General features: G+C 56.2%; 48 protein-coding genes, 1 tRNA gene and 3 pseudogenes (2 of these 52 cut by a window edge). 39 read left to right on the plus strand and 13 right to left on the minus strand.

Features of this window, described 5'->3' with window-relative positions; all coding sequences use genetic code 11:
• Positions 1-166 carry the beginning of a septal ring lytic transglycosylase RlpA family protein gene (locus GF1_RS04785; protein ID WP_267928488.1) on the minus strand. The gene continues 599 nt to the left of window position 1, outside the view, so only the first 166 of its 765 coding nucleotides appear in the window; the start codon lies at positions 164-166; its stop codon lies off the left edge, out of view.
• A complete protein-coding gene (locus GF1_RS04790; protein ID WP_267928489.1) occupies positions 163-1,650 on the minus strand; it encodes a cytochrome c3 family protein in 1,488 nt (495 codons plus the stop codon). The genes GF1_RS04785 and GF1_RS04790 overlap by 4 nt, the downstream gene beginning before the upstream one ends.
• A 76-nt stretch (positions 1,651-1,726) precedes the next feature.
• Here GF1_RS04790 and GF1_RS04795 point away from each other — a divergent pair.
• From GF1_RS04795 to GF1_RS04805, 3 genes are all read left to right on the plus strand, one after another.
• Positions 1,727-1,803: transfer RNA gene (locus GF1_RS04795), tRNA-Thr, on the plus strand.
• Between the two features lie 517 nt (positions 1,804-2,320).
• Positions 2,321-2,713 (plus strand): hypothetical protein, encoded by a 393-nt coding sequence (locus GF1_RS04800; RefSeq protein WP_267928490.1) that lies wholly within the window; start codon positions 2,321-2,323, stop codon positions 2,711-2,713.
• Positions 2,714-2,891: 178 nt separating this feature from the next.
• A complete protein-coding gene (locus GF1_RS04805; protein ID WP_267928491.1) occupies positions 2,892-3,422 on the plus strand; it encodes a hypothetical protein in 531 nt (176 codons plus the stop codon).
• Positions 3,423-3,886: 464 nt separating this feature from the next.
• Here GF1_RS04805 and GF1_RS04810 read toward each other — a convergent pair whose 3' ends face one another.
• The 4 genes from GF1_RS04810 to GF1_RS04820 all read right to left on the minus strand — a co-directional run bounded on the left by GF1_RS04810 (position 3,887) and on the right by GF1_RS04820 (position 7,033).
• Positions 3,887-4,033 carry a hypothetical protein gene (locus tag GF1_RS04810; RefSeq protein ID WP_267928492.1) on the minus strand — a complete coding sequence of 49 codons (147 nt, stop codon included), beginning with the start codon at positions 4,031-4,033 and terminating at the stop codon, positions 3,887-3,889.
• A gap of 425 nt (positions 4,034-4,458) precedes the next feature.
• Positions 4,459-5,112 carry a helix-turn-helix domain-containing protein gene (locus GF1_RS04815; protein WP_267928493.1) on the minus strand — a complete coding sequence of 218 codons (654 nt, stop codon included), beginning with the start codon at positions 5,110-5,112 and terminating at the stop codon, positions 4,459-4,461.
• Between the two features lie 104 nt (positions 5,113-5,216).
• Complete coding sequence (locus GF1_RS16395; RefSeq protein ID WP_353740424.1) at positions 5,217-5,438, minus strand: helix-turn-helix domain-containing protein; 222 nt, start codon at positions 5,436-5,438, stop codon at positions 5,217-5,219.
• Between the two features lie 365 nt (positions 5,439-5,803).
• Positions 5,804-7,033, minus strand: coding sequence for a tyrosine-type recombinase/integrase (locus tag GF1_RS04820; RefSeq protein WP_267928494.1), 1,230 nt, complete (start codon positions 7,031-7,033; stop codon positions 5,804-5,806).
• A gap of 791 nt (positions 7,034-7,824) precedes the next feature.
• Between GF1_RS04820 and GF1_RS04825 the strand changes: the two genes are divergently transcribed.
• Both GF1_RS04825 and GF1_RS04830 read left to right on the plus strand, forming a co-directional pair.
• The gene (locus GF1_RS04825) at positions 7,825-8,610 is read left to right on the plus strand and encodes an AzlC family ABC transporter permease (protein WP_267928495.1); all 786 of its coding nucleotides are present in this window, start codon (positions 7,825-7,827) and stop codon (positions 8,608-8,610) included.
• A complete protein-coding gene (locus GF1_RS04830; RefSeq protein ID WP_267928496.1) occupies positions 8,607-8,951 on the plus strand; it encodes an AzlD domain-containing protein in 345 nt (114 codons plus the stop codon). The genes GF1_RS04825 and GF1_RS04830 overlap by 4 nt, the downstream gene beginning before the upstream one ends.
• A 191-nt stretch (positions 8,952-9,142) precedes the next feature.
• Here the strand turns inward: GF1_RS04830 and GF1_RS04835 are convergent, their stop codons facing one another.
• From GF1_RS04835 to GF1_RS04850, 4 genes are all read right to left on the minus strand, one after another.
• The gene (locus GF1_RS04835) at positions 9,143-9,343 is read right to left on the minus strand and encodes a cold-shock protein (RefSeq protein ID WP_267928497.1); all 201 of its coding nucleotides are present in this window, start codon (positions 9,341-9,343) and stop codon (positions 9,143-9,145) included.
• A gap of 136 nt (positions 9,344-9,479) precedes the next feature.
• Positions 9,480-10,706, minus strand: a complete 1,227-nt coding sequence (locus tag GF1_RS04840) for a DEAD/DEAH box helicase (RefSeq protein ID WP_267928498.1) — start codon at positions 10,704-10,706, stop codon at positions 9,480-9,482.
• Between the two features lie 172 nt (positions 10,707-10,878).
• On the minus strand, positions 10,879-11,145 hold the full coding sequence (locus GF1_RS04845) for an RNA recognition motif domain-containing protein (protein WP_267928499.1): 267 nt from the start codon (positions 11,143-11,145) through the stop codon (positions 10,879-10,881).
• Positions 11,146-11,485: 340 nt separating this feature from the next.
• On the minus strand, positions 11,486-12,391 hold the full coding sequence (locus tag GF1_RS04850; protein ID WP_267928500.1) for a PilZ domain-containing protein: 906 nt from the start codon (positions 12,389-12,391) through the stop codon (positions 11,486-11,488).
• Positions 12,392-12,969: 578 nt separating this feature from the next.
• Here GF1_RS04850 and GF1_RS16290 point away from each other — a divergent pair.
• The 7 genes and pseudogenes from GF1_RS16290 to GF1_RS04885 form a co-directional block, all read left to right on the plus strand.
• Positions 12,970-13,107: pseudogene (locus GF1_RS16290) on the plus strand (hypothetical protein); the annotation flags it as partial.
• Positions 13,108-13,131: 24 nt separating this feature from the next.
• Positions 13,132-15,006, plus strand: a complete 1,875-nt coding sequence (fdhF, locus tag GF1_RS16295) for a formate dehydrogenase subunit alpha (protein WP_337833066.1) — start codon at positions 13,132-13,134, stop codon at positions 15,004-15,006.
• Positions 15,006-16,085: a 4Fe-4S dicluster domain-containing protein gene (locus tag GF1_RS04865; RefSeq protein WP_267928501.1), complete on the plus strand. Its 1,080-nt coding sequence runs from the start codon at positions 15,006-15,008 to the stop codon at positions 16,083-16,085. The genes fdhF and GF1_RS04865 overlap by 1 nt, the downstream gene beginning before the upstream one ends.
• Positions 16,082-16,969 (plus strand): FAD/NAD(P)-binding protein, encoded by an 888-nt coding sequence (locus tag GF1_RS04870; RefSeq protein ID WP_267928502.1) that lies wholly within the window; start codon positions 16,082-16,084, stop codon positions 16,967-16,969. The genes GF1_RS04865 and GF1_RS04870 overlap by 4 nt, the downstream gene beginning before the upstream one ends.
• Positions 16,970-17,035: 66 nt before the next feature.
• Positions 17,036-17,452, plus strand: a complete 417-nt coding sequence (locus GF1_RS04875; protein WP_267928503.1) for a secondary thiamine-phosphate synthase enzyme YjbQ — start codon at positions 17,036-17,038, stop codon at positions 17,450-17,452.
• An 87-nt stretch (positions 17,453-17,539) separates the two neighbouring features.
• Positions 17,540-19,654: a thioredoxin domain-containing protein gene (locus GF1_RS04880; protein WP_267928504.1), complete on the plus strand. Its 2,115-nt coding sequence runs from the start codon at positions 17,540-17,542 to the stop codon at positions 19,652-19,654.
• A gap of 15 nt (positions 19,655-19,669) precedes the next feature.
• Positions 19,670-20,520, plus strand: a pseudogene (locus tag GF1_RS04885) (ion transporter).
• A 17-nt stretch (positions 20,521-20,537) separates the two neighbouring features.
• On the opposite strand, the gene tviB reads toward GF1_RS04885, so the two are convergent.
• The 3 genes from tviB to GF1_RS04900 all read right to left on the minus strand — a co-directional run bounded on the left by tviB (position 20,538) and on the right by GF1_RS04900 (position 22,566).
• Positions 20,538-21,815 (minus strand): Vi polysaccharide biosynthesis UDP-N-acetylglucosamine C-6 dehydrogenase TviB, encoded by a 1,278-nt coding sequence (gene tviB, locus GF1_RS04890; RefSeq protein WP_267928505.1) that lies wholly within the window; start codon positions 21,813-21,815, stop codon positions 20,538-20,540.
• A gap of 83 nt (positions 21,816-21,898) precedes the next feature.
• Positions 21,899-22,282 carry a 6-pyruvoyl trahydropterin synthase family protein gene (locus GF1_RS04895; protein WP_267928506.1) on the minus strand — a complete coding sequence of 128 codons (384 nt, stop codon included), beginning with the start codon at positions 22,280-22,282 and terminating at the stop codon, positions 21,899-21,901.
• On the minus strand, positions 22,264-22,566 hold the full coding sequence (locus tag GF1_RS04900) for a hypothetical protein (protein ID WP_267928507.1): 303 nt from the start codon (positions 22,564-22,566) through the stop codon (positions 22,264-22,266). The genes GF1_RS04895 and GF1_RS04900 overlap by 19 nt, the downstream gene beginning before the upstream one ends.
• A gap of 227 nt (positions 22,567-22,793) precedes the next feature.
• Between GF1_RS04900 and GF1_RS04905 the strand changes: the two genes are divergently transcribed.
• The 27 genes and pseudogenes from GF1_RS04905 to GF1_RS05035 form a co-directional block, all read left to right on the plus strand.
• On the plus strand, positions 22,794-24,137 hold the full coding sequence (locus tag GF1_RS04905) for a DUF1015 domain-containing protein (protein ID WP_267928508.1): 1,344 nt from the start codon (positions 22,794-22,796) through the stop codon (positions 24,135-24,137).
• Positions 24,118-24,882 carry a tRNA1(Val) (adenine(37)-N6)-methyltransferase gene (locus GF1_RS04910; protein ID WP_267928509.1) on the plus strand — a complete coding sequence of 255 codons (765 nt, stop codon included), beginning with the start codon at positions 24,118-24,120 and terminating at the stop codon, positions 24,880-24,882. Before GF1_RS04905 ends, GF1_RS04910 begins: the two co-directional genes overlap by 20 nt.
• A 3-nt stretch (positions 24,883-24,885) precedes the next feature.
• A pseudogene (locus GF1_RS04915) lies at positions 24,886-26,417 on the plus strand (YifB family Mg chelatase-like AAA ATPase).
• Positions 26,418-26,913: 496 nt separating this feature from the next.
• Positions 26,914-27,147, plus strand: coding sequence for a hypothetical protein (locus GF1_RS04920; protein WP_267928510.1), 234 nt, complete (start codon positions 26,914-26,916; stop codon positions 27,145-27,147).
• Between the two features lie 23 nt (positions 27,148-27,170).
• Positions 27,171-29,489, plus strand: a complete 2,319-nt coding sequence (locus GF1_RS04925; RefSeq protein ID WP_267928511.1) for a molybdopterin-dependent oxidoreductase — start codon at positions 27,171-27,173, stop codon at positions 29,487-29,489.
• Positions 29,489-30,133, plus strand: a complete 645-nt coding sequence (locus GF1_RS04930) for a hypothetical protein (protein WP_267928512.1) — start codon at positions 29,489-29,491, stop codon at positions 30,131-30,133. The genes GF1_RS04925 and GF1_RS04930 overlap by 1 nt, the downstream gene beginning before the upstream one ends.
• Positions 30,134-30,149: 16 nt before the next feature.
• Positions 30,150-30,512 (plus strand): hypothetical protein, encoded by a 363-nt coding sequence (locus tag GF1_RS04935; protein WP_267928513.1) that lies wholly within the window; start codon positions 30,150-30,152, stop codon positions 30,510-30,512.
• 277 nt (positions 30,513-30,789) lie between these two features.
• Positions 30,790-31,752, plus strand: a complete 963-nt coding sequence (locus tag GF1_RS04940; RefSeq protein WP_267928514.1) for a 4Fe-4S dicluster domain-containing protein — start codon at positions 30,790-30,792, stop codon at positions 31,750-31,752.
• A 32-nt stretch (positions 31,753-31,784) separates the two neighbouring features.
• A complete protein-coding gene (dsrP, locus tag GF1_RS04945) occupies positions 31,785-33,020 on the plus strand; it encodes a sulfate reduction electron transfer complex DsrMKJOP subunit DsrP (RefSeq protein WP_267928515.1) in 1,236 nt (411 codons plus the stop codon).
• Between the two features lie 641 nt (positions 33,021-33,661).
• Positions 33,662-35,005: a group II intron reverse transcriptase/maturase gene (gene ltrA / locus GF1_RS04950; protein ID WP_267928516.1), complete on the plus strand. Its 1,344-nt coding sequence runs from the start codon at positions 33,662-33,664 to the stop codon at positions 35,003-35,005.
• 1,171 nt (positions 35,006-36,176) lie between these two features.
• A complete protein-coding gene (locus GF1_RS04955; RefSeq protein WP_267928518.1) occupies positions 36,177-38,807 on the plus strand; it encodes a response regulator in 2,631 nt (876 codons plus the stop codon).
• Positions 38,804-40,534 carry a hypothetical protein gene (locus GF1_RS04960; protein WP_267928519.1) on the plus strand — a complete coding sequence of 577 codons (1,731 nt, stop codon included), beginning with the start codon at positions 38,804-38,806 and terminating at the stop codon, positions 40,532-40,534. The genes GF1_RS04955 and GF1_RS04960 overlap by 4 nt, the downstream gene beginning before the upstream one ends.
• Positions 40,535-40,603: 69 nt before the next feature.
• On the plus strand, positions 40,604-41,002 hold the full coding sequence (locus GF1_RS04965) for a hypothetical protein (protein WP_267928520.1): 399 nt from the start codon (positions 40,604-40,606) through the stop codon (positions 41,000-41,002).
• Between the two features lie 27 nt (positions 41,003-41,029).
• A complete protein-coding gene (locus GF1_RS04970) occupies positions 41,030-41,344 on the plus strand; it encodes an HPr family phosphocarrier protein (RefSeq protein ID WP_267928521.1) in 315 nt (104 codons plus the stop codon).
• Positions 41,341-43,134 carry a phosphoenolpyruvate--protein phosphotransferase gene (ptsP, locus tag GF1_RS04975; RefSeq protein WP_267928522.1) on the plus strand — a complete coding sequence of 598 codons (1,794 nt, stop codon included), beginning with the start codon at positions 41,341-41,343 and terminating at the stop codon, positions 43,132-43,134. Before GF1_RS04970 ends, ptsP begins: the two co-directional genes overlap by 4 nt.
• Positions 43,134-44,132, plus strand: coding sequence for a thiamine-phosphate kinase (thiL, locus tag GF1_RS04980; protein WP_267928523.1), 999 nt, complete (start codon positions 43,134-43,136; stop codon positions 44,130-44,132). Before ptsP ends, thiL begins: the two co-directional genes overlap by 1 nt.
• Before the next feature lie 46 nt (positions 44,133-44,178).
• On the plus strand, positions 44,179-46,740 hold the full coding sequence (locus tag GF1_RS04985) for a PEP/pyruvate-binding domain-containing protein (RefSeq protein WP_267928524.1): 2,562 nt from the start codon (positions 44,179-44,181) through the stop codon (positions 46,738-46,740).
• A complete protein-coding gene (locus GF1_RS04990; protein ID WP_267928525.1) occupies positions 46,737-47,843 on the plus strand; it encodes a protein-tyrosine phosphatase family protein in 1,107 nt (368 codons plus the stop codon). Before GF1_RS04985 ends, GF1_RS04990 begins: the two co-directional genes overlap by 4 nt.
• Positions 47,844-47,926: 83 nt before the next feature.
• The gene (locus GF1_RS04995; protein ID WP_267928526.1) at positions 47,927-49,345 is read left to right on the plus strand and encodes a sigma-54-dependent transcriptional regulator; all 1,419 of its coding nucleotides are present in this window, start codon (positions 47,927-47,929) and stop codon (positions 49,343-49,345) included.
• The gene (locus GF1_RS05000; protein WP_267928528.1) at positions 49,345-49,731 is read left to right on the plus strand and encodes a YkgJ family cysteine cluster protein; all 387 of its coding nucleotides are present in this window, start codon (positions 49,345-49,347) and stop codon (positions 49,729-49,731) included. The genes GF1_RS04995 and GF1_RS05000 overlap by 1 nt, the downstream gene beginning before the upstream one ends.
• A 527-nt stretch (positions 49,732-50,258) precedes the next feature.
• Complete coding sequence (locus tag GF1_RS05005; RefSeq protein ID WP_267928529.1) at positions 50,259-50,618, plus strand: hypothetical protein; 360 nt, start codon at positions 50,259-50,261, stop codon at positions 50,616-50,618.
• Positions 50,615-52,177, plus strand: coding sequence for a two-component system sensor histidine kinase NtrB (locus GF1_RS05010; protein ID WP_267928530.1), 1,563 nt, complete (start codon positions 50,615-50,617; stop codon positions 52,175-52,177). The genes GF1_RS05005 and GF1_RS05010 overlap by 4 nt, the downstream gene beginning before the upstream one ends.
• 44 nt (positions 52,178-52,221) lie before the next feature.
• The gene (locus tag GF1_RS05015; RefSeq protein WP_267928531.1) at positions 52,222-52,608 is read left to right on the plus strand and encodes a response regulator; all 387 of its coding nucleotides are present in this window, start codon (positions 52,222-52,224) and stop codon (positions 52,606-52,608) included.
• 21 nt (positions 52,609-52,629) lie between these two features.
• Positions 52,630-54,300, plus strand: a complete 1,671-nt coding sequence (locus GF1_RS05020; protein WP_267928532.1) for a GAF domain-containing sensor histidine kinase — start codon at positions 52,630-52,632, stop codon at positions 54,298-54,300.
• A 232-nt stretch (positions 54,301-54,532) separates the two neighbouring features.
• A complete protein-coding gene (locus tag GF1_RS05025; protein WP_267928533.1) occupies positions 54,533-55,609 on the plus strand; it encodes a sulfite exporter TauE/SafE family protein in 1,077 nt (358 codons plus the stop codon).
• A gap of 44 nt (positions 55,610-55,653) precedes the next feature.
• Entirely contained in the window at positions 55,654-56,223 is a 570-nt protein-coding gene (locus GF1_RS05030) for a sulfite exporter TauE/SafE family protein (protein ID WP_267929108.1), read from the plus strand.
• Positions 56,224-56,339: 116 nt separating this feature from the next.
• Positions 56,340-57,671: the 5' portion of a molybdopterin-containing oxidoreductase family protein gene (locus GF1_RS05035; protein ID WP_267928534.1), read on the plus strand. The gene runs 786 nt beyond the window's last position; the window shows 1,332 of its 2,118 coding nt (coding positions 1-1,332); the start codon lies at positions 56,340-56,342; its stop codon lies beyond the right edge, outside the window.

The following is a 57,671-nucleotide window of genomic DNA, read 5'->3' on the forward strand; positions in this document are numbered from 1 at the left end:
CCGAGGGGAGAGGATAATACCTTTTGCCGTTGATCACATAGGGGCGCTGGGTAGCCTCTTGCCTGCCACCGGGGGCGGACGATCCGGAGGTCGGTGGAGGCTTCTGGCCGCAGCCGGTCAGCTGGAGGGTCACGAGCAGGATGAGGAGAGAGAGCGCTGTCTTCACCGGGAACCCTCGGCAGCAGGATTGGGGTCAAGGAGGTGGCGGAAACGATTGCGATAGAACAATCCCGCCTTACCCGTGGTATGCGGTGTATAGGGCACCAGCCCGGATCCCTTGCCCCGCACGTTGTCGAACCGGACGTCGTCCTCGTCCCGGATCCAGGAAAGACGAAGATCAAGAATTGGCCGGAATACCCGGATGACGCCATCCCGGTCCCGACCGATCACCATCTCTTCCCAGCGGCGCTGGGTAAAGCCTTTATACCATAGACCGTATCTTGGTATGCCTGTGATCCCATCGCGCATGGTGGGCTCAAGCTCCTCTTCGTCACTTTTCAGGTTGTGTTCAAGTATCTGTTCCACTTCACTGCTGGACTGCACGGTCAGCCGCTCCCATTCATCGTATTCATCCAGGTCACTGCGTAGCAGATGGGTGGTGGAATCGTTGAAGCTCCACTGGCCGTGGCAGACCTGACACGCCACCTGGCTACCGAATTCCCGGTGGGCCGGATGACTCATCTGCGGGACATCCAGTCTCGTGCCGCCATGGAGTGTGGTGAGCACCAGGGTGCCATTCTCAAATGAGAGGTTGGCGAGGCCTGTGGCGTTCTCGTCGGGCCGGTACTCATGACAGCTCCGGCAGGAGAGGGTGGTTGCCGGGTTCAGGTTCATCAACTCCGGACCACTGTGGCAGTCGAGGCAGGTCATGCCGGCCTGCTGGTGGATGTCTGGAGCAAGATCATGCTGTTCCACGCCATAGGGCCTGATAAAGGGTTCGGTGGTGGTGTAGGGCGTTCGGTATTCCCAGTTGAAATCATGCTCGAACTGGCCGTAGTAATCCGCTCCCACGTGGTTGGCGTAGTGGCAGCTCATGCACTGCTGGTCCGTGGGCCGCGGCAGCATGGCGTGGCGGATCATCTCTCCGCCGCTGTAGGCCACGTGACAGGCCCCGCAGCCGGTCCCATGCCGGGTATAGGCATACCCGTCGCCGCGGGAGTAGACGTGGCAGCGCAGACAGCGGCGGCGCAGCATGTCATCGGCCAGTTCCAGAGTGTCCTGCGGTGCCTCTGTAACAGGTATTTCCGTCAGATTATCCAGCGTGGTCTCGGCACCAAAATGGGTGCGGACCTTGTCGACAGCGTTTTTGAGCGTAAAGTGCGGGGAGGTATGGGCCGCCTGGATCTTCTCCATGTGGCAGGGTCCGCAGATTTCATCCATGAACTCCGGATGGGCCGGCCGGGCGACAAGTCCCTCATGGGCTTTTGCCTGCTCTCCTGAGCCATCCCGGCCCCTGTGGCAGGTCACGCATTCCAGTCCTTCATGAGCCCCGAGGGAGGCCTTGGGGTGACATCCCCGGCAGCCGGCGGGCTCTTCCTGGACCACAGGCGGCTTTTTCGGAGCATCAGGCCGCGGCGCCTCTCCCTTTTCTTCCCGACAGCCGCAGACGATGGCGGCCACGGCCATAAGAATGATGAATTTTCCCCTCATAATCTTGACACTCTACCATAAAACTGCTACATCAATAAACCTCAAATTCCGGCCCATCCAGGGCAGAAACCAGTACGCCGATATAGCTCAGTTTGGTAGAGCAACTGATTCGTAATCAGTAGGTCACCGGTTCAAGTCCGGTTATCGGCTCCAGTAAAATCAAGCACTTAGCGTTTAATCGTTAAGTGCTTTTTTGTTTTTATTGCCTCGGTTCTATGTCAGTTCTATGGCTGAGTAAAATCCGTTTTCTTTCGCATAGAGCTATATTCTTCACAAAATCTCTGCTGCTCCTCTGTAGCAATCTGCAGTGTCTGCTTTTTCAAAAATTGTCATGATTGAACGTTATGTTTATGGTTGATTACATTTCTGTAATTTTTGCTTGACATTATTTTACTGACAACATATATTTTGATAAAATGATTGAAAAAATTAATTTCTATCAATAGAAAAGGTAAATCATGACCATAAATCGAGATGAATTGTTGAAGGATGCTTATGCAAATATTGCAGTTTCGTTGCCATTGAGCCAAATTGCAAGGTTGCATAATTGTACGCCTCAGTATGTTAGCCAAGTCTGTAAAGGATATGGACTTTCGGTTGATAGGAAAAAAGGTATATTGACCGCTCCATTGTCCACAATAAAAAAAGTATTCCCGGTGAGGTAATAAAAATGAAAACACAAGAATCAGCAGTCACTTTTCAGGATTCCATAATACAAGACCATGATGAACGGCTTAAAGCAGTTATTATTGATGCATGTGAGGAAAAGGGTATTCCTGATGGTATCAGGAATGAAATTGTTGAAAATGGGCTTCATCGTTTTGTGATTGATAGTGATAATAATGTTAGGTCAATTTCAGTTTGGAATAACCTTGATGAATATGTCAGTAACTATAAAAAAGAATCTTTGGATAAAGGAAAGAAAGGGAAGAAATCTGCTATTGAACTTGCAAATGAACGGGAAGCAAAAAAGCAAGAGTTGTTTGATTTGCTTTGTTATTACGCTAAATGTGGAGACATGAAAAATTACCGTGCATGTAGAGCGGAGTATGCCAAACTGTAAGAATGACAATTGCAATAACAATGGCAAAGAAGAACACCAGAAAGCTGATAGGAAACAATGTTATCCCTTTAGATATTTGTCTTAAAAACAAAAGGTTGCTTGGAGGATGCAATGAAAAGACTAATAAAAAAAGAATAGTACAAAAAAACTATCAAAGCAATCATAAGAGGTAATTAGGATGAATAAGTTACCTTTCTGTAAATGTGGTTGTGGCAAGAGAGTTACTAAAGATGGTAATAAATTTATTCTTGGCCACAACAATAAAAAAGGCAATAAAGATTCATCGTCTAAAAACACCCATAGCAGATTTCAAGCAGGTAATAAGCATGGAAAAGGAAGACCTTGCGGAAGTAAAAATAAAGTGACGATTGCAGCCGAAAATCTTTTTGAAGAAGAGTCTGGAGCTATTGCAAGACAGGCTATTGAAATGGCACTAAATGGTCATCCTCAAATGATCAAGATGATCATGGAGAGAGTTGTACCGATCAAAAAATCCTCTCCTGTCAAACTTGAAGGAATGCCCATTGTTGATACTGTCAAAGCAGCAGGAGAAGCGGCAGAATTTATTCTTCAATCAATAGCCTCTGGGAAAATATCACCTCTTGATGGAGAGATATTATCAAGAGTATTGGACAAGAGGTTACATGCTTTGCAGATAACAGAAATTGAAAGAGAACTGAAGGCACTGAAAGAAAAACTTGCTGTATAAGAAAATGTGAACCCCTTTCCTCAGAATGATGGGGCGTGTCCCTTTCTTGTTGTTGATTTTTTCAATATTTAACAGCAACAAGTTTTACAGATACAATCGTATCACTGCCTATATGAAGTTTCATTTTCACGCTATATATGACGTTTTTAGACAAGCAAGATACATATTTTTCAGTCACACAGTTTATTGATTATGAACGTCAGTTATAAATTACTGTTCAAGAATCGGAAGTACATTCCAGCGAAATATTATTGGAGATTGACAGTGTCAACCGGAGTTAATGCATTACAGAGTGTCCTTGACAGAGTAAAGAAAAAGGCACCACTACAGGAAAGGAAAATATCCGTGGTGTATAGGAATGAAGATGGAACAGTAGATTATCCAGAGAATTGCAATGAAGGGGTAATCATTGTGCCCCGTCCTATGACAGAGGCACAATGGGAATTGCAAAATGCTGTTGATATTCAGAAGGGAAGATCGTCTCTGGCTTGATCTTCAACAAATTCTTCAAGCCAGAAGTAATACTCATCCGAGGGATTGACATCTTCTTGTTTATCCGTCCAGATCAAACAGGCAATCTTGTACAGAATCACATCCAAGAATAGACTCATTGTTCATCTCCAACGTATTTAACCAGTTAATTTTAACACAACTTAATTATTGCAAAGTAGGTGAGAGGAGTCAATAGGAACAAGAAGTGCTGCATAGTGGTACCTCGGCGGAACTTTTTTAATTTAAATCAATCGGGAAATTTAATTCTTGAATGATCAACATGCCCTCTTGTTCAGAAAAGCGAAGCAAGCAGTCTATCAAAAACAAGCAGCCGCTCGGCTGCGCGGTTTTTGTGTGTTATGCTTCTGAATACTCTTATGAACAAAGTGAATAAAAGATAATATGAAATATTGTCTGTGAGTATGCTAAGAAGCATAGCACTACTATAGTGCACAAATTTTGTGACAACTTTTGCATGTTTTGTGCACAAAAACTGTGCAAACTTTGCAGTGGGACGATTAAAAATCAAGTACTTACGCTTATTTCATGATACGCACACTTGATACTTCTTCTTTCGTTTGTTGCTCAGTGATGAAAGTAGCTTGATAAATTTCTTCATTTCAAGCCTCTTTATGCATGAACCAACTGTATTCCTGTGCATACCTAATTCTCTTTCTAAACTTTCTGCTGACCAGCCACATATACTGATACCGCCAAGTTCAGGTGTCTTTTTTGCTCTTGCCATAAATGCCAGCAGTACTTTTAGTTCATTGCCAGACAACTTGCCTTTGTCAAATATTAGGTCCATTGGTAAATTGTGCAAATAGGATATTGTAGCGTCCTGGTTGACACACTGATACAGTTCATAAATCCGATTCTCCTCAAATTTATAAAAGACTTTTAACCACTCCTCGTTCCCGTAAATCCTTCTGAACCATTTCTCGAATTTTTCATAACAGTACTTAAAGTCGGCTCCCATTTCACGCACGGAAATGTTAAGCGGCGGGAAGAATCTTGTCTTCTCTGAATCATCCACGTACTCAACAGTCAATTCCCCAAAGGCTTTGACAACCTTGATTACGTCGCGGGCCTGTGCGCTGAATTTGAATTTGATCTTCTGTGGGTGTTTTGGATCGTTAAGCCTCTTGACGTAGGCTGCCATTTTGCCGCTTACTCTAACTGATGTTTTGTCGTTCATCTCCCTGCCCTCTCTGTTGGCAATGTCTCTGAAAAAAATGAGCGGGCAGAGAGCCAGAGAGTTACTCCTTTTCGTCCCGTCGAACTATCCCGCTCAAGCTGTTTTCACTTATTTTCCAGCCACTGCTGTAAATCGCTCCGCAGATAAACAATCTTCCTCCCGATTGTCTTGTAAGGAGGGCCGCTCCCGTCACTTCTCATTTTTCGCATCATAGATTCTGAGATTCCCAGATACCGCCCGGCGTCAGATCCGTTCAAAGCGATCGGCTGGAGTTTACGGCGTACTTTCCTTATTCTTGGTTTTCGTGTCTTCATGGTTCTCCTCATCAGTTTAGAATTGAAATAAATATTTCATCTGTACGAAATACTAAGATGCAGAACTAAAATTGTCAACGTAAAAAATCATGTAACTTATTGAGTTTGTTGGCTTTTTTCGTTATTCCTTGACCGTGCTTTTTTTTCGTTCATCAATGCTCAAAATAATCGTATATGTGACAATTATCAGAGAAAATTAAATTTTGAATATCTTAATATGTGCAAATTGAATTGTTCAAAAAACGCATATATGAAACGTTTTTATGTGCTATCGGGCACTCAGAAAATGTGATTTTTTTTCACAGAGCACAAAAAAGCCCCGCATCCGTTCAGGACACAAGGCTCAATTCAGCTTGAAACTGTATGTACGATATGAGCTACACGGCCTCTCTGATCTTGATCACCTTCCCTTCCTTCCCAGTTAACAACTGCTTTAAACGATTATTCCACTTGCTCAGTGCGGCTGTCTTTTCCTGAAGATAATCATGCCTGTCATAAGTTGCAGATATACCCTGTTCTTTATGGTTCAACAGTCTTTCTGCAACAATTTTATTGATCCCTAATTTTGCTAAATTAGTTCTAACTGTTCTCCTCAGATCATGAGGCGTTGCTTTCTCAGTCCAGCCAAGTTTCAATATTATCTTCTGCATTCGATGAATAGGGCTGGTGTTTGTAAGAGGTTTTTGCTTTGATTTTCCTGGGAATACATAACGGCTTCCATCAGATTTCAATTTCATTTGCTTTATTATTTCAATCGCCATTTCATTCAACGGAACAACGTGTGTAAGATTATTTTTTGTTTTATCAGATGGTATCGTCCACAATGCATTTTGAATCTGAATTTCAGTCCACTCTGCAAGTCTAACCTCTCCCGGCCTTTGCCCAGTAGCGAGAATCATTTTTAATATCATTTCTCCAGGACTTGATCCAAGAGCATTCCAGAACTCGACTATTTCAGTATCTGACAGGATGCGCTCTCTTGGCTTTTCAGAAGTACGCTTCTTCATACCGTAAACAGGTGACAACTCTATCACATCCCGCTCCATAGCGTAGTTGAACATTTTAGACAAAAGAGCGTGTGTCCGGTTTGCCATTACAAGGCTGCCTCTGTCTGCTACATTGTCAATCACGGCAATTAAATCACGCCGTTTTACTTCTGACATTTTCAAGGATCCAATCACAGGCAGTATATTAACATTTAGTATGCGCTGATCTTCCTTCCAACTCTTCTTGTTGATCTTAGCGTATTTTTCTATGTACTCGACAGCGAACTCTTTGACTGTCGGTTCAAGCTGCCGTTGCCGTTTTTCGTCCTGCTTTTTACGCTCAATGTCAGTGCCCTGGTTTATTTCCGCCAGCAGAGCAGCAGCTTGTTTTCTTGCCTCAGCAATCGACATAGTTTCGATTCTGCCAAGTGTGCGAGTCAATGGCTTCCCCAGCGTCTTGCTCCACGCCTGAAACTGGAACGATTTCACCCCTGTTTTTGTCACTGACACTCTCAAGCCTGGTTGCTTTGAATCAAACACATATTTCCTCTTGGGTCCGGGTTCAAGCGCATTTAGCCGGCTCATGGTAAAGTTGAATTTTTCGCTCTTGTTCTTTCCCATCGTATCCTCCTCAGTTCTATGTCAGTTCTATGGGAGCCATAGAACTATTTGTCGTTCTATGAACGTCTGTGACAGGAGAGTATATAGTTCTATGGGAAAAATCAAGAAATAATACGCGATACAAGCGCATTCAACGCTATAAATCAGTTGCTCGTGCTCGTTACAAACTGATTCGTAATCAGTAGGTCAGCGGTTCAATTCCGCTTATCGGCTCCAGAAATATCAGCCACTTAGCCCAATGGGTTGAGTGGCTGTTTTTGTTTGGTTGGATGCCGGTTACAGGAAATGGCGCAAAGGTTCGTCTCCCTGTGAGGATCGAGGTCTGGATAATATTTTATCCATTTCCTGCAATCCTGGTTCGTCAAGCCGGTGAGGGTTCAGGGAGCGGTTGCTTGCCCATCTCAACCTCATGTGTGTGTATGGCTAACCTTCTTCTGTGACGAGGATTACCTTGACCGCCCCCAATATGCCCTGGGGACAGGACAGGATGACCATGGCCTTATCCATTGCCGGGCAGGGCTGCTGCGACCAGGTAGAACATCTGATCAGGCTGACACAATGGAGATAAGAAAACCAGGTCACGGCCGGTTTGGTACAGTGGAGACTGCAGATGATTTTTGGTAAGGTTCGGGTTCGGCAGTGGTAGAACCCGACATGCCGAAAATTCCAGCCCCCTGATTATGCTGGATTCCACCAGCGGCTAAGGGGCAGGCAGCAAATACGGAACAAAACGATGTCAAAGAACACAATGGGTGCCAAAATCTACCACTATCATGACGAGATGGAACGATGTGAAACTCCAACCTCCAGTTAAGAGCCATAATTTTTTAAAATTCAGCAGGAAAATGCAGGAAGAAAATCTGAAGGGAGAGCATGCAGCGCCGGTTTTGTCACCTGATGAATGCTTGCGGCAGGGAGCTGCCGCGGCCTGGCCGATTTGTCTTGGGTATTTCCCGGTTGGTCTGGCCTTTGGCGTTTTGGCGAGCCAGGCGGGGTTGCAGTGGTGGGCTGTCGCTCTGATGTCTATTCTGGTTTTTGCCGGCAGTTCTCAGTTTATTTGTGTGAGCATGCTGGTTTCGGGGGCTGCAGCCTGGTCAATAGTGTTGACCACTCTGGCGGTCAACCTGCGGCACGCGCTGATGAGTTCCGCGCTTGCCATATATTTGAAGAGGATCAGCCGCTGGTTCCTCACTTTTTTTGCCTATGGTATTACCGATGAGAGTTTTGCCCTCAACATGGCTCGGTTTCGTAGCGGTGATTGGGACAAGTGGCGGGCTCTTGTCGTGAACCAACTGGCCAATGCGGCATGGATCATTTCCACGGTAACAGGGACCCTGATCGGACAGTTTATACCAAAAGGAGCCTTTGGCATTGATTACGCGTTGCCGGGCATGTTTATCTGTCTCCTGGTTTTCCAGCTGCAGAACAGAATTTTTATCCTGACCGGCATATTGGCAGCCCTTATTTCCATTGTCTGGTATCTGTTTATTCCAGGTGATTCCTACATTATCGGCGCTTCGGTGAGTGCAGCTACTCTTGGTTTTTTCATAAAGCAGCAGGCAAGGAGAAGGCAATGAGTTTTTCCGACTATCTGCTGCTTTTTTTCTGCATGGGACTGGTTACCTATGTGCCACGCTGGCTGCCTCTTTTTTACCTGTCGCACAGGCGTCTGCCTCAGTGGCTGGTTGACTGGTTAAGTCTTATTCCGGTGGCAATTCTGAGTTCTTTGCTGGCCCCGATTTTACTGGCCGATACTGCAACCCGTAATCTGGATCTTGGCAAACCTGAATTGCTGGTCGCTGTCCCAACGCTTTTTTTTGCTCTGAAGACTAAAAGTCTGGGGGGGACCGTACTGGTGGGAATGGTGCTGTATTGGCTTGCGGGGATGCTTTTCGGGGTATCCTGTTTTGCCGGTTGATCCGGGTGGAAAAGGAAAATTTCGTTTTTCACTTGATGTTTTATATGGATGTGCCCGGAATTCGGTCTGAAAAGAACTTCTATATTTCCTCGGACGGGTTATGTCGTCGCAGGTAAAAGTCCTTGTGCCGGACAAAAAAAAACCCCGCCAAAAGCGGGGGTTTTCTTACTGCCTGTCGACTGGCGACGGGATCACAGAGCTACGACGTTCTCCGCAGCCGGACCCTTGGCACCATCAACAACGTCAAAGCTGACACGCTGACCTTCTTCCAGGCTTTTGAAACCCTGGGCCTGAATGGCGGAATGGTGGACAAATACGTCTTTGCCGCCATCCTGCTCGATAAAACCAAACCCCTTAGAATCATTAAACCATTTTACTGTTCCTTCAGCCATTTTGTAAACTCCTTACTACGCGGTTTCTTATTGAAACCATTTTTAAAAAACCGTGTTTCCGTTGGTGAAACCCGGCATGTGCAACCCGATTGTTCAGGTTGCGGTTCATTATTTTGATACGGCGCTTGAGCCGCGATCAAACTCGATTGCCCGCTCGGCGGGATTTATTTCTTCTCTTCCGGGGCGGAGCAAAGCACCGTTTGGTCGGTTTGGCCGCTGCGCCGATGTTGAATGCAGCCGATGCGCCGCAGTCAAAATCTTCCAAGGTCTCACGCGGAATTTTTTGGCCCAGGGTCCGTTCGATAACGTGGACCAGCCCGGAATCACCTGAGGTAACAAAGGTGAAGGCCTCGCCGCTCTTTTCGGCCCTGCCTGTACGGCCTGTACGATGGGTATAGGCTTCCGCCGTATCAGGAATGTCATAGTTGACCACATGGGAGATTCCGGAGACGTCGATACCCCTTGCGGCGATATCGGTGGCTACGAGGATGTTGTACTTGCCGGCCTTGAAGCCGTCCATAGCCTGTTTTCTCTGGTTCTGGGACATGTTGCCCTGCAGCGATGTGGCCTTGAAGCCGGCGTTCTGCAGCTGCCTGGCCAGGTTCTTTGCCTTGTGCTTGGTGCGGGTAAAGATCAGGGTCGTCGGCATGTCCTTATTTTCCAGGATATTCTTGAGCAGGGCGGTCTTGCGGCCCTGGGATACCTGGAAGAGTACGTGGCTGATGGTGGCAGCCGGTTTTTCATGGTCGACCTGGACCGTTACCTGGTTTGAGAGAATATTTTCCACCAGGTGCCGGATCGCGCCGGGCATGGTGGCGGAAAAGACCATGGATTGTCTCTTCTGGGGTACCTGTTTCAGAATCCGACGGATGTCGGGCAGAAAGCCTTTGTCAAACATCTGGTCGGCTTCGTCCAGGATGAGGATCTCGATATCGGAAAGGTCGATGGAGCGACCGTTGAGGTGGTCGAGCAGCCGTCCGGGACAGGCCACCACGATCTCCATGCCGCTTTCCAGTTTCTTTATCTGTCCGAACTTGCTGACGCCACCGTAGATGGTGCAGCTGCGCAGGCCGGTTCCCCTGGCCATTTCACCGATGTTCTCGTGAATCTGTTCTGCCAGTTCTCTGGTCGGAGTGAGGATCAGGGCCCGTACTTTTTTCCGCGGACCATCGAGCAACCGTTGCAGGGTCGGCAGGACAAAAGCTGCTGTCTTGCCGGTACCGGTCTGGGCAAGTCCCAGCAGGTCGTGGCCGCCAAGCAGGTGCGGTATGGCCTGCTGCTGGATGGCAGTGGGCTCTTTGTAGCCGCATTTCTCGATGGCTGTGGCGATGGCCGGGTGAAAATCAAATTGTTCGAATTGCATATAACTCCTTAGTCTGACTCTTGATAGAGTACTCTGGTCTCCTGACCGGGGATCCAAATTGACTGAGGAGCAACGGTCTGGGGATAGTTCTGTATTGTACGTTTACTGTTCTTTTATTCGTGGTTTGAAAAAAGAGAGATCACTGGGGATGCGCGGTGAAAAGCGATACGGCTTACCTGCGGCGTGAACCTTTTTTCTTCTGCATTTTGGCTTCGTTGCAGACCAGCCGCCGGTGTTTGTATTCCTTGCCGTTAAGATCTTCCATTGCCTTGTGGCCTTCGCTCCTGGTTTCCATTTCGACAAAACCAAAGCCTTTGGGCCGGCCCGAGAAATGGTCGATGATGAGCTTGGCGCTGACAACGTTTCCGTAGCCGCTGAATATGTCGGTGAGTTCGGTCTCGGTAATGTTGTAAGGTAGACTGCCGATAAACAGTTTCATGCTGGTTCTCCTTGGTAAGTGATCAGCAGAAACTTTATGGCATCCAGGGGATGGGAATCACGACCGGATTCCGGTGTGATGGAAAAGAAAATGCTTTTACTTAACTTGAAATGTTGAAGGCCACTATACAAGGTATTTCGGTTAATGCAATAAAATAACACACCACTGACGCATTAATCGCTATAGGCTACCTTGAAAAATTGCCTTTTCGTCCGATTTCTGCGTCACAGCAAAATGAAAAATGCTCACATATGACTAATATGCTGCGCTTTTTAATTTTCCTGTTCCTTGATCTCGAACGAAAATTCTTATTTTTCAAGGCACCCTTAATTTCAGTTTTCTACCATTTGCCGAAATCCACCCCGAATTCATCGGCAAGCTGGGACAGCTCCCGCAGCCTGGCCCGCTGGATGCCGGCGACCAGCTTTTCCACATCCGTGGATATGGCCCGGGAAACCAGGTCGAACCGGACTCCGAACACGTACTGCAGTCCCTTGGCATCGCGCAACCGGGAGACATGGCGGATGGTGCCATCCAGGCCGAGGATGGTCTCGCCGTTGGCCAGCACCTCCAGGTGCACCCGTTCATCCTCGCGGAGACTGGTGTTGCGCTCGGCCGGGTCATACAGGCACATCCCACTGACGCTCATGTCCATGGGCCGGGTGGTGAAAGTCTGGTTGTTTCGCTTGCGGGTGATCTGGACATCGAACTGCATGTCCTTTGGTATCTTGGCCCGGTACTCCCTGGCTCCCTCGACCAGACGGGCCACGGTGGGAAACGAACACCTGAGGACCGGCAACCCCTGGATCACGGTTTTTTCCACAAAAGAGAGGCACAGCTCGATGGCCATCCGGGAGGTGAGTATCCGCAGCAGCACTCGTGGGGTGGAGCAAATTAAAAAGTTGCCGATGGCCGGTTCCAGGGGGGTGATGATCACGTGGTCCAGGGCCTTGAGATACTCGCCTCGGGTGTAGTCCGATTCCAGTGGGGCTTCGTCCTTACCCTTCTGGACCTCGGATTCCGGCGGGTGATCGAGGATCCGGCAGAAAAAGAGCCGGGTCAGGGCCCCAAGTTCCACTTCAAGCAGGCTCTCGTCGTGCAGGGCACTTTCCAGATAGTTGGCAAGGGCCCCGGGCTCGACGATAATGTTGCCCTCTGCAATACCTGTGGCCACGCCGTTTTCGGTGTATTTTTCTTCCGGGAAATAGTTGCTCAGAATTTGTGTCAGCCTGGTAGTGTCTGTCATAAGTTTCTGGTCGCTGGCCAGTGCAATACTAGATTAGCAGAATCTCCGGATGCCGCTGTCCGGATGGTGTCGCAGGCATCCCCGGAGAGACCGGGGATGCCTTGTGGTACATGGCAGAGAAGGGATCATCGTACCCCTTTTCTCTTCAGTGTCCAACATTTCCGCCCAATGGAGAAGAGAAAAATTGCATCGGTTCTGTTTTATCTTGCCTTGTTTTGCAAGGCACCCTGTGGTGGCTCGCTGGACCGCTTGACGGCAGTGCTTTTTCCTTTGGGGAGCGAAGAGATTCTCTCCGGGTCGGAGCTGGGGCCTGTGGTGGCAGTGACAGGTTCAGGCGGCATTCTGCACCCAGATACGGGTTGATTAACAGGGGTTCTTCATCTATACTTGCCACAGGTGGCCAAGCCTTCTTTTTCCGGTGATGCTGCCTGGTTCCATGTCCCTGGATCGTTCAGTTCTGGAAAGGATCGCCTGACTGGCTGTTATTTTTTCCGGCTGCCCTGTGGCAGCCAGAGAGATCCCCGCCTTTTCAAGGATCCTAACGTTTTCTTTCAAGGGGGACCGCCATGCGCGATGTGATGACCGTCTGCTGTTACTGTGGCTGTGGTTGTGGGCTCTACCTCCATGTGAAAGACGGTCATGTGGTGGGCTCGTCCCCCAGCCGGAACCATCCGGTAACCCGCGGCAATCTCTGTGTCCGAGGCTGGCACGCCCATGGTTTCGTTCACTCTCCGGACCGTTTGACCCGCCCTCTTGTCCGCCGGCAGGGCAGGCTCGCACCCGCCTCCTGGGACGAGGCCCTCCAGGTTGCCGCTGACGGCCTGGCCCGGATCCGGCGAGAGCATGGCCCCGACGCCATCGGCATCCTCGCCTCGGCCAAGTGCACCAACGAGGAAAACTACCTGCTGCAGAAGTTCGCCCGGGCGGTGATCGGCACCAACAACATCGACCACTGTGCCCGGCTCTGACACGCGCCCACCGTGGCAGGTCTTGCCACCACTTTCGGCTCCGGAGCCATGACCAATTCCATCGAGGAAATCGGCCAGGCCCAGGCCATCCTCGTCTCCGGTTCCAATACCACCCGCACTCATCCTCAGGTGGCCCGCCGCATCTACGAAGCCGTGGACAACGGGGCCGAGCTCATCGTCATCGATCCCCGCCGCACCCGGATCGCCCGCCATGCCCATGTCCATCTCCAGATCCGGCCGGGAACCGATATCCCGGTGCTCAACGGCATGATGCGCTCCATCCTTGATGAGAACATGATCGATGACCTGTTCATCGATATGCGGACGGAAAACTACCTGGCCCTGCGCGACATGCTTCTCACAGTCGACCTGGACGAGGTGGCGGCCATCACCGGGGTGGAGCGTAAACTGATCGCCCGGGCCGCCCGGATGTATGCCCGGGCCCAGCGCTCGGTGATCTGCTACTGCCTCGGTGTGACCCAGCACGTGGCTGGAACCGGTAATGTCCAGTCCTTTGCCAACCTGGCCATGCTCACCGGCCACGTGGAGCAGGAGTTTACCGGCGTGGATCCGCTCCGCGGGCAGTCCAATGTCCAGGGTGCCTGCGACATGGGGGCCCTGCCCGGGGTCTTTCCCGGCTATCAGTCGGTGAGCGATCCGGAGGTGCGGGCCAGGTTTGCGGCGGTCTGGCAGGCCGAGGTGCCCGAAACCCCGGGCCGGACACTGCTCGACATGACCCATGGTCCTGCGGACAGGGAGCTTCATGGCAGTGAAACCATCCGGGCCATGTACATTACCGGCGAGAATCCACTGCTCAGCGATCCGGAGCTCAATACGGTCCGGCAGGCCATGCAGGCCCTGGATTTTCTGGTGGTGTCGGATCTGTTCCTTACCGAAACGGCACGGCTGGCCGACGTGGTTTTTCCGGCCGCCTCCTTCGCGGAAAAAAGCGGGACCATTACCAGTTCCGAGCGACGGGTGCAGCTGATGAACCGGGCCATTGCCCCGGTTGGCGACTGCTGGCCCGATTACCGTATTGTCGAGGCCCTGGCCAGCCGCATGGGCTATCCCATGGAGTACAGCTCGCCGGCCGAGATCATGGAAGAGATATGCATGCTGACCCCCATCTACGGCGGGATGTACCATGATCGGCTCCGTGGCACCTGGGGACTCCAGTGGCCCTGCACCGACCGGCAGCACGAGGGGACCAAGTTTCTGCACAAGTACAGCTTTACCCGCGGACGGGGGCATTTCGAGCCGGCCCGGCATGTGGCGCCGGCCGAGCTTCCCGACAGCCTTTATCCCTTTGCCCTGATCACCGGCCGATTCTACCACCAGTACCACACCGGGACCATGACCCGGCGAACACCGTTATTGGAGAGGGAAGGGGGGCAGCCGCTTCTTGAGATGCATCCCGAGGACGGAGTCCGGCTGGGGCTGCACAACGGCGACCGGGTGCGGGTTCGTTCGCGGCGCGGCCAAGCGGAATTTGTCGTCGAACTGACCGACCGGGTGGTCCCGACCCGGCTGTTCACCAGTTTTCATTTTTCCGAGGCTCCGGTCAACCGGGTGACCATCGCGGCCAGCGACCCCGTGGCCCGATGTCCGGAATACAAGATCTGCGCCGTTCAGGTCGAGAGGGTGTGATGGAGACACGTATACTGCATAAGGATCACCTGGTACCCCTGCTCCGCAGGCTTTCCAGGAACTACCGGCTGGTGGCGCCGGTCCGCAACGAGTATGGCGACACGCTCTACAGCGTGATCCATGACCTGGACAGCGCCCGGATCGACCTGGATCAGCAACCCCAGGGATCGCTCAAACCCTTTTTCTTTCCCCAGTCCGAAGTCCTCTGCCAGTATGCCCTGGACCGGAATCACGACGGCGGCCAGACCCGGTATGCCTTTTATCCCCAGCTGCCGGAAAACCGGCCGACGCTCTATTTCGGGGTCCGCTCCTGCGACATGATGGCGGTGATGTACATGGATCTCATCTTCTTCCAGTCGCGGGGCCAGGATATTTACTATGCGCGGCACCGGGAAAACGCGGTCTTCATCACCATCGGCTGCAACCATCCCTTTCCCAACTGTTTTTGCAACGCCACCCGCACCGGCCCCTTTCTCGAACACGGCTACGATCTGCAGCTCACCGACATAGGCGAGCAGTACTTTGTCGAAACCGGCCGGGCCCGCGGCCGGAAGATCGTCGAGGCCTGGTCCTGGTTCTTTTCCACGGCCGGTGAGCGGGAGCGGCGGGCCCAGTTTCAGGCCGCCCTGGAGGCCCGCGGCCTGTTCAGTTCCCTTGTCCATGTGGATCTGGCCATCAAGCTGCTGGAGGAAGGGGATGAGCCGACCGCGGTCTTTACCGAGCTCTCTCGCCGCTGTCAGGATTGCGGGGGATGCGCCTTCATCTGCCCCACCTGCACCTGTTTCAATATCCATGATCAACCCCGCACCGACGATTCCGGCGAACGGGTTCGGACCTGGGATGCCTGCACCTTTCGAGGATTTACCCGTATGTGCGGCGACCATAACCCGGTGGATGTGGAGACCCAGCGGGTTCGCAAGCGGTTTCTTCACAAGTTGCTCCATGACGTGCGCCACCACGGCCGGACCAGCTGCATGGGTTGCGGCCGGTGTGTGGGGATGTGCTTTGGCGGCGTGGACATGATCCGTTTTATCACCATGATGTGCCAGTACGAGGCAGCCCAGGAGACAGGGGAGTGAAACAGACAAACAGCACACCGCATAGGAAGAACAGGGAACGGGCCCGGCAGTTCGCCCAGATGTCTGACAACATCTATCTGCCCTGTCAGGCCCGGGTCGATGAGATCATCAGGGAAAACGACCAGGTCCTCACCTTTGTGTGCAGTTTCGAGGATGTGCTGTGCAATAAGGATTTTTCCTATGTTCCCGGCCAGTTCATGATGGTCTCCATGCCCCATCTCGGCGAAGCGCCCATCTCCTTTTCCTCGTCTCCCACCGAAGGGACGGGCTTTCGGCTCACCGTCCGCCGGGCCGGCCGGCTGACATCGGCCATGCATGAACTCAAACCCGGTGACCAGATCGGGGTGCGCGGTCCGTGCGGCACGCCGTTTCCGGTCCGGGAGCTGGAGGGGAGCAACCTGCTCTTTGTCGGAGGGGGGATAGGTATGGCGCCGCTTCGCTCGGTGGTCCAGTATGCGCTGGCTAATCGGGAGAGATATGGTGATATCACCGTGCTCTACGGGGCCCGGACCCCGGCGGATCTCTGCTTCAGGAAGGAGATCGGTCTCTGGCGCCGGCAGGGGGTGACCTGTCTGCTCTCTGTGGATCACGGAGACGAGAATTGGACGGAACATGTGGGACTGGTCACCGAGCTGCTCGACCAGGTCCAGGTCTCGCCGGCGAGCGACCGGGCCCTGGTCTGCGGGCCGGGAATCATGATGCGTTTCGTGCTCCAGAAGCTTGTTACCCTGGGGCTTGAGCCCGGGTCGATCTGGACCACCCTGGAGCGGCACATGAAGTGCGGGGTGGGTATCTGCGGGCATTGCCATTTCGAAGACCGCCTTGTCTGCTGGGACGGACCGGTTTTTTCCATGGCCCAGCTCCCTGACCTGGAAAATCTCTGATCATAAGCGGGCAGACGCCAGCGGCCAGCTGCCGAGAGGGTGTACCCGCAAGGAACAAGTAAAAAGATGAAAAGTTTTCACAAGGAACTCTGGTACGAGATCCCCTCGCGGCGGGGGTTTATCAACATCACCCCGGACGTGGAGGCCTGCCTGCGGGAGTCCGGCATCCAGGAGGGGCTCTGTCTGGTCAATGCCATGCATATCACAGCCTCGGTATTCATCAATGACGATGAACCGGGTCTGCACCACGACTACGAGGTGTGGCTGGAAAAACTCGCCCCCCATGCCCCGGTCTCCCAGTACCGGCATAACGGCTATGAAGACAACGCTGATGCCCATCTCAAGCGGCAGGTCATGGGCCGTGAGGTGGTGGTGGCCGTGACCGGCGGCAAGCTGCATTTCGGTACCTGGGAGCAGATATTCTATGGCGAGTTCGACGGCCGGCGCCGGAAACGCGTGCTGGTCAAGATCATCGGCGAGTAGCGGAAATGGTCTGCAGGCGGGACAGGGGGTTGTGGATTCGTCTGTCCGTGCGGACCTGCCTGCTGCCGCGTCTCTGGAGAGCGGATCATGCCTGAGCGCACCAACCGGTTGGCCGGCGAGAAGAGCCCCTATCTTCTCCAGCATGCCCATGACCCCGTGGACTGGTATCCCTGGGGCAGGGAAGCCTTTGACCGGGCCCGGGCCGAAGACAGGCCCATCTTTCTCTCCATCGGCTATTCCACCTGCCACTGGTGCCACGTGATGGCCCGGGAATCTTTTGCCAGTCCCGCGATCGCCGAGCTGCTCAACTCCTGCTGCGTTGCCGTCAAGGTCGACCGGGAGGAACGACCCGATGTGGACCAGTTTTACATGGCCGCCATCCAGGCCATGAACGGAGCCGGCGGCTGGCCCCTGTCGATGTTTCTCTTCCCCGACGGCCGTCCTTTCTACGCGGCCACCTATATCCCGGCAAAGCCAGGGCCTGGCCGGCCCGGTTTCGGTGACATTCTGCGCGCCGTTCACCGGGCCTGGCACTCCCGGCGGGATGAACTGCGCCGGGCCGCGGATTCCCTTGTCAATGCCCTTATCCCGTCGGCGCCGACGGGCCCATCGGCCGTACCCGCCGATGTCGGTCGGCGCGCTTTCGAATACCTTACCCAGACCTTTGACAAGGCCCATGGCGGTTTTGGTCACGCGCCCAAGTTTCCCCGGCCTGTGGCTTATGATTTTCTCCTGCACTGGTGGCATGCCACTGGCGAGGCTGAAGCGCTGGAGATGGTACGGGCCAGCCTGGAAGCCATGACCGCCGCCGGCCTCTACGATCATCTAGGTGGTGGTTTTCATCGCTACTGCGTGGATCGCCAGTGGCAGGTGCCTCACTTCGAGAAGATGCTCTATGATCAGGCCCAGATGGCCCTGATCTGTATCGATATGTACCGGATCACCGGAGATCCGTGCTATGAAACGGTTGTCCGCGAGGTCCTGGACTATGTTCTGCGCGACCTGCGGGCGGATGGGGGTGGGTTCTGCAGCGCCGAGGATGCGGACAGCGCGGATCCGGACGGGAAGGGCGGCCACGGGGAAGGGGCCTTTTATCTCTGGACCCATGACGAGATTATGGAGATCCTGGGCGAGCGGGACGGGACGATATTCAGTTACTGTTACGGGGTCCGGGCCGGGGGGAATGTGGCCGTGGATCCGCAGGGGGAGTTTGGCGGCAAAAATATCCTTCACCGGGCCCATACCCTGCACGGGGCCGCGGATCATTTCGGTCTTTCTCAAGACACGGTGGCCGGGAGCCTTGCCCGCTCAAAAGAGATGCTTTTTGCAAAGCGCTGCACCCGGCCGCGACCCCATCGCGACGACAAAATTATCGCGGCCTGGAACGGGCTCATGATCGCCGCCCTGGCCCGGGCCGGGGCGGTTCTGGCCGAGCCCGGGTTTACCGGGGCCGCTGTCGCGGCCGCCACTTTTCTGCGCCGGGAGCTTTACCTGGAGGATGCAGGTCGGCTCCACCGTTCTTTCCGGGACGGAACCCGGGGACCGACAGGACAGCTCGCTGATTATGTCTTTGTGGTGGCCGGGCTGCTGGAACTCTACCAGGTGGTCCACGAGCCGTGCTGGCTGGCCTGGGCAGAGGAGTTGACTGACCTCCAGATAACCCTCTTCCACGACCGGGAACAGGGAGGTTTTTTTGACAGTGTCGCCGATCCAACCGTGGTGCTGCGGATGAAGGCTGATTATGACGGGGCCGAGCCGGCCCCCAATTCGGTGGCGGTGTCGAATCTCCTGCGCCTTGCCGCCCTCACCGGTCGGAGCGATCTGGCGGAGCTGGTCGCGGAAACCCTCAAAGCCTTTGCCCCGTCCCTGGACAGGTTCCCGGGCGGGCTGGTCGCCATGCTCTGCGCCTGGATGGAACAGCGGCAGGGGCTGGTCCAGGTGGTTGTGGCCGGGGAACGTGAGCGGGAGGATACCCGAAAGCTGCTGGAGGTGGTTCATGGCCTCTACCTGCCCGGAAGTCTTGTCCTCCTGGCTGACCAGGCTGACAATCAGGCCTGTCTTGGCCGCAACCTGCCCTTTATCGCCGCCATGGTTCCCCGGGAAGGACGGGCCACGGCCCATGTGTGCCGGGACCGGTCCTGCCTGGAACCGGTCTCCGACCCGGTGGCTCTCTCCAGGCTGCTGCAACAAACCAAACCGTGACCCTGTGATCTGATTATGGCTCTGCAACCCTCCAGACGTGGATTGGCACCCAACCGCCGGGCCCCCTGGCGAGAACGCCTGTTCACCATCATTTTTGAATCCGACACCCCGGCCGGCAAGGCCTTTGACGTGACACTGATCCTGGCCATCGGGATCAGCGTCGGGGTGGTCATGCTCGATTCGGTCCGCAGTGTCCGCCAGCAGTGGGGACCATGGCTGCGGCTGGGCGAGGCGGTTTTCACCGTCCTCTTCACGGTGGAATACGTGGTCCGTCTGCTCTGCGTCCATGATCCCAGGCGGTATGCAACCTCTTTTTTCGGCATGGTCGACCTCGTCGCCTTTCTGCCTGGATGGATCGGCTTCTTCCTTCCCGGCACCTCCTACATGATCATTGTCCGCGTTCTCAGGATTCTGCGGGTGTTCCGGGTGCTCAAGCTGGGTGCCTACCTGAGCGAGGCCAATATCCTCCTCGCATCCCTGCGGGCCAGCCGCAAGAAGATCGAGGTCTTTCTCTTCACCGTGACCATGCTGGTCATTATCTTCGGGTCCCTCATGTATCTTATCGAGGGGAGGAAAACGGCTTCACCTCCATTCCCCGCGGCGTCTACTGGGCCATTGTCACCCTGACCACGGTGGGATACGGTGATATCGCCCCGGCCACCACTCTGGGCCAGGTGCTGGCCTCCATCATCATGATCTGCGGCTACGGGATCATTGCCGTGCCAACGGGTATCGTCTCGGCCGAAATGGTCAGGTCCGCGGGCGGGCCCAGGGAAGAGCGGGCCTGCACGGGTTGCGAGGCCCGGTTCCACGATCCAGACGCGGTGCACTGCAAATACTGCGGGGAAAAGCTGGAGGCACCCTGAAGGCTACCCTGGAGTTGTTACAGGCTGCCGTCGACGATTTCCGGGGGCAGCACGTGCTTGACATCGTAGACGACTGCCAGCTGGCGGCAGATGCGGTTGAAATCGTCCCGGTCCAGGTCCTGGAACTCCCGGTGGGCCACCGCCAGGACCACGGCGTCGTAATGGTTGTCCGGCAGTTCCCCGGTCATGGTCACCCCGTACAGGGTCCGGGCCTCGTCATGGTCGGCCCACGGGTCATAGATCTCCACGTTGGCACCATACGACTTGAGCTCGTCGATGATATCGATGACCCTGGTGTTACGCAGGTCCGGACAGTTTTCTTTGAAGGTCAGGCCGAGGATGAGGATGTTGGCATCGGCAACGTGGATGCGGCGTTTGAGCATCAACTTGACCACTTCCGAGGCGATATAGCGGCCCATGTCATCGTTGAGCCGCCGTCCGGCCAGTATCATCTCCGGATGGTAGCCGACCTCCTGGGCCTTGTGGGTCAGGTAGTAGGGATCCACGCCGATACAGTGTCCACCCACCAGCCCGGGCCGGAAGGGAAGAAAGTTCCACTTGGTTCCGGCTGCCTTGAGCACCTCCACGGTATTGATGCCGAGCCGGTTGAAGATCAGCGCCAGTTCGTTGACCAGGGCGATGTTGACGTCCCGCTGGGTATTTTCGATGACCTTGGCCGCCTCGGCCACCTTGATAGAGCTGGCCTTGAAGGTCCCGGCGGTGATGATGGTCCCGTAGAGGCTGTCGACGAAGTCGGCGATTTCCGGAGTGGAGCCGGAGGTCACCTTGACGATGGTGGGCAGCCGGTGTTCATGGTCGCCGGGGTTGATCCGCTCCGGACTGTAGCCGGCAAAGAAATCGTGGTTGAAGCGAAGGCCGGAAATTTCTTCCAGGATGGGAATGCACACCTCTTCGGTGGCCCCGGGGTAGACCGTGGATTCGTAGATCACCACGTCCCCTTCCTTGAGGACCTGGCCCACGGTCCGGGAGGCACCCTCCAGGGGCCGCAGGTCCGGACGCTTGTTGGAGTCGATGGGGGTGGGCACGGCGACGATATAGACGTTGCTCTCCTTGAGTTCCGCCACCTGGTCGGTGAAGTGGAGATCCCTGGCCCCCTGGAGTTCTTCGGAGCTGACTTCTCTGGTGACATCAATACCACGCTTGAGCTCCGATATCCGCCGGCTGTTGAGGTCAAAACCGGTGGTGGGCAGTTTTTTGCTGAATTCGACCGCCAGGGGCAGGCCGACATAACCAAGGCCGATTACGGCAACGCGGGTGGATTGCAGGTCTGGCATGGGAGTACTCCTGAAGTATCCTGGATAGATGACCCCGTGACCCGGATAGTGCGGCCGGGACACGGTTCTCGTAGAAGTGAGATTCAGCTTCCGGATTGGCCGCCGTAGTAGATTACGCCGCTGGAATCGGTTTCCCGGACCTCGACGGAATAGAGGCTGTAGCGGTCGGTGTTCAGAGGCTCGCGCAGCTGGTCGAACAGGTACATGGCAATGTGTTCCGAGGAGGGGTTGCGGCTGATAAAGGCCGGATGCTCGTTGAGATCGCAGTGGTCAAGTCCGTCGACGATGGCAGCCACCTGCTTCTTGAGGACCTTGAAATCGATGCCCATGCCCAGCTCGTCCAGGGCTGTGGCCCGCACGCAGACCTTGACCTTCCAGTTGTGGCCATGGGGTTTTTCGCAGTTTCCGGGGTAGTCGCGCAGGTGATGACCGCCGGAAAAATGGGTTTTTATAAAGATATCGAACATGTAATCTCCCTGAAAAAATTCGGTGCAAGGCTTGGGGAAAACAGTCTTGCAACCCTGCTCTTGAAAATGGTAAACAGGGGAACAACAAGGGCAGGCCACCGGGTGTCCTGACCCATGGCTGTCTGCTCTTTTTCCGCCTGCATTTCGATTATTGTAGCAGGATTATCCTCTCTTGACCAGTACCCAGGAGGCTGAATCTGTGAAGCTGGAAGTTTCCCTGTCTTCAGCCTGTTGTCCAGGATGGAGCCAGGTGATGCCTCCCTGTATTCCGGAACGTTGTCCACGCGGTTTTCGATTCACTGACCCGGATCCAGATAAGGATTGTGACGCAGTGCGTTTTATCGGCTTCTGCCGGCAGAGGCCGGTACAGGTTTCGAAAGGGTGCCCCGGTCTGCGGGTGTTGCAACAGACCGTTAAACTGTCTTTCAGGCTTATATTTTTTATATACTAATATTTTTTGTCACGGATTCAGGAGGAACAAATTCATGGCTGTGATAGCCCCGTTTCGGGGGTGCGCTTCAATCCAGACAAGATCAGGATCGAAGACGTGGTCACCCCGCCCTATGATGTCATCAGCGATGAGGATGGCGCTGCGTTGGTACAGAAAAATCCCTACAACATGATCCAGCTGGATCTGCGCAGTTCCTCGGAAAAGGCTGAGAAAAGCCGGGAACGTTATACTGGAGCCAGGGACCGGTTCGACTCCTGGCAGGAAGAGGCCGTTCTTATCCGTGACGAGAAACCGGCCATTTATCTTTATTATATAGACTACACCCATCCCTCCGGCCAGCGGCTTACCCGCAAGGGCATGGTGGCCCTGGTGGGACTGGCCGAGTTTTCCGAGGGTATTGTCAAGCCCCACGAAAAGACCTTTGCCGGCGTGGTCTCCGACCGGATCGAGCTCATGGATGAGTGCCAGGCCCAGTTCAGCCAGGTTTTTTCCATCTATCCCGACACCGAGCAGGAGATTATCCGCACCCTGGAACAGGCCCGCGAACCCGAACCGCTCTACCGGGTCACCGATTCAAGCGGCAACACCCACACCATCTGGCGGGTGACCGATCCGGCCGCCCTGGCGAGGGTGCAGCAGCTCTTTGTCGATAAGCCGGTATATATCGCCGATGGCCATCATCGCTACACCACCGCCCTGGGGGTACAGAAACGGGCCCGGGAGCGTAATCCCGATCTGCCTGCCGACAGTCCGTACAATTTCATCATGATGTACCTCTGTGCCCGTGAAGACGAGGGGCTCTCCGTACTTCCCACCCACCGGCTGGTGCACTGGCCCGGACGGATGAGTGCAGACGAGCTGGTCGAGCGGCTCAGGCAGGGCATGCACGTGGAGGAGGTCAGCGGCGGGATCCGTGATGCACTGATCGTGGCTGTGCTCCAGCGTATGGACGAGGCCGAGATGACCGAACACCTGCCGGCCTTCGGGGTCTATCATCCCGGAGAAGACCGCTGTTTTCTCCTCCGGATCCGGCAGGAGGTCCTGGAAAAACATGGATCGCTGCGCGGCAAACCGCCGGTGTTGCGGGATCTGGACGTGGTGGTACTCTCCGAGCTCCTGATCCACGATTACCTGGGGCTGTCCCATGAACAGTGCGTGCGAGACAACCTGGTCTCCTACATCAGTGACGTGGACGAGGCCCTGGACCGGGCCGTCAAGGCGAGTGTGGCCGATGACTCCGCGACTCCCCTTCTTTTTCTCCTCAATCCCACCCGGGTGGAGCAGGTAACCTCTGTGGCCGACAGCGGTGAGATCATGCCCCATAAATCCACCTATTTCTATCCCAAGATCATGACCGGCTTCCTGATCAACAAGCTGGAGGAAGATGAGCATATCCAGGCCTGAGGACGGCCCGGAGGCGCAAGAGGTTGTCCGGGAGGATACCCTTTTTTCCGGGCGGCTGCTCTGTCGTCAGCACGCCCGCGGATACCGTTTTTCCGTAGATTCCGTACTCCTCGCCGGAATGGTCCCGGTCCGACCGGGCGAGCAGGTGCTCGACCTGGGCTGTGGTTGCGGGGTGATCGGCCTCATCCTGGCTTTCAGGAACCCCGACATTCATCTGGCCGGCCTGGAACTACAGCCGTCCCTGGTTCGACTGGCCAGGGACAATGTGTCACTCGGTGGATTTGAGGACCGGTTCCGCATCGTCCAGGGTGATCTGCGCCATGTCGGCCGGTACCTGGAACCGGAATCTTTTGACCAAGTGGTCTGCAATCCGCCTTTTTACCCGAAGGGCTCAGGCAGGATGAGCAGGGCGGATGAGCAGCGGCTGGCCCGCCATGAAATCAGCGCCACTCTTGCTGATGTGGTGCGGGCGGCCAGATTCTGCGTCAGGAACCGTGGCCGGGTCAGCCTGGTCTATCCGGCCACGCGCCTGGGAGTCCTGGTTGCCACCCTCCAGGATCAACGGTTCGGAGTACAAAAAATTGTACCGGTCTACAGCTATCCAGAGGATGACCGGGCCCGGCTCGTGGTGGTGCGGGCGGTCAAGAATGGCGGCGACGAGACCCTGCTGGCACCGCCCATGTATATCTATGCCCACCGCAACGGCCCCTGGAGTCCAGCCATGGAGAAACTGTATGAGGAATGAGCGATGCTTGCAAAGGTACTGACCTGCGCGGTGACCGGAGTCGATGGGCGCCTGGTTCAGGTGGAGGTGGACCTGGCCCAGGGACTGCCCGGGTTTTCCACCGTCGGCCTGCCCGAGGGGGCGGTGCGCGAGGCCAAGGATCGGGTCCGGGCCGCCATCCGCAATGGTGGCTACGAGTTTCCCATCCGCCGGATCACCGTCAACCTGGCCCCGGCTTCCCTCAAGAAAGAGGGTGCCGGCTACGATCTGCCCATGGCGCTGGGTATTCTCGCCGCTTCGGGGCAGCTTCCCTGTGAGGACCTGGAGCAGACCGCCATTATCGGTGAGCTTTCCCTGGATGGCATGGTCCGACCGGTCCGGGGGTGTTGTCCATGGCCCTTGCCGCCCGGGAACAGGGACTGACCCGCTTCCTGGTCCCGGAAGTCAATGCCAGGGAGGCTGCGGTGGTAGAGGGGATCGAGGTCGTGGGAGTGACCCGGCTGGAGCAGGCAGTCGACATCCTTGCCGGCCGGGTGGACTTTTCACCGGTGCAGGTGGATCTGGAGACGCTTTTTCACCGCCAGGACCTGTACCCGTTCGATTTTTCCGAGGTCAAGGGTCAGGAGCATGTGAAACGGGCCCTGGAGGTCGCCGCGGCCGGCGGACACAATATCTTGTTGTCCGGGGTGCCCGGAACCGGCAAGACCATGATGGCCCGTCGTCTGCCCTCCATCCTGCCCGATCTCGTCCTGGAGGAAGCCATCGAGACGACCCGGGTCTACTCCGCCTCCGGCCTGCTGCCGGACGATGCCCCGCTGCTGGTGACCCGGCCCTTTCGCAGTCCCCATCATACCATCTCCGACGCCGGCCTGATCGGCGGCGGGCAGATGCCCCGGCCCGGCGAGGTATCGCTGGCCCATAACGGGGTCCTCTTTCTCGATGAGCTGCCCGAGTTTCGTAAACATGTCCTGGAGGTCCTGCGCCAGCCCCTGGAAGACGGTGCTGTGACCATTTCCAGGGCGGCTCAATCGCTCCGCTTTCCAGCCCGGTTCATGCTGGTGGCGGCCATGAATCCTTGCCCCTGCGGCTATCTGGGCGACTCCAGAAAGGAGTGCACCTGCACCCCGGTTCATATCCAGCGCTACCGATCCCGGCTTTCCGGGCCGCTTCTGGACCGGATCGACATGCATATAGAGGTGCCGCCGGTGCGGCTTGAGGACATGCACGACCGGGAGCCGGGCGAATCCTCGGCCGTTATCCGGCAGCGCGTCAACCAGGCCCGTCGCATCCAGCGGCATCGTTTCCGGAAGGCCGGGGCCATGTTCTGCAACGCGCAGATGGGACCGGCCCAACTCCGGGAGCACTGCCAGCTCGCAAGCGATGCAGCGGCGCTGCTCAGACGGTCCATCGAGGCCCTGGGCCTGTCCGCCAGGGCCTATAACCGCATTCTCAAGATCGCCCGGACCATTGCCGATCTTGAAGAGAATGCCGCCATCAACCGTAGCCATATCGCCGAGGCGATCCAGTACCGGCGGCTGCAGTATGAGCTGACCTGATTTTTCTTCTCTTCTTTTCTTCCCTCTCCCTTCTCTCTGTCATCAAGGCGGAGCTGTCTTGGCGCAAGTCCTCCTGGTTTCCTTTTGGCCGGCAGAATTCCGGCTTTTCAGGACCCCTTGATCAAGATCCGGGCCATCCTGCAACCCGGTACCCGGGGCGAACTGCTGGCTGAAAATTACTGATCCCCAAGCAACGCGCTCAACACCTGGTTGCATGCCTGAGCTTACCAGGATTCGTTACCGGTACCACTTTGTTACCGTTTGGGAACGGATTTCTCTGGAAAGTGTCACGAAGTGGTAACATCAGTTAATCTGCTGAAAAATATCAGTCTGTTTTAGCGTAATTGTTGAAACAGGTATGGTTGTTGCTTGCTATCCGGCATGTCTAGCGTACCACGCTGTGCATATCTGGTGTGTCACGCTGTGCAGATGATCCGGTTTCCCGGGGGAGCCGGATCGCAATTTGTCAATCACAAAAGTTTCAAGAGGAGGAACAATGCCCATTCTAAGTTATCTGGCACTGCCCCACAAAGGAGCCATGGACCAGCTCTGTGCTGACCTGTCAGATATGGATTATTGCGAAATCATTCCGGCGGAAAATCAGGAGGTGGTGGTTCTGGTCACCGATACTCCCGATGAGAAGACCGAAAAGACTCTTCAGGAAACGTTGAAAAAATTGCCTTCATTACAGTCACTCAGCATGACTTTTGGCCATAGTGCAGAACAATAAACAGGGAGAAGAAAGAGGATAACATGAAATTAAACAGAAGATCATTCATCAAGTCTGCGGCTGCGACCAGCGCCATTGCGGCGGCTGGGTCCATTTTCCCTGGGATCAGCTTCGCCAACTGGAAAAGACAGGACGGCTCCATCGGGCAGGTAACCTGGAAAAAGACCCCGTGCCGTTTCTGCGGCACCGGCTGCGGACTCCTCGTCGGCGTCATGGGTGACCGGGCCGTGGCAGTCAAGGGCGATCCCAATTGCAGCGTCAACAAGGGGCTCTGCTGTGTCAAGGGCTATCACTCCATCCAGGCCCTGTATGGCAAGGACCGTATCACCAAGGCCAAGGTCCGCAAAGGTGGCAAGATGGTGGAAGTGCCCATCGCCGAGGCCCTGGATCTGGTGGCCGCCAAGCTCCAGGAAACCAGAAAGAAATACGGCAAGGATTCTGTGGCCATCTACGGTTCCGGCCAGTGGACCATTCCGGACGGCTATGTGGCCTCCAAACTCTTCAAGGGTTGCCTGGGCACCAATAACGTCGAGGCCAACGCCCGGCTCTGCATGGCCAGCGCTGTAACCGGTTTCTTCACCACCTTTGGTATCGATGAGCCCATGGGCTGCTACGAGGATATCGAGCATGCCGATGTCTTTGTCACCTGGGGCAACAACATGGCCGAAATGCACCCGGTCCTTTTCTCCCGGATGCTCGCTTCCCGCAAGCGGCGTGGCAACGTGACCATCATCGATTTCGCCACCCGGACCACCCGGACCAGCCAGGCGGCCGACAAATCCATTATCTTTCGGCCCAACACCGACCTGGCGGTGGCCAATGCCATCTGCTACGAGATCATCCGTAACGACTGGGTGAACTGGGACTTTGTCGAAAAACATACCACCTTCCACAAGGGCAAGACCAATATCGGCTACGGTACCGAGGACCATTTCTCCTTCAAGGACAAGCCGGAGAGCATCACTTTCGAGGAGTACAAGGAGTTCCTCAAGGACTATACCCCGGAAAAGGTGGAAAAGATCTCCGGTGTTTCGGCCCGGGACATCAAGTACCTGGCCTCCCTGTACGGTGACCCGACCAAGAAGTGCACCTCCTTCTGGTGTATGGGTATGAACCAGCATGTCCGTGGAACCTGGATCAATAACCTGGTCTACAATATCCACCTGCTCACCGGCAAGATCTCCACCCCGGGCAACAGTCCCTTCTCGCTTACCGGCCAGCCCAGCGCCTGCGGCACGGTCCGTGAAGTAGGCACCCTGACCCACAAACTGCCCCATGGCGTGGTCATGAACGAGCATGACCGCAAGCTGGCGGCCGAGATCTGGGATGTGCCGGTTTCCAATATCGATCCCAAGCCCACCTACCATACCGTGGAGATGTTCCGGGCCCTGGATCGGGGCGACATCCGCTTCATGTGGATCCAGGTCACCAACCCGATGATCACCATGCCCAACCTGAACCGCTACCGGAACGGCGCCCTCAAGGAAGACCGGTTCATCGTGGTCTCGGATGTCTATCCCACCCCGACCACCGACGTGGCCGACGTGATTCTGCCGGCCACCTTCTGGATCGAGCAGGAGGGCATGTTCGGCAACTCCGAGCGCAGGACCCAGCATTTCGAGCGCATTGTTCCCGGTCCCGGCGAGACCATGTCCGACACCTGGCAGATCATCGAGGTGGCCAGGCGGCTCGGTTTCCAGAAGCAGTTCCCCTGGAGCGAGGAGAACTACATCGAGAAGATCTGGGAAGAGTATCGCCGTTTCCACAACAACCCCAAGCACAACATGGCGCCCTACAAGGTACTCAAGGCCCGCTCCGGGGTCCAGTGGCCCTTTGTCAACGGCAAGGAGACCAGGTGGCGGTTTAATGCCAAGTATGACCCGGCCTGCAAGCCGGGGACCGATTTCGACTTCTACGGCAAGAAGGACGGCAAGGCCTGGATCTGGGCCCGCCCCTACGAGCCGGCCGCGGAATCCCCGGATAAGGAGTATGATTTCTGGCTCAATACCGGCCGGGTGATCGAACACTGGCATACCGGCTCCCTGACCCGCCGGATTCCTGTTCTGCACCGGGCTGTGCCCGAGTCCTACGTGGAGATCAATCCCGAGGATGCCGCTGAGCTTGGCATTGTCAACGGAGAAAAGGTCCGGATCATTTCCCGTCGTGGATCGGTCGTCATGAAGGCCTCGATCAACGGTCGCGGTGTCCCGCCGCGGGGAATGGTCTTTGTGCCCTTCTTTGACGAGAGCTACAAAATCAACGAGGTCACCCTGGATGCTTTCTGTCCCATCTCAAAGCAGCCCGATTACAAAAAATGTGCAGTACGCCTGGAGAAAGCGTGATGAATATGACAGGTAGTATAGTTGGCAAGATGGCCCTCGCCATTGGTGCTGTCTGCTTGTCCTGGGCATGTGCGGCGCTGTTACTGCAGGCAGCGCCCGGTATTCCCCAGGGCTTTGACTGGAATGGCGAAAAGATCTATAAACGCTACGATGCAACGCCACTGGCTGCCATGAGCGGTACCGATGGCCGTCGCAATCTCAATACCTATTACGAGCGCCGCCAGTATCCCGGCTCGCCGCCCGTGGTTCCTCACTTTGTGCCCAAATCCTTTTCCGGAGATGGATCCAAATGTGTTTCCTGCCATGAAAATGGCGGCTATGTGGCAGAGCTGGACACTTTTGCCCCGGTGACGCCTCATCCGGAAAAGGAAAATTGCTTTCAGTGTCATGTCCCGAAGACCACGGACAAGCTGTTCGTGGATATCGACTGGGAATCGGTGAATCCGCCCAAGCTGGGGCGGTCGTACCTGGGTGGCTCGCCGCCGCCCGTGCCCCACAGTCTGCAGCTGCGTGACGACTGCATTGCCTGTCACACGGGCTCCGGTGCCGTGGCCGAGATCCGGGTGGAACATGGTTCGCGCGGCAACTGCCGTCAATGTCATGTCCCTGCGGTGACCATGGAAACATTTCAGAGAAACAACTGAGGGCAAGAGATACGTTATGAGCAAATTACCTTATCGTGCCGGTCTGTCCCTCCTGGCGCTGGCAGCGGTACTTCTGCCCATTCAGGCTGTCGGAGAGTCCGGCTCACACGGGTCGGGCTCGGTCATGGCCCGGATCAACCATGCGGTTGAACCGTTTGACAGCACGAAGATCGAATCGGCCTATCCTCTGCCGGTTACAACAGTGCGGGCCAAAGAGACCTATCAGGGCGGTACCTTCAGGGTGCTGGCCCGCAAGGGCGAGATCAAGCGTTTCCGCTGCAGCAGCTGTCACAACGACAAGCCCATACGGGTTCAGGACGGTGCGGTTCTGACCCACGGCGACATCAGGCTCAACCATGGTCTGGGGAGAATCAGCTGACCTGCATCGAGTGTCATTCCATCGAGAATCGAGATTTTCTGGTCGACAAACAGGGGCAGAAAATCGATTTTGACCACAGCTATCAGCTCTGTGGCAAATGTCATTTCCGCCAGAAGCGGGACTGGCTTGGAGGGGCGCACGGCAAGCGCGAGGCATACTGGGCTGGAGAACGGGTGGTGCGAAACTGTACCAGCTGCCACAACCCCCACTCCCCTGCCTTTCCTAAAAAGATGCCGGCGACATATTCTCTGCCGTTGGATTAAAAGGGGGTGAGATTATGGATTCCAGCAACAAGAAAGAAGATCGGATGCAGACAGAAGATATGCCTGAGAACAAGTCCTCCCGTCGCGACTTCATGAAGAACATGTCCATTGCCGCGGCAGCCGGTTCGGCGGGCCTGGTGGTCGGTGGCTGCAGTGGTTCGAAGGCTACCGAGGAAATGGGTCTCAAATGGGAGGAATATTTTAAGAAACACTACCGTTTGATGACCCAGGAAGAAAAAGACGAGACCGTGGCTCGGCTCGAGCGGCTGGCCAAGCTCCAGCGGGGCATCGATATCCAGATGTCCAACCAGGAGCCCCGTGAGAACGTCCTCTACGGCTATGCCTTCAATATTTCCCGCTGCAAGGGCTACATGGACTGCGTGGAGGCCTGCGTGCGGGAGAACAACCTGGATCGGAGGACCAAGACCCAGTATATCCGGATCTTTGAGATGGATCCGGGCAAACTGGATCCCTCCAGCGGTGATGGCAAGTATTTCCACGAAGTGCCGGTGGACAATAAATTTTACATGGGCGTCCAGTGTTTTCACTGTGAAAACGCCCCCTGTATCAAGGCCTGTCCCACCAAGGCCACCTGGCGGGAGCCCGATGGCATCGTGGTGGTGGACTATGACTGGTGCATCGGCTGCCGTTACTGCCTGGCGGCCTGTCCGTACTGGGGTCGTCGTTTCAACTGGGGCGATCCGGTGGTGCCCAAGGACGAAATCAATCGCAAGCAGCATTATCTGGGCAACCGTATGCGGATGAAGGGGGTCATGGAAAAATGTACCTTCTGCGTGCAGCGGACCCGCCAGGGCAAGCTGCCGGCCTGTGCCGATGCCTGTCCCACCGGTTCCAGGGTATTTGGAAATCTGCTTGATCCGAACAGTGAGATCCGTTTTGTCCTGCAGAACAAGAAGGTCTTCCGGTTCAAGGAAGATCTGGGGACCGACCCCAAGTTCTGGTATTTCATGGATTGATGGCACAAGGCCAATAACAGAAGGGAAAAATAATGACTACCAACCCAAGGAACGGATTCGTTGCTTTCATCTCAGACTGCCTGCGCTGGGCGTTTACCGGCGGTCTGGGATTCAAGATGTACCTGGCTGTCCTGCTCGGCCTGATGGTGTCCGGCGCCCTGGCGTACGGGCGCCAGTTCCAGGAAGGGCTGATGATCACCGGCATGAGTGATATTGTCAGCTGGGGCCTGTATATCTCCAATTTTACTTTTTTCGTCGGCGTGGCCGCTGCGGCGGTTATGCTGATCCTGCCGGCCTACATCCTCAAAGACCGGGATCTGCATGAAGTGGTGATCATCGGCGAGGGGGTAGCGGTGGGAGCACTCGTGATGTGTCTGCTCTTCATCACCGTGGATATGGGGGGGCCGCTCAAGGTGTGGCACATGATCCCGGGGATCGGGCTTTTCAACTGGCCCTCCTCCATCCTCACCTGGGACATGCTGGTCTTGAACGGCTACCTGGCCTTGAACAGTCTGGTGCCACTCTACATCCTCTATTCCAACTATCATGGCCGCAAGCCTGTGGGCTGGAAGTATCAGCCCTTTGTCTTTCTCTCCATCTTCTGGGCTGTCTCCATTCACATGGTCACCGCCTTTCTCTACCAGGGATTGCCGGCAAGGCCGTTCTGGAACAACCCGCTGCTTGGTCCCCGGTTCCTGGCCTCGGCCTTTGCCGCCGGCCCGGCGGTTATCATGATGGTCCTGATCGTGATCAAGGAGATGACCAACTATCCCATCGACCAGAATATTTTCAGAAAACTGAAGAGAATCATCGTGGTGGCTGCGGTCATCAACCTGATCATGCTTTTTTCCGAGGTTTTCAAGGAGTTTTACACCGTGACCCACCACTCGCTTTCGGCCCAGTATCTCTTCTTCGGGCTGGACGGGCACGATTCCCTGGTACCCTGGATCTGGTCGGCGATCAGTCTCAATGTTCTCGGGACCCTGCTTTTTGCCTTTGATCCGACAAAGTGCAATCCCAAGTATCTGATGGTGGCGGCGATCAGCCTTTTCACCGGTATCTGGATTGAAAAAGGCTTTGGGCTGATTATCCCCGGCTTCATTCCCTCGCCTCTCGGAGAGGTGGTGGACTACTCCCCGAGTACGCCGGAGATTCTCATAACCCTCGGTATTCTGGCCACCGGAGCCTTTGTGGTAACCATCCTGATCAAACCGGCCCTGGTTATAGAACACCGGTTCAGGGAAGGTCGGGCTGGATCCTCTGCCTGATCCTTCTTCTTACCTTCTGCAAGGCCGGACGCCCCTGTCTCCGCTCCCATTCCGGGGCCGGGCAGGGGCTTTTTTTTTCTGATTACCATCAATCTTCAGCATTGAAACCGGTGTCGGCCTCGTGTGCCAGGCGAAGCTCTGGCGAACCTGGTGGCTGCGATGCCACCCGCGGTAATTGCCTGTTCACCGCGAAATCGCCGACCCGGCGTGTAGGGGTAACCCGAATCGTCAAGCAGGGTCGGAAAAGGCCGTAAGGTCAGATAGAGTATAGGCCGTAACATCTGTGAACTCGATTCGGCCTCGTTACACATTTGGCGGCGGCGACCCTCCGAGGTCATGGGGAAGCCAGTCATTGACGCGATGAGACAACAGGAGCGTTGCGTTGGGCCGCCCGGGGTGTTTGGAGATGGCATGTACTCAAGGGAGCGCCAGGGAACCTGGGAGACCCGGCGGGACGGGCAGGGCAGCAGATAGCCCGAGTCCAAACGCTGGAGGGGAATGCATAACCCTCTGTGCGGTCCCGGCCGGGAGTCGGACCTGCCCATAGTAGTGTTGAAGCGGGGTAACTCCCGTGGAGCGAAGGGGCAGGACTTTGATCGTGTTTCTGACAATGGAGGAAGTCCCGCTTGGAGTACACATGTTTGTCTCCCACTACGGATAAACGGGCAGGGCAGGAGTTCGGCCTGAGCCCGAAGGTCTCCCTCTTGCGAAAGAAACTGGGCCACAAGGCCAAGCAGGAACCGGAGTTTCGATTCTATGCCCTGTACGACCGGGTGTATCGCCTGGATGTACTGCAAAGTGCCTGGAACCGGGTTTACGCCAATCGAGGCGCTGCCGGGGTGGATGGAGTAAGCCTTGCGTCCATCAAGGAGAGTTCGGAAGGTGTAGCAGGCCTGCTGCAAACAATACAGCAGGAATTGAAGGATAAGACCTACCGGCCCATGCCGGTAAAACGGGTCTATATCCCAAAGGCGAATGGAAAGATGCGTCCGCTGGGTATCCCGACCGTCAAGGATCGGGTTGTACAGATGGCGGTCCTGTTGATCCTGGAGCCGATTTTCGAGGCAGACTTTGAGGACTGCTCGTACGGATTCCGCCCGGGCCTTAAGGCCCATGATGCTCTCGCCGCGATTCGGCAGGCGCTCAAGGCGGGATTTACTGAAGTCCTGGATGCGGATCTGAGCAGCTACTTTGACACGATTGACCATGGCAAACTGATGCAATGCCTGGAGCGTCGAATAGCTGACCGATCCGTTTTGAAGCTGATCAGGATGTGGTTGAAAAGCGATATCGTTGAAGAGGATGGGCAGGGCGGTCGCAAGATCACTCGCTCCCGCAAGGGTACGCCACAGGGTGGAGTCATCTCGCCTTTGCTGGCCAACATCTTTCTCCATGAATTCGACCAACGCTTTCACAGCTCGGAAGGTCCCCGCAATTTTGCCAACGCAAGGCTGGTACGATATGCCGACGACTGGGTTATCATGGCTCGGTACATCGGACCTCGCATTCACGCCTTTGTTGACAAGACGCTGGGGGAACTCGACCTGATCCTGAATCGGAACAAGACAACCATAGTTAACTTGAAAGATCCCGGCAGTAGTTTTGATTTCCTTGGATTTACGTTCCGCTTTGATCGCAGTCTGTACGGAGCGGGCCGGTACCTGAACATTGTCCCTTCTGCCAAGAGCTTGAAACGGGCGCGAGAAAGGATACATGCTCTGACGATTCGCAGGATTCAAAAGCCGGTAGAAGAAGTAATTGACCACGTCAATCGATTTCTGATTGGCTGGGGCAACTACTTTTCCTTCGGATACCCGAAGGTATCGTTCAAGACGCTTGACTGGTACGTGCAGACCCGGTTCAGTCGCTTTATGAGGACACGGAGTCACCGGCACTGCCGGCACCTTGATGGAGCGTCGTTGTACAGGGCGCTCATGTCTAAGGGGCTGGTCTATCTGCATAAAAGAGCCGTCAACTCCCTGTGAATGCCTTGAGGCGAGAGATCATCGGAGAGCCGGATGCGGTAAAACCGCACGTCCGGTTCGACGAGGGGGCGCTGTCCGCAATGAGACCTCCTCTGATATGTAGTAGCCGCGTGCGGCAGGGCATAGTCGTTGAAGATCATTGTTGACAGCGCTCTACTCTACACTTGTTTCACGGGTGTCTGTGGCCTGGATGGCCACAGTCAAGCCCCCAGGGACGGGTTTATGGCGTCCCGTGAAACAAGTGAGGCCGACACCTTCGGGCATCGGTGGCTGAATTTCAGTGGTAATCAGATTTTTTTTTGTTTTTTTTTATACCCGGGACAGTGGTCCGGATCTCCCTTATGCCTGCCACCGCTTTTTACCCCGGCCTGCCTGCCTTTCCAGTCTCTCTTGATCAGTGGTTTGTCCTGCTTCCGGCAGGAAAAACATATCGGCTGAAAAAAGAAATAATTCGCGCTGTTTCAAAGTTTTTGTAATTCTTGTAGAATAACAGTGAGGCCATCAAGCGGATATTCTCCGAATTCTTGCAGGGAAGATCTGGCTACTTCCGGTCCGGCTGGCAGGCCTGGTTTCTTGTGCTCGCGTGCTGGTGGTCTGGCCGGTTTGATTTAACCCGCATATTTCACAATGATCGTGGCGAAAGGTCTGAAAACGCCGTGGATGCAAGGAACAGCTTCAAAAAGAGCCGCAGAAATATTGAAATATTTTGAGGACTCTTTTTGAAGCTGTGACGCAGCAGGCGCGGTGTTTTCAGGCCTTGCAGTAGATCGCTTGTGAAATATGCGGGTTAACACCCATGCAGGCTCCCACGGCCTGCACAACGAAACATGAGAGCTGTTGCCCCCTGGATGGCGCGACGAGACTTCCAGATAAACCAGCATGGCTGGATCAGGTAAGCGACCGAAGGGAGACTCCGGGTTTCGGCACGGCCAAGCCACAACAGATAGCGAAGACTTCGACCTATGAAAATCACAATGGAATTATTTAAACTTGTGGTGATTTTCAGATAAAGACTTTTCGGCAATAACGTAATCGGATCCTGTCGTCTCCTTGATCATTTATCATCACATCACCACCCGGATATCTGATACCAGCCGGCGCTGCTTGTTTGTCCACACTACCATGCGGGGGAGCGGTCCGGGTGACCGTTCTGTTTCCAGTTTTCAGCACCATGTCTGAGTCCGGAACAGCGAAGATATCGTTTCTGCGTCGTGGCAGGCAGTTCAATGGCGCCATCCGCCAGCGACTGGCGGTGCTGGTTATCCTGGTCTGCCTGGCCCTTGCCGGGGTGGTTGTCCTGGCAGACCAGGCGGCCCGGATGATATACAGTGCCCGCCTGGAAACCGCACTCAAACACATCGTCTTTGAAATCGACGAGTTTATTGTCATCCATCTGGGCCAGGCGGCCTCCCGTCTTGCCGGTTCGCTACTGGTCCGGCAGGCCTGCGGTGGCGATACCCCGGTGGATGAAACGGACCTGATCCGGGTGCTGAGCACGGCCCGGGACGTTCTGGATGCCGCCATTGTCTATGTCATGGACAGTGACGGCACGGTCATCGCCAGTTCGCCCTATGGGGATGGCCAGACCCTGACCGGAAAAAATTATCGCTTCCGACCCTACTTCACCAGGGCCATGGCCGGCGAGCCGTTCCAGTATGCCGCTGTCGGGGTGACCACCAACAAGCGGGGTATTTACTTTTCGGCCCCGGTATTTGCCGGGGACAAAACCACTCCGGCCGGGGTGGTGGTGGTCAAGGCAGGGCTGGAACCCATTGATTCGTTCATGGAGGTGCTCTCCGATGAACAGGTGGGACTTCTTCTTTCGCCCCATGGAATCGTCCTGTCAGCCACTGATCCCGATCTTCTCTTCAAGGCGGCCTTTCCCCTGTCATCCGAAGAACTGACCAGGCTCCGTGCCAGCCGCCAGTTCAGCGATCACCCGCTGGATCCCCTGCCATTTCAACTCACTGATTCCGTGGTGGAGTGGAACACCACCCGCTACCTGCTGAACATGGCTCCGCTGGCTCTCAATGGCTGGAAGATGGCCGTCCTCTATCCGGCTCCCTATCCATTGTTCGCTGTCCTGCTGGGCTGCCTGGCTGTTCTCGGTTTTGGTCTGACGGCATTCTTCATGATCATCCAGCGCCACAAGGAACACCTGCTGGTGGATGAGGTGCGCCAGGGGAGGCTTGAGCGACGCCGGGCCGAAGCAGATCGGCGCGAGGCCATGCAGGAGTTGGAAACGATCCTCAGTGCCAGTCTGGTCGGTATCGCCCTGGTTCGGGACGGGCGCGTCACCAATGTCAACGAGCAGTTGGGCAAGATCTTCGGCTACACCAGGAACGAGGTCCTGGGCGCGGATGTGCGTGATTTTTTTCCGTCCCGGGAGTCTTTTCGCAGCTTTGTCCATCAATTCGGCCGCCAGATGGCCAGGCGGGATCTGGAACATGTCGAATATCAGCTGCAGCGTAAGGATGGTACCGTTATCGACTGTCTGCTCAGTGGCAAGGCCATAGCCGGTCCGGATCTGAGAGAGGGCATGGTCTGGGTTGTGGCCGATATCACCCGCCGCAAGCAGGTGGAGCGTGACCTGGAGAAGGCGCGGGAACAGGCCGAGGCCGCCAGCCAGGCCAAGGGCGAGTTTCTGGCCAATATGAGCCATGAGATCCGTACCCCCATGAACGGTATCATCGGTCTGACCGATCTGTTACTTGCCAGTGAGCTGACAAAGACCCAGAGACAGCAGCTGGAACTGATCCGGGTCTCCTCGGACCGGCTCATGTATATCATCAACGACATCCTGGATTTTTCGAAGGTCGAGGCCGGCCGCATGCAGCTGGACCATCAGCCGTTTGTCCTCCGTGATCTCCTTGCCGATCTCAGCGGCAATCTCCAGGTTCAGGCCCGGGAAAAGGGACTTTCCTTTGGTATTGATATCGACGATAAGGTACCGGAGAGCCTGGTCGGTGATCCGGCCAGGCTCAGCCAGATTCTCATGAACCTGGCCGGAAACGGGATCAAGTTCACCCGTGAGGGAGGGGTGCGTATCAAGGTTGACCTGGAGAAAATCGATTCCGAAACAGACAGGGCCTGGCTCAGCTTTACCGTAGCCGATACCGGTATCGGCATAGCCTCCAAGGACCAGGAGGCCGTGTTCGAGGCTTTTGTCCAGGCCGACACCTCCCATTCCCGTCATTTTGGCGGTACAGGTCTGGGCCTGTCCATTTCACGGCGGCTGGTGGATCTCATGGGCGGAGCCATCGCCCTGGAAAGTGAGCAGGGCAAGGGAACCATTTTCACGGTCCGGATTCCCTTTACCGTGGTCTCGGGCAGGGTGGCCGCCGATGGTGGCGGCAGGTTGACCGAGATCCCGCCGGACTCCCCGGGCGGCGCCATTCTTCTGGTCGAGGATGAATACATCAACACAACCCTGGCCGTGACCCTGCTGGAGCAGGCCGGCTATCAGGTGAGCGTGGCGTCCAGTAGCCGGGAAGCGGTTACGTCCTGGCAGGCGGGCCAGTTTGACTGTATTCTCATGGATATCCAGATGCCGGACATGGACGGGCTCGAGGCCACCATGCGTATCCGGAAGATTGAACAGGAGAGGGGAGGCCATATTACCATCATCGCCATGACCGCCCATGCCATGGAAGAGGATCGGGCCCAGTGTCTTGCCGCCGGCATGGATGATTATATCGCCAAGCCCATCGATGCGGCTTCCCTTCTGGCTCTTTTACGCAAATATCTCTCCTCGGGTGGCCGGTCGGCGCAGACGCCACCTGTTTCGGAGGAAAATCGATGAAGCGGTTGGTGCTCCTGCTTGCCCTGCTGGCGGTCCTCGCCGGTTCCGGTTATTACCTTGGTACCGGCCTCAGGAAAGAGGCCCGTCCTGAAGATGTGATTCCGGCCTCGGCAAGTCTTGTTCTTGCCTGGGATAACCCCGTTGCCGCCTACCAAAGCTTCCGCCGGACACCGCTGGGAACCCGTCTCCGTGGTATCGATTGGGCCGGGGTCCTGGCTGATCTGGAAATGGACGAAGCTCTTTCCAAAACGATTCTCAAACAGATCCCGCAAATTGACCGGCTGGCCACTTCTTCCCTGGCCAGGGAATTTTTCAGCCGCCGGGTGTTTGTCACCCTGCTGCCTGCCCGGGAAACCGGGACAGGATCCGGTTCGATCCGGAAACAGTTTGTGGTGGTCACCGAGCCTGCCCATCCCGCCCGGATGTTCGAGCTGCTCGACACCGTTGTGGCCCCGGGACCAGGAGCCGTCATGGAGCAGTATCAGGGCAGAACCATCCGGAAATATCCCCTGGCCCACAAGCTGACCCTCTATGTGACCCGCATTGATGGTCTGCTGCTCGGTTCCCTGGATCCTGTGCCGCTCAGGCGGTGCCTGGATGAAAATCTTGCCCGCCTGACAAGGAGCCGGACAGGACTTGCAAACAACTCAGGGTATGCGGCCCTGATCAAGAAGGGCGGCCCGGCCCGAGATGTCTTTTTCTATGCTGATTCTTCCGGGATCGCCAACCTGGCTGCCGCCGCTCTGCTGGCCGGAGCGGACCGGAAGGTGGACCTGGAGTCGCTGCGTGGTTTCCTGGCTCCGCTGGAATGTGGTGCTCTGTTCCTGGACCGCGGCCGGGAGGTGCGGCGCCTGACCACGGTTCTCCGTCTGGATCCGGTTCGTCTGAGTCCCCTGGCGCAGAACCTGCTTGCCAGGAGGCCGGTCATCAACAGGAAGACCTCTGTCATGCCGGCAGACCTGGTGGTCTATTTCTGGTCCAACTGGCTTGATCTTCCCGCCTGGTGGCAGAAGATACCCGGGCCGAAGGCCAGGGAAATCGAAGCAGCGGTGCTTGAGCAATCTGGCTTGTCCATGGACGCATTTTTCTCGCTCTTTGGCGAAGAATTTGGTTTTAATGTGGCTGAGATCCGGACTTCCGGCTTTGTGCCGGTGCCGAGAATCTGTTTGTGCGTCGAACTGCGGGATCGTCAGCGATTGGCCGCCCTGCTGGATACCCGGCTTAAAGGTTTACCCCTGCGGCGGGAAAAGGTGGCCGGTGGAGAGATTGTCTCTCTGATGGCCGCCGGCGGGCTGATGCAGCCATCCTATGCCCTGTTGGAAAAATTTCTGATCGTCGCCGATGGCCGGGACCAGATCGATGCGATCCTGCCCGCCACCGTGAGTCCGGCCTCCCGGAGCGCCCGTCTTGCCGATGATCCTGATTTTATCCAGGTGGATGTGGGTATGATGAAACCGGCCAATGTGATCTTTTTTGCCCGTATATCCCGCCTGGTTCCCGGTCTCAAGGAGTTTGCCTCCTGGGGCAGCATCCTTTTGTCCATCTGGGACAAGGAGGCCGCGCGGAAAAGTCAGATCCTCGTGGACCGGATCGTCCACCCCCTGCTCGACGGGCTGTCCATGTTCCGGGCCCTGGCCCTGCGCGGTACGGTCCAGGGCAGGGATCTCGTCTGGCAGGCCGGGTTGAGCCGCGAGCGCAGCAAATTGCGGGAGAGCGACCACCGGTAGGAGTAACCTGGTGCCTGGCGGGGGTATCGCACTGACAAGAGAAAGCAACAGGGGGAACAGGAACCTCCTGTGGGAAAAGGAATCGAGATATCCATGGAAAAACTGATAGCAGAGTTGAAACAGGTGGTGGAGTTCAAGGATACCACCGAACCGGGGGACCTGGTGCTGGTGGTGGCCAAGGAACCGCAGATGCTTGTCTACGCCCTGGTTACCGCCATTGAACGGGATACCTCGCGTCGTGATGAATGGTGGCATGTGACCATGCAGGTGCTTACCGTGCCGCCGCAGAAGATGACCTGGACCCTGCGCACACCGCAAATGACCGGCCAGGAAATTTTTACCATGGGCGGGGAGGAGCGTTTTGTCAAGGCGGTCCGCTTCGACATTGACCAGCCTGGTCCGTCCAGGGAGCCGCGGCCCGGGCCGGATAAGAAAACAGCAAAGACCCGGCTCCGGGTTGTCAAATAGTCTGGTTGCGGGACAGGGAGTCGGGGCATGTCTCCAGCGGCGGAACAGGGGCCCGAGGACTTGCGATCAGAGGGAAAGGTACTGGAGCGGGAATGCGTTGTCTGCAACGCCAAGGGCGTCCATGGTCGGGTGGCCGCCGCCCTGGCCCGGGTGGTTCTGGACCGTGAGGTTGCGGTCCACCTGGTCCGGGACCGTGAGGAGGTTGACTGCGGATCCATTCTCGATGTCCTGAGCCTGGCTCTGGTCACCGGAACCCGGGTGACGGTCCGGGCGGAGGGCAAAGACGCTGCCTCGGCCCTGGAGGAGGTGGTGAAAATTCTGGAGCAGGAAGAAGATCCATGAAACACTGCAGCGGGCAGCCTGCCGGGCCGGAACCCAGGACTTTCTATGGTATCGGGGCTTCCGGCGGTATCGTGGTGGGCCGGGCCCTGGTTCTCATGCGCCGTACCCGCCGGGCCGGCTGGTACCATCTGCCACCGGAACAGATAGACCGTGAGGTCGACAGGTTCCGGACCGCGGTTGATCAGGCGGAAGCTGAGCTTAAGGAATTCCGCAGCCAGCTGGCCGAAGATTTGGCCGACTCCCTCTCCATCATCGACTCTCACATCCTCATGGTGCGTGACCGGATGATCCTGGATCGCACGGTGGAGATCATCAGGACAAAGCAGATAAACGCCGAGTGGGCCCTGGCCAGGGCCCTGGGGCGGATCAAGAAAAAGTTCGATCGCATTGACGATCCCTACCTCAAGGATCGCTACAACGATATCAAGTACGTGGCCGACAGGGTATTCGGCCTGCTCTCGGGCCGGGAGATGACCCCGCTATCCGGTATCGACGAGCCGGTCATCATTGTGGCCCACGAGTTCTCGCCGGAAGACACCATGGGGATGCGGTCGGAAAATGTCCTTGGCTTTGTCTGCGAATCCGGCGGAGTCACCTCGCATACCGCCATTGTCGCCCGTTCGCTTGGCATTCCGGCGGTTCTTGGCCTGGAACACATCACCCGGGAATGTGTTACCGGCGATCGCATCATCCTGGATGGATTCTCCGGGCGGGTCTACCTCCATCCCACCCCCGATCAGCAGAAACAGTACCTGGAATATGAGCGCCAGCATCGTGATTTTTCCCAGGAACTGGCCTTTTACATCCATCTTGGTTCCGAGACCCTGGACGGACACAGGGTCCGGTTGGCCGCCAACATCGAAATGCCAGATGAACTGGACACGGTGCTGCGCTACGGTGCCGAGGGAATAGGTCTGTTCCGCACCGAGTTCGATTATTTTCACCGCGAGCAGGTGCCGGATGAAGAGATGCTTTATGCCACCTACCGGGACCTGGTCACCACCCTGGCGCCCCATCCTGTGACCATCCGGACCCTGGACACCGGCGGCGACAAGTTTTCCGGTCATCTCTGTACCAGCGGGGTACGGCTGGGGCAGGAACGCAATCCGGCTCTGGGATTGCGTTCCATCCGCTTGTCGTTACGGGAGCCCTCTCTGTTCAAGGTGCAGCTCAGCGCCCTATTGCGGGCCTCTGCCCACGGACGGCTGCGCATATTGATGCCGATGATTTCCTCTCTCTGCGAGCTGCGGCGGGTAAAGGATATTTTTGCCCAGGTCATGGAGGAGCTTAAGCGAAACCGCCTGCCGTTCAATCCCCGGGTCGAGGTGGGGATCATGGTCGAGGTGCCAAGCGCCGTGATCATGGCCGACACCCTGGCGGCCGAAGTGGATTTTTTCAGTATCGGTACCAATGACCTGATCCAGTATTCCCTGGCCATCGACCGTGGTAACGAATACGTGGCCCACATGTATGAACCACTCCACCCGGCAGTCCTGCGTATGATTCGTCAGACCGTGGAAGCGGCCCATTCCAGGGGGATCGAGGTCTCGCTTTGCGGGGAGATGGCCGGAGATGTGGTAACCGTGCCGGTGCTGCTGGGCCTGGGGGTGGATGAACTCTCCATGCGGCCTTCGGCCCTGCCGTTTGTCAAGCGGATCCTGCGCCACTCCTGCTCCAAACAGCTTCGCGAACTGGGCAACCGGGTGCTCCAGTGCGGCGACGGCGGAGAAGTGCGGAATTTTCTCACCAGCTACCTGCCCAAGTACTATCCAGAGGAGTTTGGCCAGTGATGCGAGAGCGGGAAATGATCCAGGCCATCAGTGACCTTGTGGGCCGAAAGGAGCTGGCCGAGGGCCTTATACGTTCCATCGGTGACGACTGCGCGGTCATCAGCAGGACCGATCGGAGTGTATGGCTGCTCAGTATGGATTCCCTGGTCGAGCAGGTCCATTTTGACCTGCGCTTCCACCCGGCTTACGAGCTTGGCCGCAAGGCGGTGTCGGTCAATGTCAGTGACGTGGCGGCCATGGGCGGGCGGCCGCAGTTTCTACTGCTCTCTCTGGGCCTGACCCCTGACCGGGATCAGGCATGGTTTAAGGAGTTCATGGCCGGCCTTGAGTCGGCCTGCCGGGAGTACGGCTGCCTGCTCATCGGCGGCGACACGGTGTCCTCGCCCAGGGCACTGACCCTGACCCTGACCATCATCGGCGAACAGGACCGGGAGGCGGTGATCTATCGGAGCGGCGCCCGGCCCGGGGACGAGATCTGGGTCAGCGGAGAGCTTGGCCTGGCGGCAGCCGGACTGGATCTGTTCCGCCTGGGTAGCGGTCTCGAAGATCCCGACTTCAAGCCTCTCCTGGCCCGTCACCTGAATCCCCGGGCCCGGGTGGAACTGGGACTCGCCCTGGCCGGGAGCGGGGTGGTCCGGGCGATGCTTGACCTGTCCGACGGATTGGCCACGGATCTGGCCCATCTCTGCAAGGAGAGCGGGGTGGGGGGCAGGGTTGAGGCCAGGCTCCTTCCCGGCCATCCGGCCCTGGACCGGGCCGCTGTCCTGCTGGACCGTCAGCCCATAGACTGGATGATCCGTGGCGGTGAGGACTACGAGCTCCTGTTTACCGCCCCCCCGGCAGCAGGAAAAACTATCCAGACCCTGGCTGCCGGCCAGAACGTGCCGGTGAGCAGGATCGGGTGGATCGTCCGGGAGCATGGCGTGGTCCTCATCCGGGGGGACAGGGACGAAGGAGAGCCGGAACGGATAGATTTCCAGGGATACGAGCATTGTTGAGGGTGCTGCCCGGGAGAGAACTGACAGCTGGAGGCTCGAGAGAGATATGACGGTCGCAAATCTTTTCAAACACTGGACATATCGTATTTTTGCCCCTGGTGTGGTGCTGCGCGAGACCTATGAGGCCTTCAAGGAACTGCTGGTCCATGATTCCCGCTGCCATGAGCTGATGGCCGAGTTCGAGATCCTCTACTACGAGGGGAAACGGGAGGATTTCGCTGCGGTCCGCAAGCGTTACGACCGGTTCAGCCACGAAGTGGAGGGTATGGTCTCCTGCCTGGAACGAATGGCTCCCGGGGCCTGGGTCGATCTGCGCGAGTATTACCGCAAATTTGACTTCTATGTCCGTTTCCTCCTTGCCCCTCCGTCCCTCAACATTACACCCCCCTATGTCCTTTCGCTGGAAGACCCGGCACTTACTCCGGAGCTGGGTGGCAACAAGGCCTGGAATCTCGGACTGCTCAGCCGCGAACTCGGGGCCCCGGTGCCCGATGGCTTTGTCATCACTACCGCGGCCTTCAACTATCTGCTGGAATACAACAACCTGCGTTCCCGGATCGATGAGCTGCTGGCCGAGATAGATATCGAGTCCAGCATGTCCCTGGCCCGGATATCGGCCCGCCTCCAGGCCCTGGTCCTGGAGGCGGAAATTCCTCCGGATATCCGGGAAGCCGTACTTTCGGCTTATGCCGGCCTGGAGCAGAGGGCAGGCCAGGAGATACTTGTCGCCGTACGTTCATCCGCCGTGGCCGAAGACAGCGGTCATTCCTTTGCCGGCCAGTACACCAGTGTGCTCGGTGTCGGGCGGGAGAAAATCCTCGATGGTCTGCGCCAGGTTCTGGCCTCCAAGTACAGCCCCCAGTCCCTCTTTTACCGGATCACCCTGGGCCTGGGCGACGAGGAGACTCCCATGGGTGTCCTGGTACTCACCATGGTGGACGCCAGGGCCAGCGGGGTGATGTACACCCGGGATCCGGCCGCTTCGGCCGCCGATCGTCTGGTCATCCACGCTATTTTCGGTCTGGGGGAGCCCCTTGTCTCCGGAGAAGCCCTGCCCGATATCTTTGCAGTATCCCGTAAGACCCTGGAGGTCGTCGCCTTTCATCCGGGGCGCCATCAGGTGATGCGCCGGCTGGGGCAGGGTGAACTCGAGGATGTACCGATTCCCGCCGAGGACCAGGGTGAATCTGTTCTGTCCGAAGACGAGGTTCGGAATCTTGGTCGCTGGGGGGTAAGGATAGAAGAGTATTTCGCTTCGGCCCGTGACGTGGAATGGGCTGTGGGTCCCGACAGGGAAATATTTCTGGTCCAGAGCCGTCCCCTGGCTGTGGAAGAAAGTGGTGGTTCGGGGGAGCAAGAGGAGTCCCTGCCGCCCATCACTGTGAAGCCGCTCCTTAGCGGCGGTGAAAGGGCCTCCGGCGGAGTGGCCTGTGGGGAGGTCTATCGGGTGGGTGCGCAACACACCCTTGGCGATATTCCCGAAGGTGCCATCCTGGTGACAGAAAACACCGCCCCGTCCCTGGTCCGGATCTTGAGTCGCCTGGGCGGGGTGGTGGCAGACAAGGGGTCCACCGCCGGTCATTTTGCCACGGTCTGCCGGGAATTCGGCGTTCCGCTGCTGGTGGGTACGGGCGAAGCCTCCCGCCTTCTTGCGCACGGGATGACCGTGACCCTGGACGCGGACAACCGGGTGGTCTATCCCGGCCGGATCAGTCTCCTGCTGGCAAACAGGAAAAGGGCTGGCCGACCCTCCCGGGAGGATCTGCCCTGGTTCAAGAAGTTGCGGGCCATCCTCGACTTCATAACCCCGCTTAAACTGGTGGATCCCGCCTCCCCTGATTTTGCTCCCCGTTCGTGTCGCTCCCTCCATGACATCATTCGGTTTGTCCATGAAAAGGCGGTGCAGACCATGTTTTCCCTGGGCGATTCCCTCACCGGTTCGGCCGGGAAATGTTTCCGCCTGCAGACTGATCTGCCGCTGGATATCTACCTGATAGACGTGGGTGACGGGTTGAAACCCGGCAGGCTGCAGGGAGACAGCGTAACCCTCGACCAGATCACCAGCCAGCCGTTTCTGGCCCTGTGGGAAGGAATCAGTCATCCTGGTATCGATTGGCACTCCCGGGAACATTTTGACTGGAAGACCTATGACGATGTGGCCCTTGCCGGTGGGGTCGCGGCCCAGGGTTCGGCCGATCTGGCGACCTATGCTGTCATCAGTCGGGATTATCTCAACATGAACATGCGCTTTGGTTATCATTTCACCCAGGTGGATGCCCTGTGCGGCCCCGAGGATCGGACCAATTACTGCATGCTTCGTTTTGCCGGCGGCGGCGGTGAGTTCACCGGCAGGGCGCTCAGGATTGAATTTCTCCGTCGGGTCCTTCAGGAACTCGGCTTCGAGGTGACGGTCCGGGCGGATCTTCTCGATGGTCGGCTTGGCGAGATGGACTGCGATACCCTTTCCCGGCGGCTCGACATGCTCGGCCGCCTGCTTGGCGCCACCAAGCTCATGGATATGGTACTCCACGACGAACATGATGTGGATGTGGCTGTCCAGGCCTTTTTCCAGGGACACTACAACTTTTCCTCCATGGAGTCGTCATGATCTGGTTCAGGTCCGGGAAGGGCCGAAAGAAAAAGGCAAAGGAAAAGCAGCACCGCTATCCCCTGATCTGGATCACCAGCCAGCTTGCGGTGGGTTATGCGCCCATGTCTTATGCCGAGCTCGATTCCATCCGTAAGCAGGGAATCGACGCCATTGTCAATCTTTGCGGTGAATACTGCGATCTGCATGAAATAGAAGAGAATTCCGGTTTCGAGGTCTATTATCTTCCCATACCCGACGAGTGTGCGCCGGACATGGAGGAGATGGAAAAGGCGCTGGAATGGCTCGACGAGGCCATCTATCTGGGCAAGAAGGTGCTTGTTCACTGCCGTCACGGTCACGGCCGGACCGGGACCTTTGTTTCGGCTTATCTCCTGCGCAAGGGGCTTGGCATGAAGATGGCGGAAAAAAAACTGAAAAACACCCCGGCCGGGCCCACCAACTACAGTCAGTGGAGCCTGCTGCGCAAGTATGGGAAAAAGGAAGGGCAGCTGAGGCTGGCCGAGCCAGCCATCGAACCCCATTCGACGGTGGACCTGGAGCCGCATCTCCGAGCCTACCGCGAACTGGTGGCCGAGGTGGACACGGAGTTGGAAAAGCTTGCCCTCTCTCCCGGATGCGGCACGAAGGACAGTCGTTGCTGCCGGGAATATTTCACCCTGACGCTTATCGAAAGCATCGCCGTCCATTCGGCCATGAACCGCCGTCTCAAGCAGGAGGAGCGCCACAGGGCCATTGAACGGGCGATCGGGGTAGCTGCCGAGATAAAGAAGCTCCGCCATGAGTATGCTGCCGATGAGCCCGACCGGTTCGCCCACCGGTTCGCCGAGGTCGGGCTTCGCTGTCCTCTGCAGCTGGATACGGGTTGCCAGCTTTTTGACGAGCGACCGCTGCGCTGCCGGATATGGGGCCTTGAGACCTTCCGTGCCAGGCAGGATGTGGAAGACAGACTTGCTAACCTTTCACGAAACGTCTATTTTGCATTGACCGGGGAATTTCCCCCGGCGGAGGGGTTGCGCTTTTCCATGGCCGACACGGTTTCAGGAAAATTCGTTCAGGTTTATTTTCACGCCATGATGCAGCATCATGGAACAGCCAGCTAACACCCATGCAGGTTCCCGCCGCCTGCACAACGAAACATGAACTCCGTTGCTTCCCTGGAAGGTGGGACGAGACTTTCATAAAAATGGATCAGCACGATTTGGACAAGAAGGTACTTATTGTCGATGACGAACTGGATATGCTGCGCATGCTGGCCAAGGTCATCGCCAAAAAATGTGGTGTCGAGGTAGAGACCGCGCCATCGGCCCACGAAGCCATGGTCAAGATCGAATCCTGGATTCCCGATGTGGTGATCACCGATATAAAGATGCCCGGCATGGATGGGCTGGAGTTCCTGGAATGGCTGACCCGGTTTGATTCCACCATTACCACCATCATCATGACCGGGTACGGGACCATTGAAATGGCCGTCCGGGCCCTCAAGGAAGGGGCCTATGATTTTTTCGAGAAACCATTTGAAAACGAAAAGATAGTTCATGCGGTCACCCGGGCCATGGAGCGCACCCGGCTGCTGCGGGAAAACCTCCAGCTTCAGCAACGGCTGACCGAGAACCAGCGGGCCTCGGGCTTTGTCGGCAAATCCCGCCGGCTCTGCCAGACGCTCGATCTTCTGGCCCGGCTGGCCCCGTCCAATGCCACGGTGCTCATCCGTGGCGAGTCGGGCACCGGCAAGGAGCTGGCGGCCCGGGCTCTGCACGCGATGAGCAAGCGGGGGCGGAGGCGGATGGTCACCGTCAACTGCCCGGCCCTGCCCGAACATATCCTGGAGTCCGAGCTGTTCGGATATCGAAAGGGGGCCTTTACCGGGGCCGACAGCGACAAGGACGGTCTCTTTCTGGAAGCGGACGGCTCCACCATTCTCCTTGATGAGATTGCCGATATTCCCATCTCGGTCCAGACCAAGCTGCTGCGGGTCCTCCAGGAAAAGGAGATCCAGCCCCTGGGGCAGACCAGGCCCATCAAGGTGGATGTCCGGGTTCTTGCCTCCACCAACCAGGATCTGGAGGCCAAGATCGAACGGGGCGAGTTCCGTGAAGACCTCTTCTACCGCCTCAATGTCATGACCGTGACCATGCCCACCCTGGCGGAGATCGTCAACGATATCCCTCTGCTGGCCCAGCATTTTCTCGAGCTCTACAGCAAGGAGTATGACCGCAGCGACCTGGAATTCACCCCCGAGGCCCTGCAGTGCCTCATGCGCCGGACCTGGAAGGGCAATATCCGGGAGCTGCAGAATGCCATCAACCAGGCGGTCCTGCTCTGCTCGGGGACCCGAATCACCCCGGGCGATCTGATCAGCGACTCCGATGTCGATATCCCGGGCGAGGCGGTTGCTAACCGCACTCAGGCCTGCTTTCTCCATCTGCCCTATAAAAAGGCCAAAGAGGAGGTGCTCAGCTATTTCACCAGTTCCTATCTGACCAATGCGCTCACGGCCACCCGGGGCAACGTTTCTGCTGCAGCCAGACAGTGTGGTATGGAACGCCAGGCTTTCCAGCGCCTCATGCGGCGGCACGGGATCAAATCAGAGGATTTCCGCTGATGGGTACCACCACTTCACCCTCAGGTTCCGATCAGGACCAGATCTACTGTCACTACTGTCCCGGCTACTGCTGCTACCGGCTCGAGGGGGCCTCTCTCTATATCATGGCCGACGATATCAACCGCCTGGCCAGGCATTTCGGTATTTCCGACGGCGAGGTCCGCAAGCGGTACATGGAGGGCAAATACACCTTCAAAACCCGCGAGGACGGTTCCTGCATCTTTCTCGCCAATGACCGGCTCAGTAAACGGTGCAGTGTGCATGAGGCCAGGCCGAAACAGTGTCGCGACTATCCCTACGGCAAACCCTGTCCCTATATCGAGCGCCACGACCTTCTGGCCGCGATCCATCCCCGTATAGCCAAGGCGCTGAACATTCCGGAATAGCGTTCTTTATTCACGATCTTTCCTGTCGGTGCATACAAAGTGTTTCATCTGCAACCATATGGTTGCACTTTGAAGCTCCCCAATCCCCTTTATTCTCCTTTCTTTTCCCACTCTCTCTCCAGGATATTTTTTCTTTTACCTTTGTAACTCACTGAAAGAGCGAGTTTTTGTTTTCTGGAGCAATTTTTCTGACAATTGGCATTTCATGTGCATAATCAAGGGCGAATGTGATGCGGTTTTTGTAATTCTATTTCATCGTTGAAATATCCAGGAGCGTCAACAGTGACAACTATCCGCCCAAAAGCTATTCCCAGGCAACGACCTTGTGGCGGAGCCGGGAAGAAGATTGGGTGCAACCAGGGTGTTGCACCAGGGGGGTGGCTTGTAATCGGGCTCCGGACAGTTCTTTTTTGCTGCATCCAGGCAGCGGCGTGGGGCATGTTTTCCCTGATTCTCCTCCTCTCTGTTCCAGACGCTGCCTGGGCTCTGCAGTCCCATGGTCCCCCGAGGGACTCTATGTCCACCAGATGGCCCATGTGTTTTTTATCTGTGCCATGGGTTACCTGTTCTGGGACATCCGTCGGACTTCGTTTTCCGGGCGGGGCTGGGGCTATCTGCAGATATTCTGCATCTTCATGATCGCCTGGAATATTCTCGCCCTGACCGGCCATGCGGCCGAACTGTTGCTTACGACCGAAGATTTTGTCTTTGGCAACGACCAGGTGCCGACCCACCTCATCGGCGAGGTGAACGCGGCCAAAATCATCTATTTTTTCGGTAAGCTGGATCATCTTCTCTGTGTGCCGGCCCTGCTCTTTCTCTTCCTGGGTCTGCGTTCCTTTTATCAAAATATTGAAAACAGTGACGACCAGGAGGGCAAACCGTGAATCTGCCGCTCCAGGTCACCATAGTCACCGACATGCTGGGCTCGGTCACAAATATCGTTCTGGCCGTCTTTTCGCTTCGCTACGCCTATCTGCTGACCAGAAGACAGCCCGACAACTTCCTCTGGGGTTTTCTCTTCTATTTCTGCGTCGCCCTGGTGGCCTTCTCCATTTCCCGGGCTGCGGGCCATATTGTCAAGCAGCTTCTCATCTTTTCCGGCAATGGGAATATCTGGACCATGATCGCCCCGTTTTCTGGCGGATTCAATACGCTGCTGCTTATTTCGGTCTCCGCAGTCACGGTGTTTTACCACAAGGGGGTTGAAGCCTATCATGCGGTGGAACTGCGGGCCGCCAAGCTCAAGGAGGCCAACCAGCGCCTTGAAATAGCGGCCAAGGAACTTCGCGAGCTGAACCTGCACCTGGAGGAAAAGATCGAGGAGCGCACCGCCGAGCTGGCCAAGTCGGAAAAGAAATTCCGCCACCTCTTTTCCAACTCCAAGGATATGGTCTTCTTCTGCGATACCCATCAGCAGCTCATGGATATCAATGAGTCGGGCCTGGAGATGCTGGGCTATGACCCCAGCGACGCACCCCAGCTCAACCTCTACAAGATCTTTCATAACGAAGACGATATTTTCACCTATTTCGAGACCATGCACGAGAAGGGTTTTATCAAGGATTTCGAGGTGGAGTTCGAAAGGCGGGACGGCTCGATCATAAACGTACTCCTCTCGGCCACAGCCATCTTTGACGAGAAGGGTGAGATGATAGGCTGCGAGGGAATAGCCAAGGACCTGACCCGGGTCAAGACCATGATGCAGCAGCTGGTGGCCAGCGAAAAGATGGCCTCGGTGGGCCAGATGGCCGCCGGTGTGGCCCATGAGATCAATACCCCGCTGGGAATCATACTTGGTTACACCCAGCTGATGATGGACGATTTTCCCGAGGATTCCGAGGTCTACCAGAACCTGGCGGTCATTGAGCGCCAGACCAAGGCCTCACGCAAGATAGTGGCCGATCTGCTCAAGTTTTCCCGCCAGTCCGAGTCGGCCAGGGAGAATCTTTCCCTGAACGAGATACTTACCGATGTGATCGCGGTGACCGAGCACAGTCTCAACCTGGACCATATCCAGGTACATCTCGACCTGGATCCGGACCTGCCGGAGGTGGTCGGCGATGCTGAAAAGCTGAGGCAGGTTTTTGTCAATCTCATCAACAACGCCCGCCATGCCATGGAGGAAGAGGGACGGGGGGATCTCTATCTCTCCACCTACTATGACAGGGAGGACAACATGGTGGTGGCCGAGGTGAGAGACACCGGGCATGGCATACCAGAAAAGGTCAAGGCCAAGATCTTTGACCCGTTTTTCACCACCAAGGCTGTCGGCAAGGGTACGGGGCTTGGACTCTCGGTTTCCTATGGCATCATCAAGGATCATGGGGGCATCATCGAGGTGGAGAGTCCGGTGAAGGACCGTGATACAGGACAACAGATTCAGGGAACCAGGTTCAGAATCCTGCTGCCGCTGGCCCAGGAGCCGGACCCGGTCGCCCTGTGAACCAAACTGGCAAGTACTACATCAACAACCAAGGAGGAAAAACAATGGCTGAGATACTGGCACTCGATGATGTTCAGGACGCAACCGTCCTTATCGGAAAGATTCTTTCCAAGAAAGGACATAACGTTCACACCTTTACCGAGGAAGATGACGCGGTGAACTTTGCCAGGGAAAACAAGGTCGATCTGGCGATTCTCGATATCAAGCTCAAGAAGATGAGTGGAGTGGAGGTTCTGGCCCTGCTCAAAGACATCAACCCGGACATGCATGCCATCATGCTCACCGGGTATCCCACGGTGGAAACAGCCAGGGAGGCGATCAGCCTGGGAGCCGATGAGTACTGCGTCAAACCCATTGATCGCGATGAACTGGAAGAAAAGGTTGAAAAGGTCCTGAACTCAAAGATCAAGGCAGGAACAGGGCAGATCTGATCTGTCAGGCGGGAAAAGGATATGGTACCAGCCAGCAGACCGACAAGACAGCAGGAGTTTCTGAAGGTATTTCAGAAAGTCACCAAGCTGATTTCAATGGTTCTCGATCACCAACAGGTGATGGATACCATTGTCCGCAGCCTGCCCGACCTGCTTGATGTGGATGCCTGTACCATCCGTCTGCTCGATGCCTCCAGCAACACCTTTGTTCTCGGCGCGGCCTACGGTCTGTCCATGGAGTATCTCTCCCGTCAGTCCATCGACACCGAAGAGACCATGGAGATGATCAAATCGGGCTACCCGGTGGCCAAGACCGATCTGGACAAGGATCCCAGTTATGCAGACCGGGAAGCCGCCAGTCGCGAGGGGATCAAGTCGGTCCTGACCCTGCCCATCCTGTTCCAGGATTCCATCATCGGCATCATGCGGCTCCTGACCAGGTCCAACCGGGTTTTTTCCGCCGAGGAGGTCTCCTTTTCCATGGCCCTGGCGGAACAGGTGGGCATTGCCATATCCAATGCCCGGATGTTCAGGGAGATGGAAAACCAGGTGGATTTCATGAAGGAGGTCCAGGACATTTCCCGCCTGGTCAACTCCACTCTGGACCTGGATACGGTCCTCAATACCATCGTCGAGCGGGTGCCCCGCTCCATCGGCGCCATGGCAGCCTCCATCAGGCTTCTCAACCCGCAGACCAACAAGCTGGAGCTGGTGGCCTCCTATGGTCTCTCTGACCGTTATCTCCAGCGGGGCCGGATCGAGGCGGAAAAGAACGTGGTCATGGTCCTTTCCGGTGACCCGGTGGCCATCTACGATGTGGCCAACGACGAGCGGGTCTTCTACAAGGAACACATGGAAGAGGAGGGGATCAAATCGCTGCTTGCCGTGCCGATCAAGGTGGGCCAGGAGGTCATCGGTGTCCTGCGGATACTGACCGATGAACACCACTGTTTCACCTCCTCGGAGGTCAACTTCGTCTCCACTGTAGCCGAGTCCAGCGGTACGGCCATCCAGAATGCCCGGACCTACCAGAAGATGAACCTGCTCTTTGCCCAGATCGAGGAAAACGAGCGGTTTTTAAGTGACATTCTGGACTGTATCCGCCCGAGGCTCGTGGTGGTCGACCGTCAGAAACATGTGGTCCTTGCCAACCGGGTCATGCTTGAAGAGCTGGGGTTGCCCGAAGGGGAGGTTCTGGGGATGGATTATCACGATCTCTGCCCGGCCACCGAGGATCTGGACGAACCTTGCCCGGTGGACCGGGTCTTAGCCACCGGCGAGGTCGCCACCCAACTGCACCGGATGACGGTGGATGGCGAGGTACGCTGGTACGAACGGACTGCGTCCCCCATGCTCGATCCCGACGGGAATGTTCAGTATGTAATCGAGATCATACGTGATGTGACCACCAAGCGGCGTCTGGAGGAAGAGCAGATGGAGCGGATCAAGCTCCAGAGCGTGGTGGAGATGGCCGGCACCGTGGCCCATGAGATCAACTCTCCGCTCTTCGCTGCCCTCGGCACGGCCCAGCTGCTCCAGGAAGATCTGCCCGGGGAAGAACACAGGCAGGAGCTGGACACGGTTATCCGCAATCTGAAAACCATCAGCGAGCTGACCCGGAAAATGACCAGCATGACAGGGTTTGAAAGCCGGGACTATGTGGGCGAGACAAAGATTGTCGAGCTCAAATAAGAGAGGCAGGAAGGAAAACAACATGATCCATGCGCGGAAACGGTTCTGTGCTGCAACCCATCTGTCCGGTTTTCGCGGGAGCCGGACTGGCTTGAACAAAGGAGGTGCACGTCAACAGGTTAAGGAAAGAGTGTTGTCCGGTCTCAAACATGAAATGTTTGTTTATTGAAACTGGCCGGGGACAAGATCTCCCCAGGTGGAAGGTTCACAAAACATAACAAGGAGGAGCTGTATGAAGCGAATATCACTATTACTCGGAGTCATTCTGGCGAGTCTGCTGCTCGTAAGTTCGGGGGCAATGGCACTGGATGCCAAGCTGACTTCCCAGAAGGTAAAAGCCGGCAAGCCGATCACGGTTTCAGGCACTATCGAACCCGGACAGGACCTGTTCGTGGTTATCAATACCCAGAAGATGTTCAGGCCATCTGAGGCCCCTGGCCCCAAGGAAAAAGCCCGGCTGATGAAAGGCAAGAAGGGTAAGAACGCCTTTGGCGATACCCCTATACCGCCGAACTACTATGTGATCACCAATGTGCCGGAAAAACTGGCAACCCCTAAAGAAGCCTGGAAGGGTCAGACCAAGGGCATCTTCGCTTTTCCGCCTTTCAAGTACAAGGTTGAGGTCAACAAGATAAAGAAATGGAATGAGATCGACGATTCGGTCAAGGCCATGCTCGGTCCGATCACCTCGGAGATGCAGTGGAAGTTCCTGATCTATGTTCATGAGAAGAAGTTCGGTATCAATACGGTCTCCAAGGAGAAACCCCTTGGTGGCGGTAATGCCCGGATGATCATGACCGACTACAACAAGCAGCCGAAAAAATGGAACGAAGGTGTCAGCCTGACCCTGGACAAGAATACCGGTAAGTTCTCGGTCACCATGACGCCGTACAAGAACATCGCTCCCAATGCGGCGCTGGATGTGTATGTCAACGGACAGAAGGTTGATACCTTTACCATTCAGAAATCCACCTTCTTCTTCAAAACCGCCAATGTCTACATGAATCCGCTGATCGTCTTTGGCGGCGCGTTCCTCATCGGCGTCCTGTTCGTTATCATGGGTGCCGCCGGTGGTCTGTTCACCGCGGCCTTCCAGATCACGGTCATCGGAACCAAGGGTCCGGTCGGTATCAACGCCGGTAACACCATCAAGCCGACCAACCTGTTCCTGACCCTGTGTTCGCCCATCACAGGTCTGATGACCTACTTCAAGGAAAAAAGGTTCGCCTACCCGGTGGCCATCCCCTTTGCCATCGGTATCGTTACCGGCGCCTTTTTTATCGGCCCCCGCTGTCGGCTAAGTATCTGAACCTGGCGGCCTTCAAGTTCTATCTCGGTATCATCTGTCTGGTTATCGGTATCAAGCTCTTCACCGAGTCCCTGCCGAGTTCCATTGAGAAGAAAAAGGCCATGAAGGCCATTGTCCAGAAGTTCAACGCCGCGGTCAAGGAAGCCAAGGAATCCGGTAAGGCCATGGAGATGGGTAAAATCGAATTTGATAAATTCAACTTCATTTCCTTCAACATGCGTTTCTGGGGTGAGACCTTTGTCGCCCGGCCGCTGATGATGCTCATCGGTGGTATCGTCATGGGTGTGATCGCCTCCTCCTTCGGTGTCGGCGGTGGCTTCATGTTCATGCCGTTCATGACCACCCTGGTGGGATATCCCATGTATCTGGCCGTACCCATAGCCCTGGCCGGTACCTTTGCCACCTCCACCGGTGCCATTGCCAAGTACGCGCTCATGGGATACCAGCCCGACTGGATCATGGCGGCTCTCATTGCTGCCGGCGCCATGTGCGGTGGTATGGTCGGTCCCAAGATCCAGAAGAAGCTTCCGGAGATTTTCCTGAAACGGATGCTGGCCCTGGCACTTATCATTGTATTCATGAAGTACACAAAACTGCTGGTATTCCTGCGCTAAGGCTGCCAGAACCATATCAGGTGCTTTTTCAGGCACCACTTTTCGGGGAGACGGGCATCATGGCCCGTCTCCCCAACCTTTGCTTGTTTTGTCTGTGACCCAAGAAGGAGATAATCATGAAGAAATCTGTGTACTCGATATGTGGCATGTGCACGGTTCGTTGTCCGATCCGGGTTGAGGTTGAGGATAACAAGGTGACATGGATCGAGGGCAATCCACATCTGCTCGACAGTGCCCTGTGCGCCAAGGGGTCGGCCGGTGTCGCTCTGGTAAATGATGATGAGCGGCCCAGGCAACCCTTGATCAGAGAAGGCGGGCGTGGAGCCGGACGCTGGCAGAAGGTGAGCTGGCCGACCGCCTATGACTACATCGCCGAGAGGCTGAAAAAGATCAAGGCCGACTATGGTCCCGAGTCGGTGGTACTGTCTTCACGCGGGGGACCATGGCAATCCATGTATAAGACCTTTATCCATGCCTTTGGATCGCCAAATTACACTAACCACGATTGCACCTGTGGTCGTAATACCCACCATGCCAGTCTTTCTCTAAATGGTGTCGGCCGGAAGGGCTTTATCTATGATATAAAAAATGCCAAACATCTGGTCTGTTTCGGGCGCAATTACTTTGCCTCGTTGCAGATAGCTCAGAGTAACCAGGTGCTTGACATGCTGGACAAGGGCGGGCGTCTTACTTATGTCGATGTCCGACAGACCATGACCGGCATCAAGGCAACCCGGTTTTTTCAGGTTCGCCCCGGTACCGACTATGCCCTGACGCTGGGCATGATCCATGAGATCATCAAGCGCGGGCTGTATGACAAGGAATTCATCGACCGGTATGTGAGCGGCTTTGACGAACTGTGCAGCTTCATCGAGGAATACACTCCGGCCTGGGCGGCCAAGGAGTGCGGGGTCAAGGAAAAGGCCATCAAGGAGTTTGTCGACGAGGTGGCCGAAGATATGCCCCGGGTCATCTTTCATCCGGGCTGGAACCTGTCGCGCTACAAGGATTCGTTTTACGCCAGCAGGGCCCTCCACATCCTCAATGTTCTGATGGGCAATATCGAGATCGAGGGCGGGCTGATCATTCCCAAGGGGGCGGGCGACTGCGGTTTTTCCGGTATTCGCAACCTGGACTGTCCCAAGCCCGATATCAAGAGGGGCGACGGAGTGGGGTGGAAATACACCCATTTCGACAAAGGCCCCGGCCTGGCTCACCTGTTCTTCGATGCCATGCGTACCGAAGATCCCTATCCGATCAAGGCCTGGATCGCCATGCGTCATGATCCCTTTGCCTGCATGCCCGATCCCCAGCGCCAGAAACTCTACTTTGACAACTGTGATCTCCTGGTCTCCATCGATACCCATTACAGCGAGTTTGGCTGGTATGCCGACGTGATCCTGCCGGAATCCACCTACCTGGAAAGGGATAATCCCATCTGCCTGCAG

Source organism: Desulfolithobacter dissulfuricans (assembly GCF_025998535.1).
GTDB lineage: Bacteria > Desulfobacterota > Desulfobulbia > Desulfobulbales > Desulfobulbaceae > Desulfolithobacter > Desulfolithobacter dissulfuricans.

Excerpts from the sequence above, each read along its gene's own strand:
- GF1_RS04790 (WP_267928489.1), bottom strand. The coding sequence starts at position 1,650 with ATGAGGGGAAAATTCATCATTCTTATGGCCGTGGCCGCCATCGTCTGC.
- GF1_RS04800 (WP_267928490.1), top strand. The coding sequence starts at position 2,321 with ATGAAAACACAAGAATCAGCAGTCACTTTTCAGGATTCCATAATACAA.
- GF1_RS04805 (WP_267928491.1), top strand. The coding sequence starts at position 2,892 with ATGAATAAGTTACCTTTCTGTAAATGTGGTTGTGGCAAGAGAGTTACT.
- GF1_RS04810 (WP_267928492.1), bottom strand. The coding sequence starts at position 4,033 with ATGAGTCTATTCTTGGATGTGATTCTGTACAAGATTGCCTGTTTGATC.
- GF1_RS04815 (WP_267928493.1), bottom strand. The coding sequence starts at position 5,112 with ATGAACGACAAAACATCAGTTAGAGTAAGCGGCAAAATGGCAGCCTAC.
- GF1_RS16395 (WP_353740424.1), bottom strand. The coding sequence starts at position 5,438 with ATGAGGAGAACCATGAAGACACGAAAACCAAGAATAAGGAAAGTACGC.
- GF1_RS04820 (WP_267928494.1), bottom strand. The coding sequence starts at position 7,033 with ATGGGAAAGAACAAGAGCGAAAAATTCAACTTTACCATGAGCCGGCTA.
- GF1_RS04830 (WP_267928496.1), top strand. The coding sequence starts at position 8,607 with ATGAGTTTTTCCGACTATCTGCTGCTTTTTTTCTGCATGGGACTGGTT.
- GF1_RS04835 (WP_267928497.1), bottom strand. The coding sequence starts at position 9,343 with ATGGCTGAAGGAACAGTAAAATGGTTTAATGATTCTAAGGGGTTTGGT.
- GF1_RS04840 (WP_267928498.1), bottom strand. The coding sequence starts at position 10,706 with ATGCAATTCGAACAATTTGATTTTCACCCGGCCATCGCCACAGCCATC.
- GF1_RS04845 (WP_267928499.1), bottom strand. The coding sequence starts at position 11,145 with ATGAAACTGTTTATCGGCAGTCTACCTTACAACATTACCGAGACCGAA.
- GF1_RS04850 (WP_267928500.1), bottom strand. The coding sequence starts at position 12,391 with ATGACAGACACTACCAGGCTGACACAAATTCTGAGCAACTATTTCCCG.
- GF1_RS04865 (WP_267928501.1), top strand. The coding sequence starts at position 15,006 with ATGGAGACACGTATACTGCATAAGGATCACCTGGTACCCCTGCTCCGC.
- GF1_RS04875 (WP_267928503.1), top strand. The coding sequence starts at position 17,036 with ATGAAAAGTTTTCACAAGGAACTCTGGTACGAGATCCCCTCGCGGCGG.
- GF1_RS04880 (WP_267928504.1), top strand. The coding sequence starts at position 17,540 with ATGCCTGAGCGCACCAACCGGTTGGCCGGCGAGAAGAGCCCCTATCTT.
- tviB (WP_267928505.1), bottom strand. The coding sequence starts at position 21,815 with ATGCCAGACCTGCAATCCACCCGCGTTGCCGTAATCGGCCTTGGTTAT.
- GF1_RS04895 (WP_267928506.1), bottom strand. The coding sequence starts at position 22,282 with ATGTTCGATATCTTTATAAAAACCCATTTTTCCGGCGGTCATCACCTG.
- GF1_RS04910 (WP_267928509.1), top strand. The coding sequence starts at position 24,118 with ATGAGCATATCCAGGCCTGAGGACGGCCCGGAGGCGCAAGAGGTTGTC.
- GF1_RS04920 (WP_267928510.1), top strand. The coding sequence starts at position 26,914 with ATGCCCATTCTAAGTTATCTGGCACTGCCCCACAAAGGAGCCATGGAC.
- GF1_RS04925 (WP_267928511.1), top strand. The coding sequence starts at position 27,171 with ATGAAATTAAACAGAAGATCATTCATCAAGTCTGCGGCTGCGACCAGC.
- GF1_RS04930 (WP_267928512.1), top strand. The coding sequence starts at position 29,489 with ATGAATATGACAGGTAGTATAGTTGGCAAGATGGCCCTCGCCATTGGT.
- GF1_RS04935 (WP_267928513.1), top strand. The coding sequence starts at position 30,150 with ATGAGCAAATTACCTTATCGTGCCGGTCTGTCCCTCCTGGCGCTGGCA.
- GF1_RS04940 (WP_267928514.1), top strand. The coding sequence starts at position 30,790 with ATGGATTCCAGCAACAAGAAAGAAGATCGGATGCAGACAGAAGATATG.
- dsrP (WP_267928515.1), top strand. The coding sequence starts at position 31,785 with ATGACTACCAACCCAAGGAACGGATTCGTTGCTTTCATCTCAGACTGC.
- GF1_RS04955 (WP_267928518.1), top strand. The coding sequence starts at position 36,177 with ATGTCTGAGTCCGGAACAGCGAAGATATCGTTTCTGCGTCGTGGCAGG.
- GF1_RS04960 (WP_267928519.1), top strand. The coding sequence starts at position 38,804 with ATGAAGCGGTTGGTGCTCCTGCTTGCCCTGCTGGCGGTCCTCGCCGGT.
- GF1_RS04970 (WP_267928521.1), top strand. The coding sequence starts at position 41,030 with ATGTCTCCAGCGGCGGAACAGGGGCCCGAGGACTTGCGATCAGAGGGA.
- ptsP (WP_267928522.1), top strand. The coding sequence starts at position 41,341 with ATGAAACACTGCAGCGGGCAGCCTGCCGGGCCGGAACCCAGGACTTTC.
- thiL (WP_267928523.1), top strand. The coding sequence starts at position 43,134 with ATGCGAGAGCGGGAAATGATCCAGGCCATCAGTGACCTTGTGGGCCGA.
- GF1_RS04985 (WP_267928524.1), top strand. The coding sequence starts at position 44,179 with ATGACGGTCGCAAATCTTTTCAAACACTGGACATATCGTATTTTTGCC.
- GF1_RS04990 (WP_267928525.1), top strand. The coding sequence starts at position 46,737 with ATGATCTGGTTCAGGTCCGGGAAGGGCCGAAAGAAAAAGGCAAAGGAA.
- GF1_RS04995 (WP_267928526.1), top strand. The coding sequence starts at position 47,927 with ATGGATCAGCACGATTTGGACAAGAAGGTACTTATTGTCGATGACGAA.
- GF1_RS05000 (WP_267928528.1), top strand. The coding sequence starts at position 49,345 with ATGGGTACCACCACTTCACCCTCAGGTTCCGATCAGGACCAGATCTAC.
- GF1_RS05005 (WP_267928529.1), top strand. The coding sequence starts at position 50,259 with ATGGCCCATGTGTTTTTTATCTGTGCCATGGGTTACCTGTTCTGGGAC.
- GF1_RS05015 (WP_267928531.1), top strand. The coding sequence starts at position 52,222 with ATGGCTGAGATACTGGCACTCGATGATGTTCAGGACGCAACCGTCCTT.
- GF1_RS05020 (WP_267928532.1), top strand. The coding sequence starts at position 52,630 with ATGGTACCAGCCAGCAGACCGACAAGACAGCAGGAGTTTCTGAAGGTA.
- GF1_RS05025 (WP_267928533.1), top strand. The coding sequence starts at position 54,533 with ATGAAGCGAATATCACTATTACTCGGAGTCATTCTGGCGAGTCTGCTG.